Here is a 57,671-nt window from a genome sequence, read left to right as displayed (position 1 = left end):
GCAGTTTCGTATCGAGCAGCCAGTCGCAGATGAAGATCGAGCGTTCTATCCGGCCCATTTCGCGCAGGGCCTGGTTCAGCCGGTTTTGTCGCGGCGACGCTGCCAGCTTCTTGAGGATGACGGAAGGCGGCACCAAACCTGCAGCGATCGAAGCCTTCAGCCGCAAGACCTCATCCCAGTGGTGCTCGACGACATCCATGTTGACGGTTCCAGCGATCAGCGCGTCGAGCGGTTCGTAAGCCGGATCGCGATCAATGACAAAGAGCCTGCGATTGCCGAGATTGCGGATACGGGGAATGAGCCTGTAGCCAAAGGCGTGGAACATGGAGAACGTCGTTTCGGTGGCGCCAGCGGTATCGGTTGCGTGCTCATAGATTTCGACGGAGCTTTCGTTGTGAAGGAGGCCGTCGAGAACGTAGGGGGCTTCGCCCTCGGATGCCTGGATCATGCGGGAGAAGAAGGAAGCAAAACGGTTGGACAGGAAGCCATAGATCGACGCCCCCGGTCGCTTGCCGTATTTTGCATTGTAGTCGAGGCTGGCTTCGCCACGCCCGCCAGCCGGAAAGAACTGTCCGTCCGAGGAGGAGATATGGCCGTCACCCCAGATCGCGGCAAAGGGATGGGCCTGCTGCGCATCGACCAGCACGGCGGTCGCCGTGGCGTAGGTTTCCGATCGCATATGCCTGTCCACCATCAGCATCATCTGGTGGATCGTGACGCCGCGTGAGCTTTCCGCCATACGTTCGGCTCCGGCATTGGTGGCGTCGGCAAGGATCGCTGCCATCAGCGCTGCCTCGTCGTTTGCCGTCTCACCGGTACGATAATGCGTGAAGCTGTCGAGGAATTTGGTCCAGCTTTGCACCTCGGCAAGCAGGCTGGTGATCCTGATCCGTGGCACCAGAACATATAGTCGGCGGCTGAGCGCGACGATGCTGTCGCGCTCCTCCTCGCGGATCGGCGAGATCGACAGGCCCTTGTCGGAAATCGCTGCATCCGGAATAGCATTGGCAGCCGCCGCCTTTGCCAGCTCTTTCAGCTTCGCATCGAGCGTGGCGGTCCGTTCTGCTCGCCATTCGGCAAAGCTGTCGGGGAGTGCGAGCCCGAGCCGCCCCTCGGCGCGCATCAGCTCGAAGATCGGCCGAGGCAGAAGATAATCCTCGAAACTGCGCCATGCCCGGCTGCCTTCGACCCAGATGTCACCGGCCCTCAGACGCTCTCGCAGGTGAACGAGGACCGCCACTTCCCAGGCGCGCAGGTCGATATCGGCACTGTTCGGGCGCACGCAGCGTCGCCATTTGCGGGTCAGAAAGGCGAGCGGCACCTGCGCCGGCAATTTCCGGCCGCCATAGAGCGCGCGCAGATGGTCCACTGCTACAAGGATCGGATCATCAGCACGAAACGACCGGAACGAGAACGTGCGGAACATCAGTCTGCCCAGCTTGCGCAACGATTTGTGCCGCTTGATGAGCTCGTCGAATTCGTTACTGCGATCAGGGTGGACGACAGATCTGGCTGCCGCCATGCTGGCGACCAATCCGTCCCAGCCGAGGGAGGCTGCGATCGCCGATGCAAGATCGGTTTTGCTCGCACGAGCGGCCAGAAGCGCCTCGCCGAGCTTGAGATGCTCAAGCGCCACCCCATCAAGAACCTCGGCCTCTTTTAGCCGGCGTTCCGTGCGGCTGATCTCGGCCTTGCGGCGGTTGCTCCCAATCATTTTGCAGAACATGTCGATCGTCAGGTCGGTGATCGACGCCTGTCTCTCGATGACGAAGGCGGCCAGCGTGGCGTAGCGACGTTCGGATGTCAGGCGTCGTATCTCCCGGGCATGCAGAATGCGTGCATCCCTGGCGATGATGCCGTAGCGATTGGCATGGATCGTCTTGCGACGGTCGTCGGGAATGGCGGCTGAGCGCAATACCTCGAGGCGGGCGATCAAGCCTTTGAGGTTCTTCAGCTTCGCCCCTTCAGGTGCTTCCGCAATCCAGCCAAGGTGGCTCCGATCGCCGGCCCGCTCAGCGAGGAGCTGATCAAGCGCCTCGATCGAAGGCTGCTCCAGATCCCGGATCAATTCGCGATAGGCTTGTCGACGCGCCGCCGCCCGGCCGGCCAGTGCCAGACGGATCAGCAGCTCCGGCATAGGAACGAGCAACTTTCGTTCCTTCAAGGCTTCGATCACGGCCTTGGCGATCGGCGCACCTTGTTCAGTGGCCGCCGCCTCGCGTGCCGCCGCCGTTATCAACTCGCGATAGTCACTCGTCCGGACAGGCTGAAGCTCCAGTGCAGAGACGATCTCGCGCGCGTGTTCCCGGCGCGTTTCGTCGCGCTGGGCGTAGAACTCGAACACTGCAGGGTCGATGCCCAGCTGGTCGGCGACAACAGAGACAACCGCCTGAGGTGGAACTTCGCCTATTCGCAGCAGACGGCCCAGATCACGCACCAGTGCGAGTTGGATCGCAAAGCCAAGCCGATTATGCGACCGGCGATGCTCCTTGACGAAGACAATATCCTCGGAAGTCAGTGCATAGCGCGCTTGCGCATCTTCATAAGCTTCGGGTGGTTCGAATAAAACGGCACGCGATTGCTCATCGAGAAACGCCATCAGCCACGGTCACTCGTCAAACTACGGTTTCGGGCGTGCCGGTCTTGCCGGGGCCTGTCCATCCAGTCCGCTTCAACGTGTCGATCAAGGTCGAGCGCGCCACCTTGAACGTCCGGCACACGGACGCCTTGCTGGCGCCAGCTTCCAAAGCAGCTAGAACCTGCTCGACCTTTTCCGCATCGATCGTTGGAGGTCTCCCGCCCTTACGGCCACGTCGGCGAGCCGCCGCCAGGCCGGCATTGACCCGCTCGGTGATCAGCACTCTCTCGTATTCTGCAAGCGAGCCGAACAGGTTGAACAGAAACGCGCCGTGCGAATTCGTGGTGTCGATCGCCTCCGTGAGAGATCGGAAGGCGACACCACGTTCCTTCAAATCCTCGACGATGCGGATCAAGTGGGAGAGTGACCGGCCTAACCGATCTATCTTCCAGACGACCAGGACATCGCCTTCGCGCAATTCGCCGAGGCATGCCTTCAGACCCGGCCGGTCATCACGCGCTCCGGAAGCGCGATCCTGATGGAGATGGCGCTCATCGACCCCGGCCGCGAGCAGGGCATCGCGCTGCAAGGCAACCGACTGGCGCTCGTCACTACTCGATACCCGCATGTAACCGATCAACATGTGCGACAAACCTCAAATCAGGTGTTGCCGCACAGCCTAACATTCCGACAGGGTTTGTCGCGCAAAAAATGGCCCTATTGCGTGGCTCTCGATTTCAGAAGACAATCAGTGGAGATCAAAAGAGGATTTCAGTAGAGGTGCGCTTCTTCTTTTTGAGGAGCTTTTCACCGTCTGAACGCAGCTCGCCCTTCGGCCCGACGAACCGGTAGAGGGTCTGTCGTGTAATCCCGAGTTCGGTGCACAGGTCACCGACCTTCGTTTCCGGCTTTCCCATGGAGGCTTGCGCGAGACGTAGCTTGGCTGGCGTCATCTTGAATGGCCGGCCTCCATTGCGGCCGCGAGCCCGGGCCGATTCCAGACCGGCCTTCGTTCTCTCGACAATCAGCGCCCGCTCAAATTCCGCCAGGCCGGCGAAGATCGCAAATACCAGTCGACCGTTGGCGGTCGTGGTGTCGATCGACGCACCTTCACCAGCCAGTACCTTGAGGCCGATGTTCCGCTTTGTCAGATCGTCCACGAGGTTGACGAGGTGGCGGAGATCGCGGCCCAGACGATCGAGCTTCCACACGACAAGGGTATCCCCGGCGCGCAGCGCCTTGAGGCAGGCCGCGAGGCCGGGGCGGTCGTCCTTCCGCCCAGACGCGGCGTCTTCATAGATATTATCGACATGCACGCCGGCTTTGGTGAGCGCATCGCGCTGAAGGTGGTGGACCTGACTGCCGTCGGTTTTGGAGACGCGGGCATAGCCGAGAAGGGTTGTCACATAAACACTCGTATTTATTACAATTCGGTTCGCCACTCCAGGCTCGGGCTCATTCTGTCACATAACCCGTATTTTTGTCTATGCACTGTAAAGGTGATCTGATTTGTTTTTATTACATTCACGGCGCGGGCTGTGCGGTGATCACCGGGATGCCAAGATCGCGCAGATAAAAATCGACCCCATCGATCTGCGAGGCCGGCAATCTCCAGATCATCATCTGCCGAAGCTTGTAGGCTTGAAGTGGGCTGCGTTTCGCTTCGTCGACGGCCGCTGCCCACAGTCTTTCCCAGTCGGTGGCCGCGTCAGTCTGCACCTCGGCCCGGGGTGGCAGGGAAGGCAAGTCCCGGTCGGGCAGCGCAGGCGGCGGGTCAAAGACGGTCGACACAGACCAATGCCTGACGTTGGAGTGCCGGGTATCGAGATCACCCTGCAGCAGTCGTTTGACGGTCGCCGCCGCAACGGCAAAAACGGTTTCGCGTTGCTGCACTGACATGTCCTCAAAAATGCGGCCCATGCCGAGCCCTTCGTGCAGAGACATTCCGGCAAGCCGCCACGCAGCGCTCATGATGTGTTTCACGCCAACCAGGGTGTATTGGGGACGGATCAGATCATCGATGAGGGTGCGAAGCGCTCTTATCCACACAGCCGCGCTGATCTCTCGGCCATGCGGCAGCAACAGACTGACTTCGGTCACGGCCTCAAGCGTCAATCCGTCAAGCGCCACGATATCCGCCGCCGCCGCGCGGCGCGGCGTGTAGGCATAAAGATCATCGCGCCTGACGCTCGGCAAGAAGAACCCGGTTTCCAGCATTTCATGATGGACGGGGCAGCATGTCATCCAACCAGCCCGCCAGAATATCCGCCGATATGGAGCGATGTCTTGCGCGACGCACTGCCGGCAGATGGGCGGTTGTTCGCGGATCTCTCGCGATATCCAGGGCAGCCATCGATCCTCATCGAGCAGGAACACGGGGCGGCGGAATCGGTCCTGAACACGCGCGAAGGCAGGAAACTGGCTGACATAGGTTTTGAACAAGCCCTGTCCTGGCGTCAGGCTATCGAGCAGAAGCGGCACATAGCCCGCCAACGTCATCGAGCGAACTTTGCTCGTCGCTATTCCCGTCCGCTCGGCGATTGTCATCAGCAGATCGGCCGGAGGGGAAAGGTCGATCTCCCGGTCAGACAGGCGGCTGTAGCCGAAGGCCCGCTCCATAAAGGTCGAGGACGGAAGGCCGTAGGCATCGGCCATTCGATCGATCCATGACGAAAGCGCTTCATGTGGCAGGGGGCGCGGATGGACCGGCAGTCGTTTCATCACCCGGGAACGAGCTGCCGCTCAATGCTGATCCGGCGTTCCACCGGGCCTTTGTATTCTGCAATGCCGAGCGTGTGCTCGTTTATCGAATCTTCGCCGGTTTCGATCGCTGCGATCGCCGCTGCCCGCAGAAGCGTCAGCATCTCGCCGATCGTGCCGCCGGTCCTCGTCAAAAGCTGCTTGATCACATCGGGGCGCAACAGGTCAGGCGAGGATCGCTTCAACGGCAGGGACGCCGCAAAGCTCATGAGCAATTTCGCGGTTTCGGATCCCGGTTCCCATAGAGGAAGGATGATCGGCTCGAACCGGTTTTCCAGCTGAGGATCGGTGCGAATAGCGAGATAAGCTTCTTGCGTGCCCACGCCGACCAGGGGAATTCGAAGGACATTGCCGAGATAGCGCAACAGATTGAGAAACTCCCGCCGCGCCGATGCTGACCCCGCCAGCATGTTGTGAAGCTCGTCGATCACCAGCACACGGGTGTTCACCGCACGGAGAACCCGCAGCGCCATCTGCTCCAGATCGTGGCCGCGAACACCGCCACCACTACGTGGTCCGGGCGCGCCGACTTCGGCAAGAAGGGCAGCATAGAACCGGCTGATGGTGGGGTTGGTCGGCATCTGCACGACCACAACCGGCAGGGTCTCCGCGTCGGTATCTTGTCCCGGAGACGGCGTGTGATCGCGCCGGAATTTTTCGACCACCATGCTCTTGCCGTTGTTGGTGGGGCTGAGCAGCAATGCGTTTGGTGGACGCAATTGGCCAGGCCCGTAACGCAGAAGATATTCGAACCTTCGCAGTGCCTCCTGCGCCCGGTCATAACCGATCCACCATTGAGCGCCGGCCAGAAGTTCGAGCCGTGTGGCGTCATCATCCGCTATTGTATCGACCAGTCGGCCGGGCAAAATGTCTTCTGTTCCTGTCACCATCGTGTCGCCGGATATAGCGCGGACACGACGATTGGCGGATCGGCGCTGTCCTCCCGCTCTTTTTGCTCGTGTTCAATCAAGGAGCGACCGGTCGCGGCAATCCGGGCGAGCTTACGACGAGCCGACCGTGTTCTTGCAGCGGCTATCCGGGCCAGCTCGCGTTGCGCCGCAACCGCGCGAAAAATGGAATCTTCATCGACCTGGGATCTTCCATCGGCTTTCAACCAGGCGATGGCTTGCCGGTGCTCGAACAAAGTGATGCTCGGACGGCCGAGCCGGGCGCATGGCACCTCGACGTAGAACTCGCCAACAGGGTCGAGCGCGAAGATTCGCGATAAATCGCGTGGGTCACGCCGGATCATCAGGGGTCCAAGACGATCCCGTTCAGCGATCCATGGATGCAGGGCATTGCAGAAGTAGCTGATATGATCGATCCGGAAACCTTCACGGGTGACGCGGCGACGCAGAACGGGCAGGAAGTCGACCAGGAATGCCTGGATCTGAGTGATGGCGCGGGGCGCTCCTGTTGTCGATACGCCGTGCCGCCATCGTACGATTGGAGGCTCGAAGAGGCCGCCGTGTACATCGCCGTGATAGCGACCGACGATCGCCAAAGTCATCCATTGCTCGAGCTCGGCCAGCGTCATGCAAGCCTGGCCGTCGCTGTCATACTCGCCGCGCTCGGCCGGGTTAGAGAACGTCGTCCCGGCAACCTCATGGATCATCTCCATCAAAGTGCCGATCAGGCGCTCGACAATTCCTCCGTAATGAGGTGTCGCCACCGGGCGATAGTTCAGGGCGATCCCATGCTGTTCGCAACCGCGCGTAAGGGCTTCCGAGTGGAATTCCGCGGCATTGTCGACATAGAGCCCACCGGGAGCGCCCGAAACAGGCCAGGCATGCCCTTCGATTCCAAGGCTCTGCAGATAGGAATCCTTGGGAATTGCCGCATGCGCGATGCAAAGGCCGACGCTGGTGGCTGACGGCGGATCGAGCGACAGCAAAAATCCTGCCACACAGCGGCTGTAAACATCGATCGCGACGGTGAGATAAGGACGGCCGAGCGGCTTGCGGTAGGTTTCGTCAACAAGAATGATGTCGACCGGCGTGTGGTCGATCTGCAATATCGCCATCGGCCCCGGGCTTTCCGGCGTCTGCCCTGCCGCTGCCTTCAGGCGCCGGGCAGCCTTGCTCTTGACGCCGCCCTGTCTGCGTCGGGCGGCTTCATCAGTTCTGATTGCCCGAATTCTCGACCGGATTGTATTCGCCGACGGTGCTACGACGCCTGCTTTTGCGCATCTCTCCCGCACAGTTCGGACGACGGCTTCGGCGCGCTTCTTCTGCCGCGTCAGGAATTCGTCCCTGATCGCCTCGGCAATGATCGTCTCCGCAATATGCGGCAGTCGTCCCTTGCCCTTGCCGCCGGAGGGCGGCTTTGGGGCCAGCGCGCTGAGAAGCCCTCCGGACTGTCGGTATCGGCGAATGAGGGAGTACACCGTCCGCTCAGTCAGCCCGAGATCCGCGCCAGCCTGCCTGGCGAGATAAGCCGGTGCTTTAGGCTGCTCCGCCAATGGCCCGATGACACTGGCGCGCCGTTTGGCCTCTGCCCATGCAGCATCGGATAATCCCAGAACGCCATGCTCAGGGATCAGAGAAGGTTCAGGTGCTGGCTGCTGAACAGGACTTCTGGTCGACATGCCGACCACTGAACACCACTATTGGTAAAAATCCCGTTCACTGAAAGCGACTTCTGAAAAATTTGGCGACGGGCGCGCCGCTAACCTTCTGAAAAAGCAACTTCCTCACTGAAGCCGTCTTCTGAAATCGACAGTGGCCAGTTTGCCCCGCGATCACGGTGAGCGGAAATCATGTGTTTCCCGTCACCTGCAAAATGATCTTAGCGTGTATTAATGTAGAAATGACCACAGAGCCCCATGTCGGTCGCAGTGATCTCCAAAAATTTCAACTGGCCGTCATATACAGAAATCCAATTTGGTATGTACTTGGATCCTATTGTCAGGGCCTACGGGGAAGCGATGAATTTCACTGCATTCCTGGTTAAACTGGCAATGGAAGGCGGTCATGCAGCTATTTCAGGCCTCATCACAGCCGTTGGAGGCATCGGTGTTGCTTTTCTGGCATCAAATTTGGCTCAGAAGATCGCGTTCACGAATGCGATAAATGAAATGCTGCCGCGCCTTAAACGCGACTTGACGGAAAAATACTCGCAGCCGACAAGACAGGGTCGTTATCTCTATAAAAATAATACCGTCGATTATCTCAATCAGATCGAGAACTACACTCGCATGGCTTACCAGCTGGTAGGTCGCCTTAAAAACCAGCCTTTTGTCGGCATCGGCAAATCAACTGGACGCCTGGAGGAACGTGGAAAACCATTTGCTCCACGTGCTGGCGTCATCGTTGGGCCAGATTTTGAAGGGCTCCGACAGCATATGCTGGTGATGGGCTTCACAGGCTCCCGAAAGACAACACTAGGCATAACACCGATATCCATTGAATTCCTTAAGTCAGCTCAGAAGACTGGTCAGAAGGCAGGCATTATCGTTTTTGACGGCAAAGGCATTTTGGCGACCTCAATTCGAGCAGCAATGCCGAAAGAGCTACGCGGCACATACATCACTTATTCGACGCAGGATGGCGGGGTAGGACTTGATCTTTTGAAGCATCTGACGCCGCCGCAAATTGGTCAGGTCTTCGTTGGACAAGCTTTCAAGAGAGCTGGTGGAAAAGACGTCGGTGGCAAGTGGATCAACGGTGCGGGATCCAACGTTCAGCAAGCTGCTGAAATCCTTAGATATGCCGCTGCCCATCCTCAATTTCTTAAGGAAATCTGGGGTGCACGTGAGTACACATACTACTCACTACTTGGAATTCTGGCTTTAGCAACAGAAGACCTGCTGCGTGATACCGTTGTCCGCCGCATTCTGGAAGTTGCACAGCAAGACCCAACCGTCTTCCCATCTGATGTGATTGAGTCCGCTCGCGGGCTTGAGAAACTTGGTTCGCTCGCACCTGAAACAAAGACGTCTTATACATCGAATATTCAGGACGTCATTGGTATCATTGCTGGTACGGGTAATCTGGCAAGACGTTTCGCATCCGGTGAAATTAAAGGGGAAACATTTCAGTCAATCGATTGTATCTTCAACGGCGGTATGGTCGGCGTCGCGATTTCGCCAGCTGATGAGCAAGAAGGTGGCCTCCTGATTGCCAATCTCATCAAAACCATTGTTTACACAATGGCTCAGCAGCGTGACTCAGCTTCTTCCCGCGCTCGCGAGGAACTTCTTCGCATCGATGACTACGTAAATGGAATGTTTGGCGAACTTCAGGAAACGTACAAGAAACTGACGCAGGTCAAGAATTTACTGCGGAAACCAGAGACTCGGGATCAAGCCAATACACTTATGAATTCGATGTATCCAGCAAGTGAAATCACAGGTGACTGGGATACCCTTAAGCTGAATGTGTTTGAATACATTGTTGAGGAGAAGATAACCGCTGTTAAGATCGATAGTGCGAGGTATACCAAGGATATCCGTCGTCACGGCCTTGAATTGCAGAAAGCCAAATTGGAAGAGCAAAAGCTTCGTGATCAGTATTTATCTGAAGGGAAAGACCCGACTTCCATAGAAAAAGCTACTACACCACATATCGATGCATTGATCAAAACACGTGATCAGACGCAGGAAAGCTCGCTATTATGTGTGATTGATGAATTCCATGCTTATGCAACAAGTGAAGGTGGTATAACTGCTGATACTTTCTTCTTATCTATTGCGCGCTCAACTGGTACAACTGTTTTCGCAGCTGTTCAGACTATTGATGCCCTGACTCATGCAATTGGTGAAACGGCAACAAATACTCTGCTATCGAACTTCGTCAATAAGCTTTTCTTCAAGACCAACAACGAGGCTAGCAAGAAGTACGCACAAGAACAGAGCGGTATGGGTATTTATGACCGCATGTGGGTACCAAATGCGTGGTCGACGTTCCCGGCGCTTATAAACGAACTAGGCATTTCGAAGCCAAAGTTAATGTTTAATCGTTTCAAGCGCGGATTGTTTGGTTCGCTAAATCTCAAAGGCGGAATTGTTTCGAATAACAGTATTGCGACACCTTTCAATGACTTTGATCTCGGATATCGCGATCAGGTTGACGCTGCTCAACATGAGGACAACGAGGCAGGGGCTCTGAATGAGACTCATAATCGTAATGTTTCGCGAATGGACTACATCGAGAAGGCTGATAAGGAATTCACCGAGAAGCCTTATATGACCGCTGATGAGATTGGCAATCTGGGACAGAACCATGCCTTCGCGATCTGGTTGCGTGGCGGTCGAGTTATGATGGAAGAACTCGATATGACGATGCATTCTTCATAAACCGAACCTTCGTCGGCGCAGTATATACTTGTCTATTGCGCCGACAACATCAAGAATTCATAATTGCAATAAGCCGCAGATATTAAAAAGGAGATATTTAATGGCATTAAAACTTAGACCATCCCAAACTGTTGCAGAAGCCGAAGTCGAATTAGCCACACAGGAAGCCCTTGCGGCTGATATTCGTCGTGCCGAAACCGCTCACTCCGCTGTCGTGGAAAGTGATCAGCAGTTGTCTGATGACAGTATCATTGAAGACGATCTGTCGCTGGAAGAGCTTGAGCAGGTACAGGCAAATCTTGAAGCTGAGATGAAAGAAACGGCAGCGCAAAATGCGGCACTTGACGCCAAGCGTGAGCAGATACAGCGCACCAACGATTTGAGAACTGAAGGCATCCGTATTTCCAATATGGAACGCCAGATGGCTCAGGAGGCGCAGGCAAGTCTTGCAAAAGCTGAAGACGAACTGCGCCAGCGACGTCTGGATCATAATCTTAATCCGACCCCATTCAAGGATTTGGAATCCAACAGGCAGCTTATTGAATCCATTCGTCAAAAAGAGAACAGGCCACTCTCAAGCGAACAGCGGAAACAGCTCCAGGCAAATATGAAAACGGCTTTTGCAGAGGTCGATAATCGCATCGTTGACTATAGGAATGCCAATTTCGCATCTGTGATCAAGCCTGGTGCCACCAAGGTTTTCAACAAGGATGTCGGTAAGACCATCGATAGGGCCGACAAGGTTTCGGCTTTCATCATAATCCGTCAGATGCAGGCACGTCAGAGCCATATCCAGAATCTGCATAATGAACGTTTAAATGAACTGAAATCGAAAGCCGATGAAGCACGCAAATTCGACCGTGAAGATCAGGCTTCATATTATGAGAAGCGCATTGCTTACGAGGAACTCTGCTACGAACGCGATACGGCTCATGATGTTTTAGCCAAATACGAGCATATAGACGGCAGGTCTGATTCAGATCGTTGCAAAGAGCAGCTTGAGGACATCAAACAGCTCGAAGCACAGGCCGATGCCATGCAGCGTGATCTGGAATCGATGAAAGAATACGAGGTCGCTCTCGAACAGCCGCGCGTTGTCGAAGTTGCCGATCATGATCTCGAAGCTGCTGATGCGGAAGCTGACAAGGCTTTCTCGGACATCGAATACGCAATCAGCAAAGATGAAGCCGACCAACACGATCAGGCATACGAAGCTGTCATGACAGCCGATGCCGACCGTGATGAGGACGATCCATATCTGGCCGAGGCTCGTGCCGAACAAGCTTGGGAGGAGCGCACCAGACAATTACAAGACGACGAGCACCCGATTGATGACGATGACTACCTGGAAGCCGAATTCCGCGCTGAGCAGGCTCTTGAAGAACACATCCGCAAGCTTGAATCCGATGCTGAAGAGGAGGATCATGATGAGGTCGATCCTGACAACCTGAAGGACACGGATGACCGCTTTCAGGAAGAGTTGGACTCTAACGTCGAGACTGAGGAAGCGCATGATCTGACTTACGATGTGCATGGTCGCATGGTTGAGGAGCCTGTCGCGGTGGAAGTCGATGCCGAGATGGAAAATGTCGGCGTGGATGTTGCTAAATTGGAATCCGACGTCGCCATTGATGATGAAATTCAGGCCGAAGATATTCAGACCGAAGACGAAATCGATGCCATGGAAATGGACGTCGAAGAGCCTGAAATTGAAGCTGACCTTGAAGAACCAGAAATCGATGATGAACAGCCTGAGATCGACGTTGACGAACCCGAGATCGAGCTGGAAGCCGATGTCGCTGAAATTGAAGACGATATCGAAATTCAGGAACCTGATGTCGACGTAGAGGAACCCGAAGTCGAGCTGGAAAAGCCTGACGTCGATACCGAAGAAACGGAAATCGAGACTGAAGCAGAGGCAGCCGTCGAAGTTGAAACCGAACAGCCAGATCATGACATCAAGACTGCTGAGGTAGATGCCTCCAGACCTGCATCTGAAATTGAGGATACGAGTGCTGCCAGCGATGTTGACGATTTAAATCGCCAGGCTGAATCTGAGGCATCGGCCATCGATGACAGGATTACGTCTGATTTTAAGCAGGCATCAGTCAGCGCGGATCAGGAATACGAGCAAGCCACGGAATCTGGTGACATTGATGCGATCCTGGAGGCTGAGGATAGGAAGATGGCAATCAACCAGGAATTCAACGATTACATGAATGATCGTAAGGAATTCGACGGCCAGATGTCGGCAGTTCGTGAAGCGGCGGCCGACTACGCCAAAGCGGAAACCAGTGAGGACAAGACGAAGGCCGCTGATAAATATGCTGAAGCCCATGATCAGGCACAGGCAACCGTTTCCAAAGCTAAGGCTGGCGATAAGAGCTACTCGGACACCATGGAACTACAATTCAATGCCGAGGTGGCAGACCAGATGGCAGCGATCCGCAAGTCGGAACCCGATGCTGAAATGACGGGCATCGAGAGGGCTGTTGAAGAGAGACAATCTGAGGGTCATTCCGTCCGCGTGACAATGCAAGACGTCGAAGAAACCAAGGCTATTGCCGCCCATTCACAGTCTCAGGTAGCTCACCAGGCTGATAGGCCATCGGCGGCTAGCTGATATATTGGTGCCTTGCGCCGACAAGTGGTAACAACTATAATTATGCTAAATTGCATATTATGCCATTTGTTAAAGGAGATAGGCACATGAAATTATTGAAGATAGCAACACTAATATTAATGGCATCGGCGGTCAGTGTATCGTCGGTGCCAAGTGCATTTGCTGGAGGTGGTGGTTGCGCCATTGGTGGAGCCATGGGAGCCATAGCAGGATCGTTTGTTGGCGGTAACGCACGCAAGTTCGCTCAAATCGGGGGCGGTCTTGTCGGTTGTGGTGCTGGTCATGTCATTCAAAATAAATCCAAGCAGAAGTCTGCAGAGTCAAAAGCGAAACAGAAGGCTCCGGCATCACGCAATAATGGCAAGGCAACGTCGGTTGCGAAGTCGAATACAGGTAAAGCGGGAGCCGTCGCAGGTGCGGCCGTTGTCGCAAACCAAGCTGTTAAACCTGTCGCCGATCCATCTATCCTGACTGCGCAGGAGCACTTGGTAGCTCTCGGATACAATCAAGTTGGAAAGCCTGACGGTTTTGTAGGCAAGGCGACTTCTGCTGCTGTTGTCGCATTCCAGAAAGACAAAGGACTTCCTGAAACCGGTGCTTTGGACGCCACAATGATCGCGTTGATCGCTCAGGCGGCGACAAAGGATGAGTCCGGTAGTCAATTGGCGTTGAAGCCTGTTGATGCGGGGATCGAGAAGGAGATAGGCAAGACTTCTGTCAGCGAAGTGACTGAGACGGCAAATGCTAGCGTTGAAGACATTGAATCAGATGAAATGTCGCACGAAGAATACGTGGAGGCAGAACGAGCTGCTGGGCCGATTGTCGACGAAGTAGAGCCTGAGATCGCACCTGTTGAGAAATCGGTGCCGTCAAGCCAGACCTCGGTAGCATCTATAACAACGACTACGACCAATCCGAAAGACAAATCGCCAACTGCACCAATTGAAGCGAAAGCCGAAGTCGGTTCACATGTTGACGACAGTTTCTAAGGAGGGACGCCTATTATGATGCCTCAAGGAAAACCGTTATCAAAGTCACAGATAAATAGTATAGCAGCAGGTATTGGCTTCCTTTTTGCTGTTGCCATATTCCATCTTCCGCTGATAATCGCCGAACTCGTCTATTATACCTATTTCGGCAGCGATGGTATATCTGTAAGAGGGCCTATGCTTACCATATTGGGTAGCGAGAAAGGTGGATTCGTCTACTACTTCATCCTCCTTGCTGTCCTCGTCTATTTTGTGCCGAATAAAAATGGATGGAGTGAAGCAATAAAAGACAGCGGCCGCACCTACTCCAAGATGCGTCGCCGCATCACCATAGCCGTCACTATTTTGCTTTGGTATGCGATTGTCTGGTTGCTGAGCTGGGCGTTTATTTCTGGATTTAGCACTCTATCTATGCATTTGCCTTCATATACCTAATAAAGACATGACATTTAAACTCGATACCGAACCCCGCTCAATAAGTGGGGTTTTCGTTGTCTCACTCGGTTTCCTTATCGGTAATTGTCTTAAGCTGATCAGGTGAATAATCGGCACCATATTTGGCAACCTTCGCCGCCCGTTTCTCTGCCTTCGTAGTCTTCACCAACCTCGTTGCCGCTTCCAACTCATCGAGTTCTGCAATCTGTCGCTCATCATCAGAATTCGATGTCATAACAGGCCTCCTGATGACGACCTGAACATCTCGGCCGCCAGCTTCCGATAATATCAATCAATTCGGCTTCTTCAGAAAACAGAAGTCGACAGTCTCCTCGGCTTCGGAATTGGATTCCTGCATGGTTGACAGCCCATGTGTCTGCAGGGCATCCCTGATTTGCCATGAATCGAGATCAAGCACAATTTTAGCGGTGTTTTCACCAATGTCGCCACTGACGTACCGCTTCAGGACTTCGTCGACAGGTGGAGTGCGAATCCCACCAATCTGGAGGGCTGCATAAACCCTCTCGGTTTCGGTAATCAGTCGGCGAGCGACTTCTTTGGCTTTACCATCTTCGAATTCGCGCAATTGGGCATTCAGGGCTTCGATGAATGGCAAAAAGGAATCCAATTCATCGTGAGATAACCAACCTTGGACGGCAGGAGACTTCCCCATCGAATTCATGGACGCCGTCCAGCAAATCATTCGAATTCGTTGCACTACATCGCAGATGTCTGTGTAATCGATGGGCGGGAAAATTTCATTCACATCGGTCATTTGAAACTCTTCAGTTCCCGATATCGCTTAAGCATGGCCTCGGTCTTCTCTGCGATGTCGCGGTATTCCTTGACGGCATCCGACATTGCATCCTCAGCTGGAAGCGAGAGTTGTCCCCACGTCTCGGTTTCGATTAGTCTGATTTCCTTGGTTTCGTTCAGGCGAATAATAGCGAAATATCCGGCTCCCGTGTTGCCCCAATCGAGGCGCTTAACGGCATAAAGCACGGTAAAATCATCGAGTTCATGTTGCTCTCGCAGATTGCTATGAATTGCTCGAACCTCCAGATCCGTCAGGCCTTCGACTTTCTCAAAAATGCTTGGCACTTCGACCATTTCATCTTTGTTTGGATCGTATTTCAGGCGTCGGCCGTCAATGCGGATGACGGAGGATTGGCTATCCACGATTTCGGCTATATGGCCGCCTTTTGTGGCATGCTCGTCGCAAGCGGTGAAATAATATCCATCACGAACTCTGAGACGCCCTGGTTGTCCGCATCGCTCGCAGACGAAATACGACCGCTGTTCCGCAAGGGTTTTTGCGACCTGGAGTTCCAGTTCCCAAGGCTCCAGCTTCCGAGGTTGATGACTGACTATGACGTCATCGTCCGTCTGTTTTGTCTTCATTAGCGGAAGAACAGGTTGGCAATAAAGACGGAGAGCTCCGAATTTCTCTTTGATCTGCACGACCTTGAAACCAACATTTTCGGGAACGACGCGGTCAACGATGTCAAAATACTGGTCAACAATGCCCACCCAGCCAACATCGATCTCCCAGCCGTGGAGCTTAGGCCGCGAGAGGCGAGGGTGTTTGCGTATTAGCTTGGCAAATTGCCATCGCTCGCCAATGTGATATGCAACGCCCATCAGGTTCATTGTTTCCAAGAATTCGGGATCTACATCGTCATACAAAGAAGTCCGGATCGGCACGTCAAACTGGTCGCCAATCTGTTTTGCCTTTTCGATGGCCTGTTCGCGCTCGGGGGCATCGAAATCAACGATTACCCTTAGCTGATCCTGCGGCGGTCGATCCTCCAGCGAGCGGACGTCCATCAAAATGAAGCTGCCATCAAGGTTTTCAGCCACGACACCGAGTTCGCCCGCAATCTTGTGCAATTTTCCAGACATTTGCTTATCTCCTCACTGAGATTACGCCTGCGGTAGGAAGGGCGAAGGGTTACGTGGGTACCGAACAAAAGTGGGGCGTTCACCAGTCACTGAGATGATCCAGTTTTCTGTCCAAGCGACGAATGGATGAAATCCGGCCTCATATGGCTGGAGGCTATAATCCAGATATTGGCGAGCTTCATCCAGCGATAACGGCGTATCCGCTTTCTCTTTTGGAAGTGCAGGAAGATTTTCGGTGAATGATGCAAGATTCATCGAGACCAAATTCATGGTTGCCCATGACAGCACAACGGATTGCACAGTCTCACCATTCGCGAGCCACTGGATCTCCCTGAAAGCGTTCAGTGCATCAAATTTCACAGCTATTGTTCTTCCTGCAGATCGACCACAAGATTGTCTTTGAACCCGTTGCCTGACCGCTGTTCCCACCAGTAGCCGAGCGGATTGCAGACCACATGCGTGCGCCCAATCTGGATGTCGATTGCATGGTGGGTGTGACCGCATATCCATAAAGCTGGGGCATGTTCACTTTCAAAGATGTCGCCAAATGCTTCCGCCGAGGATGCGAACAGGTAATTGGCCTCTGAGCCTCTATAGACTGCTGGGGTACAGTCAGGATGCGGCAAATGATGACTAACAACCACCGTTTTGCCATCGAAAGGTTTTGCCAACTCGCGCCTGATGTATTCCGCATTCGAACGATGCAAATCGAGCATGTCAGATGGCTCGAAACGGAGTCCGCTGCGCATACGAATGGATTCAAAGTCATTGAGCATATGGGTGGCCTGTCTCATCCGCGTTGGCAACAGGTTTTCGTCTTTCAGCGACATCAGGAAGTCTACCCACAGCGTCACCCCGATAAAGCGCACGCCGTCGATCACGACCGTATCTTCATCCAAGACATACAGGCGGTGATCCCATACTTTCGATTTGGCTTCAGCAAGCTTCAGGATTAGCTGATCGGTTTCAAACGCTGAGCGACGCCCCAAGCTGTCATAGAATTCGTGATTGCCAGCGACATAGACTACTGTCATCTGAAATCGCTCAATGAATGCCTTCGCCGTCTCTTCCAGTTTATCAGCATGCGTCCAATCACCAGCCATGACGGCCAGATCAGCATCAGGCTTCCGGTCTGGAAAATCTCTGACCGTTCCTAACTCTTCATGCAAATCGCTGAAAATCCAAAGGCGCATCACAAGCTCCTGCTGGGTTGGGGGCGGAGATCGTCAGTGTCGATGACCTTGTCCCATGTGAAGCCATTTGTGTAAGCTTCGTGGTCGTATCCGTGCGGATTGCAGACGATCCGCGTCCGGCCTACCTCGATGTCGAAGGCTTCATGCGTATGGCCACAAATCCAAAGATCGGGTGCCATATCGCTATGTAACAGTTCACCGAATGGCTTCTCTGATGACGCAAACAGGTAGTTGTATTTGTTATTCTTATACATTTCTGGAGTGCAATCCGGATAGGGCATGTGGTGCGTCAACACGATGGTGTTGCCATCGAACGGCTCCTCAATCTTTGACAGAATGTGATTTCGGTCTTCTTGGTGAAGCTGAAGCATTCTCCCCGGACTGAACACAAAAGGAGCTAACCTTCTCCAAATCATCTTGAAATCATTCAGAATATGCGGAGCCTCATGGAAACGATGAGCGATCTCCTTCTCGAATTCGGTATCATCAAGGCCTTCTAGACCGTATGCAAAATCGACCCATCCCGTGGCACCGACAAAACGAACGTCGCCCAATACAAGGGTCTTGCGCTGGAGCACATAAACAGGGTGCGCCCAGTCTTCGTCAATCGAGCGTTGAGCGACGTCAAGCATCAGATGAAGCGCACTCTCGAATGAATCCTGAGAATAGTATTCGTGGTTTCCAGGAACAATCAGCAAAGGTATGTCAAACTTCTCCACTATATGCCTTGTAAGACGAGGATAGTGGCTTGCCCAAGCAAGGTCGCCCGCACAGACGATGATGTCTGCGTCAGCAGGCGGTACAATATCGTCGAGAGTTCTAAAATCGGAAGAACTGAACTCAAGGTGCAGGTCAGACCATACCCATAGTTTCATCTGCTGCTCCTAAAAGTTGGTACTGGGCTTGCAGACGGGATATCAATCAGACCGCCCTGCCAGCTGAAATTCGGATTGCCAGTGCCTTTCGGATGGCAATAAATGCGTGTTTTGCCGACCTGATAATCGTATGTCTCGTGAACGTGCCCGTGGATCCAGAGCTCTGGTTTGAAACCTTCGATGATGTCAGTCAGGTCAGATACAAACCCCGGCGTCAGATTATTGCGACCGTGAAAGGTCGATATCGAATTGGGATGCGGTGCATGGTGAGTTACTACAACTGTCGTTTTATAAAACGGCTTTGATAATTCCTCTTTCAGATACCTACGGCTATCGAGATGAAGCCAGTAAGCATCCTTGGGCGACATCAGTTTGGGAATAACGCCACCAACGGCTTCGTTGACATAGACGGCCTGATATTCCGGCATCGCGCCTTTCATATTGGCCAACGCTTGGTTTCTGTATTTCTCAACAGTATCGGCATCGGCATTGTCAGGCGCGAGGATAGCGAAATCCGTCCATAACGTGCTTCCAATGAAACGTACGCCGTCAATGACTAGGGTCTCGTTATCCAGTACATGGATTGGATGCCGTCCGTGTGCATTACCGCTACAATGCGCTGCAATACTCTGCGCTTCAGGCACGGTACCGGTGAGACTTCGACCGATGAAGTCGTGATTTCCTGGCACAAAGATGACAGGCATGTGTGTGGCAATAATCGTTGCCACCCATTGCAGACCAGCTTCGAGGTCATCACAGATATCACCTGCGAGCACGCAAATGTCAGCCTCTGGAATTCGAAGTTTTGATCCAAATTCGGAAGGCTCTGTTTTCAACAAATGAAGGTCGGAAATCACCCATAATCTCATTATACCGTTTCTCCTTTTCTGGTATTGGTCCCGACTAGGCTGAACTGTCGGCTTGCATACCACCAGGGGTTAAGGGCGGAATGGACTTGAGGACTCCTCTTCATTGATGCGACGGCGGTTTTGTTTGATGGCCTTCGCCTGTTCTTTCCAGACGTCTGTAAGCCCAATCAGGCGGTCGGAAATGGTATTCACGATTTCCTCGGCATTGATGATGCTTTCTTCGGCCTGCCTGATGAATTCTTCGACCGAGATCGGGCGCAGACTCTGATTGTCGACACCGACGTCGATAGTTCCAGGCATGCCCAGAACCTGACCATGACTATGGCCAAAAGCTGCATATGCACCCCGATGAGCTTGATTCCAGACGTAAGGGGCGTAGTGGCTCAGCATGATCCTCTGGCCGTCATGCTTGATTTCCGCAAAATGGGAAACCGAGACCCAATCCAGTCGCGACAGGGCAGGGAGCAGATCTCCCTTCTTATCGACATCATGATTGCCAATGATCAGGTGCTTGCGGCCGTTGAGCGCGTGCCAGATTTCGGAGACCCGACGCTGTTCGTGCTTCATTGAGAAGTCGCCGAGGTGCCAAACGGTGTCCTTTGGATGAACTACGGCATTCCAAGCGGAAATCATGGCCTCATCCATCTCGTCCACGTGAGGGTAAGGCCTGTTTAGCGCGGTCAACATCAATGGGTGACCAAAATGCGTGTCGGCAGTCAAAAATGTACTCATCCGTCATCTCCTTTTTGCAATCGGAGATGAAAGAGAATGCGCCCCCACTGCGATTACGTTGCTATCCTTATAATTCATAATTGCTTATTGTCAAGTCGTTTTGAAACTGATACGAGGAGCCCAATCCTCTCTCCTCCCAATCACAATTGGCGGATGGCAGATGAGGTAAAAGGAGTCCCCAATGAATAAGAAGGCAGGCGATAAGCTAGGTCAGAATGAGGTTCTCGATCCCTCTATTTGGCTTTCATGTCCAGAAGAGCCGTCCCGTGCGATGGAAATCGCAAACATGCTCAGTATGGAAGTGTCAGACGGCACTGCCGCTTTCAATAAGGCTAAACTCTACCTCGCTGAATCCCTGATTTGTGACAGCGATTGCGAGGCTGTGGCATTGACGTCATACGCTCGTTTCCTGCTGTGGGTCGCTGCCTGCTTCGGAAATGCTGAGGCGCTCTCGTTCTATTTGAGCGAAATCAACGCCTTCTTGCAGGTCTGGAAAAAATCAGATGTCAAAGACAGCCTGAAGATGGTGCCGGACTACATCAACACCATCAGGCGTTGGAAGAAAAAGGAACGGGATTTGGCAAAAGGAATCCGACTGCGCCCAACACATTGCGTGGTTCATGATAGGCACGACGAGTCCGTGGAGGCAATTTTGGCCGCGATGGATTTCGATGAGAACCCATCCAAGCCTGAGCTTCGTCCTGTTAGAAAATCATGTAAAAGCGCGCCTAAAAAGGCCCGCGAAATTACCGTTGTGAAAGAAATCGGTGATGCTGACTCAGGTGAAGGTAAAAATATTCATAAGCGTTTTGCTAACTCAATCGCAATTCCGCTTCCGTTGAAGGGAGTGATGCCTCAAAAGGGTGAATTCCAAGCTGCAATTGAGAGAGAGTGGCCATGGGCATCAAAAATCGCAGAGACCATTGAGGTTGCCCTCGAACTGCAGAGATCGCTTGGTGTGTCTGTTCCGAAGCTGAAGCCGATGCTGTTTGTTGGCGAACCAGGTACCGGAAAAACGTCGCTGGCTCGTCGTGTCGGCGAAATTTTTGGCCACAAGCCAACTCTGATTTCCGTTGGGGGAAGTGCAGATAGCGCAGGCATTGCGCCCGTAAATCGCGGTTGGGCGGCGTCGCGGCCGTCTGCACCATTTCTTGCTATCCATGCTAGCCAAAGCGCGGATGCCTGCCTTATCATCGATGAAATCGACAAGGGGGTTCGCGTCGGTGGCCAAAATGGCTCGGCAGCGGGTGCCTTGCTGAGTATGCTCAGTAATCCAGAAATGTGTTTCGACGGCTGTCTGATGGCTAATGTCGATCTCTCTCATGTCACCTGGATTGCGACGGCGAATAGTCTGGATGGCCTACCAGAGGCATTGATCGACCGCTTCCAGATCTTTGTCGTTCATAAGGCATCAGTCGAGCACCTCGACACTATTCTGGCATCAATGAGGAAGCGAATTGCCGCCCATATGGAAACAGTGCCGGAATTCCTTCCTCAGATCGACGGTGACGAATACGGAGCCTTGAAGTCATTCTTCACGGCCAAGGGAGGCTCCCTGCGCCAGTTCGACCGCATGTATCGGTTCATTTTGGGGGAAGCCATGAAGCGCGAAAATTCGTATTCGATGATGATGTGAGGGGGAACGACAATGGACATCGAAAAACTACTGGTGGAGGCTGTGACGAGGCCGTCTGATGAAGTTCTGGCTAACGCACCTTTTCTGAATTTGTGGTGGATCATACAGGCAGGCCAGTTTTTGCGAGCACGAGGACAGGTTGAGGGTCATCCGTCTATCGATGAGCCTTACGTTACGACCAGTCCAGTAATGGGTTTCAACGTCGATGAAGGCTGGATGCGCACCAGATCCCGTTACTACCGCCTTGGTTCACCTATCGACCTCGAAAAGCTCAGGCTGGTCAGGGCTATTCCTATACAAGTAGCCGACCATATTCTGGAGCAGATGAGATCGGGGCTATGGAAGGAAATCACGGACGAGAAAGGAAAGGGTCGACTGCATTAGCTATTGAGCTTGAATTATCTCCCTTCAATGAAATAATGACGGCCGACATAGCGGTAATCTTGGGAGGAAACCGAAATGCTTGGACCACGGAAAGAAGGGGATTATCCAGATCGCGATATAGATTGTCAGGAAGCCGTTTCTCAAGGGATTTCCGACCTGATAGAACAGGCGACCCTGTCGGGCGGATCGGAAGCCGAAGCAGCAGCCGCGCTATCGCGAACGGATATTCCTGGAATCCGAGATTTGATCAATGATGCAGTCGAAGCTGGCTGGTCGGCCGACGAAGCGGCAAGGGCAGTCGCTGAAGTCGCTAAAGGAATGCAAGTCGGGTATACGGGTACCGATCCGAACGAATAATTGACGTCTACGGGGCAGGGGATGGGCTTGAAGTCAAAAATGCGGTCAATGAACCGTGGTACATACCATCGTGACAGAGATCCGCCGACGAAGAATTCCGGTTACGAGAACAAGGGACCTGAGCTCAGGAACGAGGATTTAGCATTCCTGGGCGGCACAAAGGAGCGCCTTCGGGAGCTCGCAGCGGAACTAAAACCTACAATTCTGACGTTTGCAAAAGGTGGGGTGCGGAAACCCGCGCGGGTTTCGTTGCTGCTGAATAAGGCTGGCAAAAAGACGCCTAGCGGCGACTTCTGGAACCCACGTCTTGTTTATTTTCTGCTGTCGGAGATTTTCAAAGGATCGACAAAACCGGAACAAAAGAGACAGTCGGAGGCCAAAAAGGATGGGGTAACGACAAAATCGGCAGTCAAGGTGAAGCCGACTTCGAAGCCTCTCACCAACGATGAGATAATACGAAACCGGGCGAGGGCCGAAATCGTGCCTGCACAGCTTTCACAAGACGAGATGAAACGAAGGCTTCAGGCACTTCAAGTGCATTTCAACGACTGAGGGAAGGAAAAAGGGCAGGGGCATGTTGGGGGTGATTTTAGCGGCATCGGTCGTGGCTTGGCAGCCGCCTGCTGAGCAGGTATCGCGACCAGTCATACAGATATCGGATAAGTGCCGTGGCTGCGGCTGCAAAGGCGGTCCCGGTTGGCGTGTTCATGCGACTGGACAATGTGCCAGTTTTCGAAATCTGGCTCAGAACTGTGGCTCTCCACCTTCAGAAGCCCTTTGCACGTATGAACTCGGCGGTGCGAAGACCAGAGGAACGACCTCATCGTCTTCATTTTACGCACCATCAGACGCGAAGACAGTTACAAAGCCTGTAAAACCCAGCGGTTCGATAGCGGGACGAGCATCTGTTATCGATGCCGATACCATTGAGATTCACGGTCAGCGTATTCGGATTTGGGGCATCGACGCGCCTGAAGGTGGGCAAACCTGCCAAGATGCATCCGGCAGTGAGTATCGTTGCGGGCAAATCGGTGCGATGAAGCTGGCCAGCTATCTGGATGAGGCTCAGCCAATTATCTGTGCTCAGCGTGATGTCGATAAATATAGTCGCATTGTAGCATCATGCGTGAATACCTTCGGTCAAGATTTGGCAATGTGGCTTGTCCGGAATGGGCATGCTCTCGATTGGCCAATGTATTCAAAGGGAGCGTATTCAGGCGCTCAACAAGATGCGCAAAGTCGGAAGGCTGGTATTTGGCAGGGAACGTTCGTTGAACCGTGGGAATGGCGGAAAACAAGCAAAGGGGCGATGTGATGATGAAATGGGTGATCGGATTGGCATTTGTTATTGCATCAGCAACTAGCGAAGCCAAAACGATAAACAACGCCAACATTGAAACTGCTGCTCGCATGAATGTCGCTGAAAACATCTGCGATATCAATTTTGGCAAAGGGCCTGGCAGTTTGGTTCACTTCGTTATGCTGGCAGCATCTGAAATGCGTGTACCAGTAGAAACGGCCGCTGATATGGCCGATATCAGATCACGAGAAATCATGAAGTTTATCGTGAATAAGAACCGCACGGCGCAGTTCTGCTCAAACGCCAAACGTAACAAGCTATAAGGTTATCCTGATGAAGCTTGAAATAACGATTTCGGATGAACAAGCATGGGCTTTCCCCGAGTTCCTGAAAAGACTTCTGCCGGAGGATTTTGAGCGCTGTGCTGCGGATCAGCGAGAGCCAAACCTAATGTGGGATGCGGGCCTTGAGATTCAAAGATCTCTCACCGATAAAGGTTTTGCTCTACGCTAGGAAATAGTTCATAATATCAAGCACTTAGTCGCGTAATGCAGGTTATGGAACTTAATTTTCGGTGTGAGTTTCAATCTGGGCAAACCGAACGGTTTTAGGGGGTAACTATGGATTTCAAAACAGCAGTACGTCGATTTCTATTTCGCGTAGCGTTTATCGCGGTGTGGGCAATTGTCACCTTCATCGTGTTTTTGAACGGCCAAGGTTCTGGCGTAGGCGTAGGCGAGTTACCAGCTGCAATGCTAGGTTTTGTTGGCTTCTTCATAGCGATATTCCTGTTCGGGAAATCGATTGGCGATTTCGTCGCGGCCTCCGCGAACAAAGCCAACTAATCTTAACCGTGTGCAGGACACAGCATGCTATCTCGTTTTTTAGCTTATTCAACAGCTCTGGTGACAGGCATTTCGACGGCTCAAGCCATCGAGATCAACACTATCCGCCACAATGCTTCAATGATCTTTGTCGTCAGCGGTGAGATCGAGGCTGGCGACGCGGAGAAGTTTGCGACAATCTGGGGAAAAGAGGCCTATGACGCATTCCGCTTCACCATCGCACTCGATAGTCCAGGTGGCAGCCTGGTCGAAGGCATGAAGCTTGGCGAATTCTTTCGGAAGGAAGGTGTTGCGACCGTCGTCCAAAAATACTCTCCCAAGCCGCCCATGCAGGATGAATGGGAATACTCATCGTCGGCCGAAGTGCTTCCGAACAGCGAATGCTATTCGGCGTGCGCGCTGGCGTTCATGGGCGGCGTCGAGCGGGAAGTTCCAGACACCTCCAAGATTGGGTTCCATCAGTTCTCAGGCGGCGGCGACAGCAGCAGATCGAACGCCGAAGTGCAGGTGTCGACGCAATCCATATCTTCACTCGTTTCGATCTATCTACGTAAAATGGAGGCCGATCCGCGACTGTTCGAGCTCCTGTCGATCACGCCGCCAGACCAGATGTTCATCCCGAAAGCTGGTGAACTGGGTGAACTCGGCATTGTCCCCTCTCCCGATTTCAAGGATTTCGAGCTGAAGCCAAAGAACGGTGAGATCGTTGCATCGGCCGTGAACCCGCGAAACACCAGGGGCCGCGAACGGGTTTACGAAGTCGAATTCTTCTGTTGGGACAAGAAACCAATGATCAATCTGTATGCAAAGGAGCAGATTGGCGGACTGTCGAAAGATTGGATCGCCCAGGCGGAAGGAACCTGGAATTTGTCTCTCCCAAGTGGCGAATTCACCTTTGATCGTACCAACCTACGACTTTACCCAAACCAGAGAATTCTGGCGACGTTAATCCTCGACAAGAAACTCGGTCGAGAATTAACCAAAAGCAGCTTCAGTTTTAATGTCTCCAGCACCACTGCCAGCGGTGTGCTGATGGGAGCGAACGTTTATGCCCCTCAAGGTGATGAGGCTATTGCTGCAAGCCTGAAAGGGTGTCTGTAGGGTTCAATGAAGTTCCGAAGCAAACAGGCATATATCGCTAGTTTTAAAAAAAAGATCACCACAGTGAGTGGACGGTCGTCGGCCGAACATGAAATCGCCGAAGACATCAAAAAACTGAATGTACTGGTTCCAAAGGTCAATGCATCGATAGCCAGGCGAAATGCGGCAATTGCGAAACTGACTTCCGAAAAGCGAAACCTAACGGAGGATCGGAAGAACTACGTTCTGACTTCCGTACTCGGCATCCTCAAATCGTCGATTTTCAAGCGAGTGAAGGCCATAGATGCCGAGCTAGAGATCCTCGTCGCTAAACGTGCCAGACTACTGGGAAATGAGCTCAAACTCGAAGATTGCCGTTCTTTGTTGAACGATCTCACAGACGCGACCGAGATTGTCTTACAGCAAATCAAAAATCAGCAGCAATCTTATGAATGGTCTCGGGACTATCAGAAGTCGAAGCGTTCAGCAGAGAGGCAAGTACGCGAGAAGCAGTTGGCCCCATATTCTAAACGCATTGAACTCGGCACTGCTGCCATGGGGAAAACCCGAGCAGTGGCATCCGTTCGCAAGCGCAAACTGAAGAAGAGTGCGGACTGCCCCTACTGCGGACAGCTGTTCGGATCCGATGCGGGCGTAGCAGACCACATATATCCCGTTGCACGCGGAGGCTTATCCGTTGCCGACAACATGGTTTATATCTGCACTCCTTGTAATCAGAAAAAAAGTGATCGCACGCTTAATGAATACATCTACAAATATCGACTGGATATGATCGCGATCCATAAAAGATTGAGTAAACTTGGTAAAAGGTTTTGATATCGTTTCTCTCTGTTTCAGACAGATTTCACATCAACCGGAAACAAGTCACCGTCACAACCACTGGCATGCACTCGAATGTGGTGTTGGCGGCAGAGCCATCTTACCTGAAGCGGAGTTGAGTAATCATCATGATGGGCGTCGACAGATGGATTACCACAGATCTCACATGATCCTTTGACCAGTTCGCCGCTCCCTAATGCACGCTGAACGGCCACATGCGCGAGATACTTCTGAGGATTCTGACGCCGCCAATTTGCCTGTCGCGTATCGGTTTTCAGATTTAGCTCGTCCATGGCGCATTCTCTAGGTTGAGGGCAATTCTATAAATTCAGCTTGCTCAATATCAACTCTTTGGTTTCCAACGAAAAGTCAATTATTTGCTGTCGATCAGATAGCTGAGACATATTTGCGGACATTGCAACACTGATGATGCTGCCTTCAAGCTGTGTAAATATCTCACCATCGGCATCCAGAGGTGGCCAATCTAAGCTGCCCCAAACATCATGAAGCCAAGTTGAACCATCTGAATACTCGCTTTCGCATTTCCATACGATCAGACGAATTATGCTTTGTGTGGTCTCGGGGGTGCCGAACTCAGATGCAACCGGATCAAACGGCAAATCAGCTAGATAGGACTTCAAATGTGCCGTGTCTGGAGCCACACATATTTCCAGCATCCAATTCCCCTTTTGAACCTTAGCGCGCTCAGGGTCAGACGACGTGAAAAGAAAGGATGCGCCGTAAAGGGGCAGGAAATGCTCAGGTTCGAAATTGAATGGCGATGTTCCCGTCCGAGCGACAGGTGACGCCTTGTAATTTGACCACTGATAAAACAAGCGGTCATCAAATTGCTCAGATATCAGCCGGACGGTATCAAGAATTCGCTGCTGGAACCCCCATATAAACCTGTATGCATAACGAACTTCAGTAAGCGTCTTATCAAGGCTCATTCAGGCCACCTTTAGCAATTTAATCTGATCTAGAGACCAATTACGATTCACGCTCTTGAGCGTTGATAACGCGTCGATATGACGTTCCCCGCACAAAGCCAACGCTTCCAGAATGTCATCCAGAATTCTGGATTTTTGACCCTTCCGGTTAGCATGGGCGTGAACGACATCAGTGAGCTTCGACCAACTGGTGCCGGAAATATTTGCATGCCCCACAGCTTTTATGGTCTGAGCTGCTAAGTCTGCAGTTCTTCGTTTAATATTCGATCCAAGCCCGCCCACTGCAAGAAAATACAATTGATGGCGGTCGTTGTCTGGAAATTGTTCGGTGTATGCTTCGATTTCCGCGATCCACTGATCAGAGTATTGACTAAGCCCCTCACCTAGTTTGGCTTCGACCAAAACGTCAACGAGCACTTCCGGATCACCCAGGCTGAACTGCAGAAAAATGTCCGGTTCAACGAAATCACGCGAAGACAGCCTCCAACGCGGCCAGAATTCGACATTTTGTAACGTTGCAAGCTTGTATGATGGAAGAGCGTGACCGGATGCTTCACGCAAAATTTCCCACAACTCTGGGCCATCGAGATAGCATAGACGACTGAAAACGGAGGCAGTCAGAAAATCTTCTGAGGCTTTAAAAATTTGTCGCCAGCTCAACTTTCCTTCGGCACCAATGGTCTGTGTGCCTAAATCCTTGCTGTGTAAAAGCGCTCGCAGCATTGAGACCCCCTCCTCCACGACAACAGCAGTTTTATGAAATAGCAGTTATCTCTTCAAATTGACCAGAACGTCCATCAGTTCAGAACCCGTCTGAAAAACCTTCGAATTCGCTGTGTAGCTACGTTGGGCTTCGATCATGTCGGTCAGTTCCTGCGCAATATCGACGTTCGAATTTTCCAACGCCCCAGTCCTGATTTTGCCATTTCCGTTCGATGCTGCGGTTCCAATGGTGACGTCGCCAGATTCAGCAGAAGGAGAGAACACGTTTCCGCTGATGACAGTCATTTTGTCTGGACTTGCGACATTGGCTATCGCGAGTTGATAACGCGCGAGCATGTCGCCTTGTGCAGAGCGATCATAAACGATGCCGTCTTCTCCAATAACGGTATCGACGGTTGCGCTTGGCGCTTGTCCGTTCAGTTTAGCCGCAGATATCTGATAATCGCCTGTAAGCTGTGTTGATGCTGCTAGATCAAGCGTCATAGTCTCCCCGTTCGGTATCGCTATCTCAAGCGTACCACCTTCAAGAAGCCTGCCATTTTGGGGATCAAACCGCATCAGCGACGTGGCAAGAGGTGCGCTACCCGGAGCGCCATAGGGAAATCCGCCAGACGGTGACGCGTCGTCGCGATTGAAAACGGCCACTTCCCAGTTGAAATCCGCGCCCTTGGTAAAATAGACATCCAGTGTCACGGCTCGTCCCTGATCATCATAAGCGATCAAGGATGTCTTATGCGAATAAGCGCTGTTTGCCATATTGTCGGCAGGCGTATTGCCTAACACCGAGGGCTTGATGACTGGATCGGTCGCTGGAAGGTTTAGCGCCGCAAATATCCCCTCATTATCCATCAGGCTGGAGTCGGCCAAAGACATGCTGTCGCTGAAATCGATTGGCCAAGTCTCTCCACTCGGAAGCATGACATTGAGACTGCCGCCGCTGATCAGAGCGCCCGTTGCCAGATCGAATTGCAGTGTTGTCTGGGCGAGTGGAGCGCTGCTGTAAGGAAATGGAGCTCCAGCCCCGGTACTTGTCGCGTCAGCCGCGTTATAGACAGCCACTTCCCACGTGTCAGGTCCGGTGCGCGTATAATAAACGTCCAGCCCGACATTGCTTGGGAAACCTGCATATCCTCGCAGGCTCATGCGTTCTGTCGGGCGGCTTGCGGTGCTATTAGCGGATGCTGGCATCTCACCTGCTGCCGTGTCGAGGATCGGTGCCAGCGTGGACAGGTTCGTATTGATCTTAGCGGCGGGGGTCGAACCACCCGTTATTGCCTGCGTGAAGCCGGATAGATCGACAAGGAAGGGATCATTTGGATCGAATCCAACAATCGGATTGCTACCGATCAGATCCCCCGTCACCGGGTCGAAGTCGAACTGGACCGAGCGTAATCCAACATTGCCGCCCGTCAGGTCGTAGGGAAAACCTGTCGAAGGAGCGCCATCCGTTTCAATAATGGTCACTTCCCAGCGATTATCAGCAATCTTGGTGAAATAGGTTTCCGTGGTCACGAATTCGCCAGCGCTATTCAGGCTAGCCGTCGTCAGCTTGCGGTTCCACGCGCTATACGGGCTGTTCTCCGATGGTGGAACATTGACAATTGCTTGCCCTACGTCTGGACCATTCGCAGGCAGATTCACGGTGAAAGTGCCGTTGGTGGTCGGCTCTGCAGGAAAGCTGCTCTGTCCCAGTGTGATAGGCACCATGCCATCGAAACCGTTACCCGCACCAGTGAACGGATAGGGATAGCCCATCAGCGTAAAGCCAGCCACGTTCACCAGATCTCCATTCTTGTCGGGAACGAACGATCCAGCCCGCGTCAGATAAGGCATGCCACTGGCGTCCTGCACAACGAAGAAGCCATTGCCATCCAGAGCCAGATCTGTCGTTGAACTCGTTGATGTTAATCCGCCCTGCGCACCGATGTTGTGACGCACCTGCGTCAGGACACTGCCGGAATTGTAGTTGCCAGACGTTGATGGCAGCACCAGAGACGAAAACTCAGTCGATCCGCGCTTATAACCATTTGTGCTGGCATTCGCGATATTGTCTGCCACCGCACTCAGTTTATTTGCCTGAGCGTTCATCCCTGAAACGCCCGTACGCATCATTCCGTACAAACCCATAGCTACCCCCGAAGCATCAATTCTCACCATAAGGACCGAGGCTTGCATGAACCTTGTGTCAGGAACTGCTCCTCCTCCCCTTCAATTAAAATTTGGCCACCGCTGGCTTCTCTTTCTCAGCAGCGCGTTCGGCCTCTCTACGTAAGCGTTCCCGTTCTGCGGCCGCCCTCTCCTGCGCCTTGGCGTCAGCTTCACGAACTTTGTTTTGAATAGTGCCCGCTGGACGTCCAAATGGTCTCGCGGCATCTGGACGGCGTTTCTCTGGCTCTGGGCGCGTGAATGCTTTAACAGGCGTCACAACTGTTGGCTTGGAGACGTCCACCTCTGCAGGCTTCTTGAAATCAGGCTTGGTGAAAGCAGGCGTCTGAACGGACTTCTTTTCCGAATTCCTTATGGCCTCGACTAGCCTGCGCTGATCGGCGACGGCCTCTTTCTGCTTATCCATGACTTCCTGACGACGAGTCTGGATATAAGCAATCTGCTTGTCGCTGAATCCGGTGTCCCTGAAGCGTTCAGGCTCCCATTGACGGCTATTTTCTCTTGAAATCCCGACCTTTTCGTAAGCCGCATTCCGCATATCATCGAAGTGTGGATGTGCTGCCTTGAATTCCTTAGCGGCCGCGACGATGTTTTCTGTCTTATAGCGTTCGAGATCAGCGTCAGATACCTTCAGGAGCTCATGAGGCCGATCCGTTGCCATCGTCATGACCTTCTGCACGATGTCTTTGTCGATATCAGCTGGCCAACGAACGGTGCCATTGAGCTTTCCAGCATCGGCTTTTACCGCATCATTGAAATCCTTGTAGAAAATTGGAAGAGATGCGTCTTTGGCTTCTGCATTAGGGTTACCACGCTGGATTGCCGCAAGTGCCTTATCTCGGAAGCCGTAACCAGCGATGTCGTTATCCATGGCGACCGTGAATTTCGCATTCGGATTCTTTTTGGCCAGGATTTCAATGGCTTCCTCGGCGACATTGGACATTCCACCCGATACTGACAGGTACAGGGTTTTGTTCTTCTCACACCACCCATCCGAAAACTGGTTTCTCTCTTTGATTGTCCAGTCCTTGGCTTCAGCAGGCAAATTATTCTTCTGCCAATGAGAAAGCGCGTCGACACCGGACTCGCAGATGACTACATGCTCGATATCAGACGACTTCTTAAACCCCATCATTGCGGCACCCTTGCCGCCGAATTGGGAGAAGCTTGAAGTCATGGCGTCATTGCCACTGCGAGTGGTAGCCGGGGGCAGTTTTGTCTCGATGCCAGTCACTGTGCCAAAACGGATGACGTCACGGTGAGCGAAAGACAGCCCGTCTTTCCAGTCTTTTGTAGAATGATCATAGAATGCGGATCGACGGACGTCATCTTTGAATACCAGCATCGTCGTGCGGTCGAGAGCGCGCTCTTTCGGATACTTATCCGTGATGCGGGACTCTTCGAGAACGTGCTTCCACTCGTACTCAAACATGGTCTTGCCAGCATTGATCATCTCAAGGGCGGCATCCGCACGCTTGATTTCTTTCTCGGTAGCATCGGGTTTCTGGCCTGCAACCAGCACCCGATTCCACTTTTCTGCAATCTTGGCGCGCTTTTCGACGTCACCAAAGGCACCGGATAACTTACCTTCTTCTATTGCCTGCTGAAGCTTTTCAAGGCCATCCATGTCGCCATATCCGGGCTTGAAAGAGCAGACCGATGTCTGCTGCTTGATAGAATGCTCATAAGCCGCCCAAATTTCCTTCGGCTTTGGATCCTGCACAATGCGCATGGCAAGCGCCTCACTCTTCATCTGCCCGTTGCGGACGGCATGAAGTGGGAATTTTTCTGAGAGCAATGCCTCGGCGGCCAAGTAGTCTTTTACGACGCCTTTTTTGATCAGCCAGGTTTCCAGACGACCACTCTGACCGGAATCATTCCACTGGTTGTAGATCCAGTTTCCATCCTTCATGCGGGACATATTCCAGACATTGTTGGGTTTCCCGTTCGTTACGCCATCGCAGAATGCCAACGACGACGCCGTCGATTTCTGCTTGGGATTTGGAACCGCACCGTGTTCAATCATGAACATTTCCAGTTCATTCCGATATCTGGTCTCCAAATCCGAATCCCATTTGATATTCGAAGTCGGGATATCCAGTTTCATTCTCTCTAAGGTCTGTTCAGTCACGTTGTACCTCCTCTTGATTTCGGTGAGCTCCTCCATTTTGGGCTGCTGATTGATAGTGATTGAATTCGTGTTTTTAGCATTGTTAGATACAACGCCATCAACAAACGATTTTGCATAACTTTGCTTAGCGTTATCGCTTGAAGACTGTGGGGTGCCGTTCGTCAAATTCTGGATATCGTGTTGAGACAGGGTGCCTGACACCGATGCAGCGCTTCTCATGCTATCGAGACGGGCTTTGTTGTCGATGATACGGCGTTCCAGATCGGCTTCCGTTAGCCTGCCCTCCTCGCGCAACTTTTCGACATGGGTCTGGAATCTGTTTGTGTCTGCCAGAAAAGCATCAAGGCCGTCTTTGGTCTTGTAAAAGCTGAGGTCAGAAAAGTTCGATTTGCTCTCAGATGAAGATGCTTCGAAGATCAAGCGGTTCATATAGTCATCCTCAGTGAACTTGTACTCATCCTCTGGTATGACGATGTCTTCTTTGTCCTCCGGGTGTGGAATAATTAGATTCCCGTTTTCCTCGCGGATAATCAAACCGTCCTTCACGAGAGCGTTGATTTCCATACGGCCTATGTTGACGACCATCTCGGCATCATGACGATGACGGGTGAGACCAACATAGGCGAGACGATAATCGATGCCATTGACGTTGGCGACAATGCAGCGGTTGGTAGTGGTTCCTTGAGCGGCATGTACAGTGACTGCATAAGCGTGCTGCAATACGGGTAGAGGCTTGCGATCAGCGAAACGGTCTTCGGCTGCCAATTGTGAAGGGGTCACAGTCACCAGAATTTCGCGATGGGATTCAGTTTTATCGAAACGCAGGGTGATAAGCGGTTCCTGACCTTTACGCGGGGTTACCCTCTCGACCGTTGCCATATCGGAGTTGTTGACCATCAATCCGCTGGCGGCATTCACAGTGAACTGCTTACCACCAAAAATAACACGCTCACCTGCCCTCAATTTCAGCTTATGGCCGACTGTGTCCTCTTTCTCATCGCGTCGATAAGCATCAAACTCGACTTCCACATCTCCGAAGTGGCTTGCTTTTATCATTGCACGGCGGATGTTCTGATTCAGAGCATGGACGTCCTTGTTACGATTACTGACGACCAGGCATTCTTTAAGATTTCCCTTTTCCAAATGAGCATTCCGCAAATAGCGCTGCGCGACTTCGTTGTATGCATCTCCCGCCGTTTTCGAGAAAATGATACGGCCTTCCTCTTGGTAAATTCCGAGAGCTTTGGCGATATGGGGGTCGCCTTTGTGTTTCGCAGGCTTCTTATTTGGGTCGTCGGCGTTGTCTCTGGAGCCTTCGGGATTCTTATTATTGAGGCCTTCGAGGCCGGACTTTACGAATTCACCGGATGCCTCACGCATACGAGCCGTCAGACGCTTGGTCTCCTCATTTGTGTTGTCGTTTTGTCTGACGATATTGTTGAGGCGGTAGCCGCCGTTGAGGCGCATCGCAAGCGTGAGTGGATCACCCGCTGCCACTGGCGATAGCTGCATGGTATCACCTTGAAGAATAAGACGGCCACCAACTGCTTTAACTGCTTCCAGAATGTACTGCGCGTCTTCGATACCCATCATACCTGCTTCGTCGACAACGATGACGGTGTTTGCATCGATCTTGACCTTGCCAGCCCGGTGTTCTGCAATAAACTTGGCGGTCGCAAAAAATGCATCATTGCCAAGTGAAATGTCATCGCGCAAAATGTTCGCGGCCTTCCATGATGGGCTAAGTCCAAGCATACGTCTTCCAGCGGTTTTCACAGCTTCGTGGACTGTGGACATCGAAAACGTCTTGCCAGTGCCCGCACTGCCTTCTACGCAGACCAGCTGTTGTTTGCTCGACAGCACATATTTATACATCCCAACCTGCTCTTCATTGAGCATCTTATTGTTTTTTGGGTCGGCATCATGCTTGGCCTGCATCTCGGCTAAGGCATCTTCGATTTCCTGATCTGAACGCATCGGTTTCATTTCTGGAGCATTCTTTATGTCGAGCAGGAACTGGGTTTCCTTCTCAGCGAGATGCTTGACCGCCCATTGGATACGCTGATCGGCGTCTGGTTCGGCAATGTAAAGGTGCTTCTCTTTCACATGTCGGACGATCTCTTGCACTTCTTCGAACTTGAATTCTGACACACACGCACGAGCCGTCTCGGCCAGCACGTCGACTTCGCTAACAATGGTGCGATGCCCACCAAGACGTGCGATGGCATTCTGAGCGACGCGTTCGATCTTCTCTTCGCGGGTTTCCTGTCGGACTTCTTTCTTCGACAGGATCGACATTAGATCGGTGTCGCCAAGCAGCTTATCGAAATCGCGCTTCCAGTCCTTTTCGAGTTCCTCGATTGGTGGCTGGTCGTCTTTCGAGCCTCTGGTGCTCTTAGCGGCTATCTCAGCGGCCTCCCGGTTTGCACGGCATAGGCCTCGCTCTTCCAAGGCGGCGTCGATTTCACGCTTCCGACTGCTGAAATTGTCGACGATGCTGTCAAAGAGAGCCTGATCGCCAGCCTTGATTTTGAGGCCCTTCTCGCCCATCTCGAAGTCCAGATCGCGGAACTCATCCAACTTCTGTAGGCCTTCGATGACAGCTGTTTTGAACAGCCCGTCCACAACAGGTCGCATGAGGAAGAGAGAGTTGTTCTCAACGGCTCCGACTGTACCGTCCTGCCTGATGGCTGGCTTCATGATCAAGCCATGCACGTGAAGCTGGGGGTCGCCACGTGATGTGCCATCCCCTGTAGGTCTGGCCGTCTGGTGTAGATATAAAGCAGCAGTGAAGTCGATAACGGGTTCAAACCATTCTATATTTTCCGTCTTCTGCTTTCCGGTCTTTTCGTTGATGATAGGCTGGCCGTTCGCATCGAACATTGGCTTTTTCATCACACGACGGGTCTGAATCTGTCCGGCGTCATACATTGCCTGCAAAGACTTTGCGGCCGACTGCTCGATCACGTTCTCGATCTTCTTGGTAAGCTCCTGATTGCCCTTAAGACGCGCCCATGCCCATATAACGGATATCTGCTTATCGATGCTGAACGTCAGATCCTCGCCGACACGTGGCAGTTTCTTTGGATTGCCGTCCTTGTCGACCATCTTCTCTGGATGCCGACGAAGGTCATCAAAATACTTGGCCGTCTTCGGTGCCAAAACTTCATTGGTGACTGGGTCACGGCCTTCTGCCAGTCTGCGAACAACAGCAGATGACAACTTAGAACCTGACTCGACACCATCCAGAATGCGAAGCCCGTTGCCAACCTTCGCTTTCGTGCCTTCCTTGACATTAAGAATGCTGGCCAGCGCCTGATCCGTCAGCGCAGGTCTGAAAAAGGTGCCACCATTCTGATCCGATGTCGTCCCAGCAGAATAGTAATCACTGCCTGTCTGATTGCGCGAATCCGACTTTTTAAGAGCCTCGATGTCCTGATTAATAATATCAGTCTGCTGGTCAAAATCGATGACCTCCTCAGCGCTGACGTCCGTCTCCTCGCTAGGATTCTTGGTCAGGTAACTAATCATGTGAACTGAGGAGACACCGACTGCCATATTAGCGACTCCTCGTTTTCTTGCGCTTGTCTGCGGCTTCCAGTGCCAATTCAAGGCAACTATCGAAAAGTTCGATGGCCAACAAATATGTGCCGGAATCCTCCAGGTCTTTCGCAAGCGTCGCGTCTATACGAAAACGGATTTCGAAGAGTGGGCCATTCTTGAATTCGACCATTTCGAAACTGGTGTCGTCAGGTGTGGCCGCATATAACGTTTCAAATGCAGCATCACAGAATTCTTGCTTCAGGATTTCAGCAACGACAACATTATGACTAGTCGCTCTCCGGTAGCGCTCATAATAGGCTTGATTATTGGAAAAGACGGCAATCCATTCCGGCGTATCTTGGTTGCTGTTTCTGTTGTAGATCGTGATCATTATTATCTCCTTTTGCGTTCTAGGTTTAAAGCAGTTATGGATCAATCAGTTCGCAGAATGGCGTTTCTTCATGAAATTGCGTTCGACCCGTTTCGTGCCTGCAACCGTCCCAATGCCGCGATGATGCAAGCCCGTTTGCGAACTCGTTTCGTCGTCATTTGAGGTATTGATCTGGGAAAACATCGCGATCAGACTCAGATCATCAACGGCATCGGTATCTTCACGGGATGAAATCGAGTTCTGATTGGAAGCGGAACCGTTTACTTCATTGTAGTAACGAATGACCGCATCAGTATCACCACGGAATGCTATCAGCTTCAGCACTGTTTTAATCTCGGATACCGACTGCTCCACCGACAACATGGAATCTGACAGTTCATGAATCCGGGACAGCATGCTATCGGAAGCGTCTTCGTTACGTTGAGACTTGCGGATCAGATGCATAAAGGCGTCGCCCTTACTGATGCCACGTAAAGCTCCCCAGTTGGAAAGATATGCGTCCGCGATTTCCTTATCTTCAGGTCTCAGCTTCAAACCAAGCGTTGACCACTTGTCCTCCTTAGTCGAAATTTGTTTAGCCATAATATTCGTCTCCTGATGCGCTACAGTTGGTCATCAGGTTGAACAATTTTATATAAATAAAATGAGGTTGGAACCGGATACCAATAAGTATTTAACGCTTATATTCTTAATGTTGGCCACCGGCGGCAAGAAAGTCAAGGTGTTAACACTAAGATTTCGACCACAAAGTCTGGGGTTTCGACCTCTATTAAGCTCGATGCAATCGACACAGGCACATGCAATGCGTCCTGTGTAAGCTCAATGCCCAAACGGGGCATCCATCCATTTCAACCCCGATGTCGATATGAATCTCATGGGAAATCATGAAGAAAATATCGGACATCGAACTTCATCAAAATCGACATCAATATTCACCCTATCCGATGTCAAAAATTATCAACACCGACACCAACAAAACCCCATCGACACCGAGAGACAAATCACGGAAACCTATAACCAGAAATCGACATCAAACACTGGCACACCATGACGACAGAAATCATAGATACCTGGAACGCAAAGACCTTCACTGAAGACATCACTGAATTCCTGAAAGAGCATTCAGAAACGATCATCCGATTTCATCGTTACGAACAGCAGACCAACGATCATCTGGAACGCCTCCAGCGATATGAACGTCGAAATCGAAATCCCTTCGCGGACAATTACAGTCGAATTCGCGAAGATCTGGCCGACTTGATGTCTAGCAAGACAATTCGCGCGTTCCACTACACCCGCATGGTCGACTTCGAGGTCGAGGATGTTTTTGCGAACGGGTTTTATGCGCCTACCACAGAAGACTCATTTGTTCGCTTGTCGGAACGGGTTGGACGTCTTGTAAGTGCTGGACATCTGACTATCCAAGAAGGTGATCGCATATTCTCATCTTCACCGCTGAATGATCCCGAGCAATTGCGTGCTCGACAGGGTTTCTGGATGACCACTGGCGCTTTCCGTCCCGGGGACAGTTCAGTCCGCCTGCTCTTGGACAACTGGGGCGGCGAGGTCGGGTATTTCTGGATAGACGAGAGCCAAGATCCTGATCTGCTGACACGCGTGCAATCTATCGGCCATGGACGCATCTTCGAAATTGCCGTTCCTCTTACGGATGGAAATGGTCAGCCAATTTTCGGTTGTTATTCTGCCGCCAAAGACATCGTGAACGGTTTCGCTCAAAGGCATGGCTTCCAAACCGAAAGGCTCGGTTTCGATCTTTCGATTAAGACCGCACTACCAGCTTCTGCCGTCATTGCTGTCCATACCGAAGGCGATGAAAGCTACGCGACATTCGGAGTTAACGATCCTGACCGTGAGATCGCTGGATAATCCAATGTTGACACGAAGGTAATGGTGCGAGCTGCATATGCTCGGTTAAGTGGAAGCCGTCGTCATATTTCCCGTTGAAGCCTGCTTGAATTAGCGCTATCCAAATCTCAGGGGATGGGGTTTAGCATGGCACTGTTACGAAGAATGCGACAGGGATATCGAGCGGCAAGCGCGGTCTGCTTGATTGCGTCAGCGGTGGCCTTCTATTCGTCTTCGCAGTTTGCCGCTTTAAAACTGGCGTTAAATTATTGGGATCCATTGGCGATAACAGAATATCGCTTGAATCAGCTGACGACCAACGACTTCATTGCTGAAATCGAGGAATCACTCGCGGAAGACGATGTCGCCGAGGCTGGTAACCTTGTTGCCCTTGCCCAGGAACGCGGCCATGAAATCCCTGCTGAACTCGTAGAAAAGACAAAGGAATCCGTATTCCAATTTGGACTACGCAATCTGACCGAGTTCATCAACGGTGCGAAAACAGGGGAAGCTAACTCTGCGGCGGCAATTGGCGGAGCGTTGGCAGCCGATTATGTTGGCGTGGGGGATGTTCGGGACATCTATAATGAGGGAACGCACATTGTCATGGGCGAGGACTACGATAAGATCACACTCGGCCTCTCACTTTTTGGATTGGCTACGGTCGTCCCCGGTTCCGGAGCCGTCGACATAGGCGCATCCGTTGTGAAAACGGCCAACAAGGCGGGCAAACTCTCCAAACCACTTCGAAACCGTGTTGGAAATCTGGCATCCGAGTTGGTCGATGTGAGCGCGCTCCGGAAGGGACTTTCTGAAGTCAAGCTTCCAACTTTCCGAACACCAGCTATCCGTGAAGTACGGTCGACTGTTTCGAATTTAAAATGGTCTGACGTCATGAAGGGCGACTTCTCGGGCTTCAGTGCCCTGATCAAGAGCATGATGCCCATTGACGCCAGCGCTGCCAAAATGAGCTTCAAGGGTGCAATTAAGCCGAATGTCGCTTCCGAAGTGGGAACACTTGTCAGCAATGCCACTGTGATCACCAAGGTCGGCGGAGTGAAGACAACCTTTCGGGTGCTGGAGCATGCCGACGATGCCAAGGATCTTTCGCGGTTTACTAAGCTGACATCTAAGTTCGGGGAACAAACCTCTGCAGTCGTCAAAATACTGGGCAAAACGGCTATCAAACTGGGCAAACTGGCATACTGGCTAGCAGCACTGATGATTGGCGTTCTGGGGTGGGTTTTGTGGGCGGCGTGGCTGTTGTTTTCCCTCACCAGAGGTACGACGCGATTGTTTGTCAGAAAAGCAGGTAAGGCATGAAGTTCGGTAAAAACAAATCGACATTAGCTTTGATCGCGACTGGTGTCGGGGGAGCCGCTGTTGCAGGCTTCGGGCTTTCATTGGGACGCGATATTTACAAAGGCACGAAAAAGAATGGCGGCAATCTGTTGCTATTGCTCGCTGTCATCTTTTGCCCTTTCATTGGCGGCCGAGGTCTGGTCAGAGGACATGACCGTGGCGTCCTGGGCACCCTCTTTCTGACTTATATCGGCAGCATCCTGTTGATTGCGATTGGCTTTATCGCGGCATCCTTCCTTGCCTTCCAAGGCCTTGCTGTCACTTCGAAAGAAATCGAGGCAGGTGGCGTGATCATGTTGGCTATCATGATTGGCGCTGCTGTTACCGCTTTCCTTGCTGGAATTGGCATGCTGACTGGATTGTATCAGCGTCCTAAGCGCCTCCGCGCATTCGCCATCAATCGTCATAACGAGCGCTTTCTAAGCGATAACGGGTTCACCGAGACCGAAGGCAAGGACATCACGCATTACGCGCCAGACGGCCAAGCTTTGCGGTTTCTGGAGGCTCATCCAGGTAAGCTGGTTTTTATGGCTGTTGGCAAACGCGGCAAACGTGCTTTCATCGACCTCGATGAAGACGGTAGGATGACGTCGTATACGGGCGTTGTCTGATCGAGTGGTTCGGAACTGAAAGAGCATTTCATGGATTTCGAACACTCGTCAAAGACGACGCCCAAACCCATCCAAAACTGTTGCACTTCCGCCACACGGAATCTTTTTGACAAAAAGGTGTAAATATCTCGGCGTTTGAAATGTATCTACATTGGCGAGCGATCCTGCCCGCGATTTCGATCAGGAGTATCCATATTTGGATCGTATCAAACGCCCTTTCGTAAGCCTGCCCTATCGCAAGCGCCGCGATGCCTTCATTCGCTGGCGATGGCGGATTCTAAAGGACACCCCGATTTATGGCGGACTGTTCACTAGCCAATTGCAATTAGATGAGCAGGATGACAGCTCGGATTGGTTCGATTTTCTATTTGTTGGCACTGACGGTCAAACCGTTTGGAATGCCTTCATTAGTACCGCCCGTGCCGCGTTTCTCGATGCTGAACAGTCGGAACGTTTCGATACTTCCGAAATCTACGAGTGTTTCAAGATCAACCGGAGCTTTCCCAACGAGGTCGGCTTGGACATCGTTGTCGACGAACCTTTCATCGACCGCAGAGTGATTGAAAACGCCATCCTTCACTTCCAGAGGTTAGGCGAGATCGAGTGGATTAATCCCGTCCCAGTGCCGCGAGAACATCTACTGCCTGAAAAGGGGATCTCGCATGGATGAAATGAACGTCGGCAAAGTGGGTATCTTCTGGTTTGTGCAGTGGCAGGGCCGCGTCAGGCTTCTGTCTGCTTCCTGCCCGATTGCAGAAGGCGAGCCATATGGCGATATGATCACTTACGGCACCGGGCATTATACTACCTGGAACCGCTGGCGAAAATCCAAGGTAGCGCCATTGGAAAGAGGCATTACTAACGCCTTCGAATATGAGGAATGGCCACGCGGCCGCGTCTCATATTGCCGAAACACGCGCAGATTTCTGCTCTTATGTGATGGGAAGATCATGCGTGAAGATTTGTTGTCCTTAATAAAGGGCGCGTTCGAGCTGCCCGAAGAGCAGGTTACAGTTGATGGCGACCCACATTATCGAAGTGTTGAAAACTTGCCTTGACTGACAATCAAAACAGATGATCGATATAGCAGGGCTATTGGGGGAAATATGAAAATCTGCATCCATCGCGGTAGCGATCAAATTGGCGGCTCTTGCGTCGAGCTGGAGCACGACGGAGCAAGAATTCTCATTGATTTAGGACAACCGCTCGATGTCGAATACGAGGACGCCGAACTACCTACCATATCCGATATTCACAACGTTCAGGGCGTCGTTCTCAGTCATGGGCATCGGGATCATTGGGGATTGTTGCCAAAGGTAGATAGGCAGATTCCTGTCTATCTGGGGCACAAAACCCTATCCATTTTAAAGGCTGCCGAACCATTTGTGCCAGGCGGCTATGCGCCTCCGAATGCCATCACCTATTCACATAAAAGAACATTTGAGATTGGGCCATTCCAGATCACACCGCATCTCATGGATCACTCGGGTTTTGATGCCTACAGCCTGGTTGTAGAAGCTGGGGGAAAACGCGTTCTCTATTCAGGCGATGTGCGCGGACATGGTCGGAAAGCCCGGATGTTTGAAGGCTTCATCGACAATCCACCTAAAGCCATTGACGTGATGCTGATGGAAGGATCCAGCCTTGGGCGATTGACCGCATCAGAAAGATTTGAAACCGAAACCGAGATTGAAGAGCGCCTGCGAGAAGCGATTACGAGAACGTCCGGGATGCTGTTGGTTGCGTGTTCCGTCCAGAATATCGACCGCGTGGTGAGCGTCTATCGAGCAGCTAAACGGAATGGTCGTCAGCTACTGGTTGATGCATACGGAGCCGAAGTTCTGAAGGCAACAGAGACCGCGTCTATTCCAAAGCCATCAGATGGCTGGGACGATGTGAAGGTTTTCATTCCGCAATTTCAACGACGCCATCTTGTTCGCAACGGGATCGCCCATTTGGTCGACGGCTACAAAGGTCGCCGGATTTATCCCGAAGGGCTGACGAATATCGCTTCGAGCTCAGTAATGATCGTTCGTCCGTGGATGATGACCGAACTGTCTCAGATCGGCGCTCTGGAAGGCGCGCGAGCTATCTGGTCGCAATGGGACGGATACTTGCAGGAGGAATCCGGAACAAAGTTTATCGCTACTTGCAAAGCATTAGGTGTTCCTATGGAGACAATCCACACATCGGGCCATGCCGATATTCAGGATTTGCAGCGATATGCAATTGCCGTTTCCCCGAAGAGGCTGGTTCCTATTCATACGTTCTTCCCGGAGCGGTTTTCCGAACTCTTCGAGAATGTCGTTCCCTCAAAGGACGGTGAATGGCTGCAAGTGTAACAATCAATGTACAATGTTGGTGAAACATCCAAATATGGGGGCTGAAATGCGCATTATAATTCCATGTCTACTGGGGTCCATGGTAATCTTTTCGAGCGCCGCGTTCGCCGCTCCGATATCCCTTAAAGGTTTGGATTGGTCGATGGACTATTCTGATATGATCAACCAGTTAAATTCCGATGGCTACCAGTGCATTGGCGAGACAAACAGTTTATTTAAGAAAGGGACACCGGAGGGAGATAGTATAAGAGCTTATCTTTGCACAAAGGGTTCCGCTCAAGTTCGGATTTCTACAACTGAGATTAGATTTAATTGCTCCGCATTTGATATGTGTGAACATCCTGCCGACGATGTTGCTCAACGATTGGTCAACACCGGTAAAATAGATGAATTATCTCCGAGCATGAACCAGGACGAGGTAATGTCCATATTAGATCCGACAAACAGTGTATCCACTCAGTGGTGTGGAGTTGGTAACGACGGAGACGGAGTTTGTGTGAGTGAAAACCCACGCGACGGAAATCTACGCTATGTCACCCTCAAAAAAGGTTCCATCGGCAAAAGCCTGAGCTTTGATTGAATCAAGAAACTGAGCTTGTACATACCCAAGAAATCTAAGAAGAGAAGCAGAGAATGAGTTCAAATAAACGCGAAGCTTTCAGACGATTTATAAAACCTGAGAATATGGAAATCCTCCATCGCCTAGCAACAGCAGGTGATGATAATTGGTTCAAAGATGCTCTTCAGGACAGTGACGTTTTCTTTGCATTGCGCGACAACCGTGTAGATGCCTATGCAAAGGGAGCGCTAGTGCACCGTATTGAGTTCAAGAATGGCAAAGCAATTCCCCATACCCATGTCAAATATTTGATCAAGGAACCCCAAAAATCACGGTCATACATATCTCTTGAAAATGAGGAATTTCGGTATACCCCCGCCGAAAGCATGCAGACGAAGTATGTGCCAGGCGAAACACTTAAATCTATCAAAGCGGCAGCTTTGTACTATTCTCCGCCATCAAGTGAAAGCTATGGCGTTTCGAGCATTCTCACGAAAAATCCGAACGTCATAGATATCGAATTTTCGCTGAAACAGAGTTCCGATGAATCGGCCGAGCCACCAGTACAGTCGGACAATGGGCCAAAATCAAAGCATGATCGCATTGATATTGTTCATCTGGAGAAATCGAAGGAGATTTACCGACTGGTTTTCTGGGAAGCAAAACTATATGTAAACCCAGACCTGTTCAATAATAAAATTATTGATCAGATAAATAGGTATTCTATTCAGATTAAACGCCATAAGCATAAGATAATAGATGCATACCGTGCCGTCTGCCAATTCCAAAACGATATTAATACAATGCGGTCAACCGAGCGCACCAATTGTGCATTACAGGGTATTGCAGATGGATCGATTGAGTTGGACTTGGACCCTGAACCACGACTAGCTATTTTTACATATGATGGCAGGCAAAAAGAACGCCTAATGGTGAGAGTAGAAATGCTTTCCAACATGCTCGGAAAAAATCGTATAAAAATGCACGGAGACCCGAGTAAGCTGACACTGAGATAAAGGATTCCGACCTTTATCGGCTATATCTATTTATTGAGGTCGACATTCCTCTTCTCTTTCGCGCAATATACCGCCGTGGAACCGACTGGACTCGGTTCTTTCGGCGGTTCAGTCTCGTGGACTGATCTTGCTTGCCAACGCAACCAATTCAGATTGCCTGTTGGTCTTCGTTTTTGAGAAGGCAAACTTCAGGTGTGTTCTCACAGTTTCATAGGACATGTTAGAGCAGTCAGCGATCTCTCTAAGAGACATGCCTCGGCAGAGCTTATTGACGATGTCGGCTTCCTTCGGTGTCAGCTTGAAAACCGTTCTGAGCATTTCGGGCGATGCGACGTTATCGTTATCGGGATCGTCCAGCAGAATTATTCCGATAGCGTTCGCGAAGAAATCCGGTAGGTTCCCGCCCAGGCGCTGTATGCGCAACATCAATGGGCTTTTGCCTTCTCGCTCGATCAGAACACGGCCAATTTGCTTTGGATCCGGTAAAAGCCATTTCTCGTCGACGACGGATTGCATTATTTCGCGTATTCGGGATGTTTCGTTGTGGCGTTGGGATTTCAGTTAGAGGTGGTTCGGGAAATCTGGACAGCGGAGATAAGTGGAATTTCTGCCTGACTTCGGCTTAGATGCCGAGAACAGGAGATACCATGACGAGACGACCACGCCGGAACCACAGCCCTGCTTTCAAGGCAAAGGTGGCGCTTGCCGCCATTCGAGGCGAGCAGACACTGGTGGAATTGTCCCAGCAGTTCGACGTGCATGCCAACCAGATTAAGCAGTGGAAAGACCAGCTCCTTGAGGGGGCGACCGGCGTTTTCGGTGATGAGAACAAGGCGGAACCGACAGGGCCAACCGTTGATGTCAAAACGCTTCATGCCAAAATCGGCGAACTGACGCTGGAGAACGATTTTTTGTCCGGTGCGCTCGGCAAGGCGGGATTGCTGGGCGGAAAAAAATGATTGACCGCGCGCACAAGCTGTCGGTTGCAAGGCAGGCCCGGCTTCTCGGCTTCAGCCGTAGCAGCGTCTACTATTCTCCACGATCAGTGTCGGACAGCGATCTGGCTTTGATGCGGCGGATCGACGAACTGCATCTCGACTACCCTTTTGCCGGAAGTCGGATGTTGCAAGGGCTTTTGAGAGGAGAAGGGCTGGAAACTGGGCGGCTTCATATCGCAACGCTGATGAAAAAGATGGGCATTGAGGCAATCTATCGCCGCCCGAACACCTCGAAGCCAGCGCCAGGGCACAAAATCTATCCCTATCTCCTGCGCAAGCTGGCGGTCACCCGGCCCAACCAGGTGTGGGCAATGGATCTGACCTATATCCCCATGGCGCGTGGTTTTGTCTATCTCTGCGCCGTCGTGGACTGGTTCAGCCGCAAGGTTTTATCGTGGCGACTGTCGATCACGATGGAAGCGGCCTTCTGCATCGAAGCGGTTGAGGAAGCGCTGGCCCGCTATGGCAAGCCGGATATCTTCAACACAGATCAGGGATCGCAGTTCACGTCCATTGACTTCACCACCGTGCTGAAGAAGGCGGAAGTCGCCATCTCGATGGATGGCAAGGGCGCGTGGCGGGACAATGTCTTCGTCGAGCGGCTCTGGCGGTCGATCAAATATGAGGAGGTTTATCTCCACGCCTACAAGACCGTGTCTGAGGCCCGCGTCGGCATCGGTCGATATCTGACCTTTTACAATAGCCGACGCCCACATTCATCCCTTGACCGGCAGACGCCGGATCAGGTCTACTTCAACGCGCTGACACCAATGATGGTGGCGGCATAATCGCGGCGGAAATCCACTTAACGAAACGCCCGAAACTGTTCAGACAAACCGAACCACCTCTGTTCGCGATTTGCAACCGACAGGTCCCTGCCCAGCATTGCTTCGGCATCCGATGTCACCTGAGTGACTTTGCCAAAACGGTCAAAGAAGATTGCCGCCACTCCAGCCATCTCATATGCATCGGCCATGCCGCCAAGTCGGCTTTCATGTAGTTGACGCATGAGATCCGCTGACATCATCAATCGCTCCCGCATCCGTGTGAAAATGGCGACTTCGTCTTCGTCGTAGAAATCCAGATCGAGCCGTCTATGCAATGTCAAAACCAGGAGGTCATCTGGAGCAGCATTCCAGCCAATCATGCATGTGCGACCAATGCCATACTTCGCTTGGAATTTGTAATATGCACTTTTCTCAAAGACATCCCTTGGCGTGTATTGCTGATCGCAGGCTGTCCCTCCCCTCTTCAGAAACGGCAAAGCCCGCAACCGCCATTCATTCGCATACCAGCCATCATTGAAATAGTCTTCGAAAGCCGCCGACAAGGATTCCGTATGTATCACCAGATCGGGATTCCGCTTCGATGCTGGAATGATATTCGCACCAAACGATCCCGTGGCATCCGCTATTCCACCAATGACTTCCTTCCACAGCGAGGTGTCAAAGGCAGCTTCAAGTGCTCTGTCGAGGGCGCTATCCAATTTTACAATGTCGATATCCATTCTGACGGTTCCCCAGTCCGTAATGCCCCGACGTACAGAATATATGAAAGTAGGTTGTCACGCACCTCACCCAATTGGGGGAGGAATTAACCATTGTATCCACGTAGACCATAATGCCTGAATGATATGCAAACTCTCAGTCTTCAATCAAAGAATAACAGCAAAATTAAATATTGGGAGGATCTTATGGCCAAAACTAATGTCGTACTTGTTACTGCTGTCTTATCGCTCACTATACAATCTGTATATTCGCAGGAAATTCAAGGATGTTCATTTGATACCCAGTGTAAAGGCGATAGGATTTGTGAACGCGGTATCTGTGTTCCACCATTCAATCCATCGAGAATATCAGTTTTACCCATACCACCAAGCCGTCAAGTACAAACACCAAACCAACAGGTTCAATTGCCGCAATCTGATCCTCAAAGAGAATTTGTTAGAGTACAGATGAAATGGTGCACTACCGATTGGGGTCATAATGAAGGCGCGCAAGAAGCGATCAATTATATTAATTCGGCCGTCTCGGCTGGCTATGCAAATCAAGTAAGTGCTGTAATAGGTATCATAAATAATATACCTATGTTAGGCGCAGGGGTAGCTGGAGAAGTTTTAAAACGTCCTCCAATTATCGACGCAGCCCGAGCACTTGTATTGGTAAACCCAGATATTGCTATAAAACTAGCACTAACCTGTCAGGCCCACAATGCTCCAATTCGCTCCCAACTTAACGCCCAACCGAACTTAGTGGCTGCATTCTTGAGAGGAGAGTTGGGATAACGAATAGGATTTCTTCGTCGCTGCTTCACCTACTTACCGAGATCTTCAATCCTCGTGTCTTTCGGCACAAAATACCACCATGGAACCGACGTCTTCAAAGTTTGAAGTGCGTTTTCCAACTTCGGTTCCTCTGCAACGTCATTTGACCAGAGGATGACTTCGATATCACCGTTGGCACCGTTCTCGGCTCTGAATGCACAGGACGCCGTCTGATAAGGTGTTTCCCAGTCATGAAGCGTGCTGACCCTGATCCAGCTTGCTTTATCGATCTCGATTTTCTCCGAGGTGTTCTTTGAAAACTCGGAGTCTTCTGTTCGGAAATCAGGCGAAGTCGCCGTGTCGGGGTTTATGAAATTGCTACCATAAACACCAAACAGTGTTTCGCATGCATGAGTAATAGCTTCGGGCGATAGTGGAATCTTCTTTGGTTTTGTATCGATTACAATCCCTGCATGAGCTGCATCCTCGACGGTCTGGATGGCTCTCGTTTCCTCGGAGTCAAACAGGATGTAATCGGTCAGGAACCGTCTGGAAATCTTTAACGCTTCCTGATCCGTAATCAGTGAGCTGACAATTCCAAAAGCGGCGCGCGTAAGAGCTGATACGTAATCTGCATCGTATTTTTTGCCGGATTCAAGTTTCACGTAAGGCGCGTGAAATCCAATAACAGCACCGGGCTCCATCATCCTTGACGGATGTCTGAAATCGCCCCATTGGCTACCGCCTAGGAATGCAATGGCGCAGGCCGAATGGCATTGGTCTCCCTTACGAACATAGGTCGCGAAACCATCAGCCATGAATGCATCATATAGCTGCTTGCCAGCCAGATAATTACCGCCAGGGCTATCGAGACAGATGCTATTGCCTGCATCGACGCCATCCCCATTTTTCGCGACGATGGCGTCAATTTTTTCATCGTCTCCCTTCACGATGGGGCCTGACAGCAAATATCTGCATTTTTTGGATTCAACAGGCCGGATATCGGCGGCCATCGCAAACGGAGCTGGCATCAAAATGATAATCGCAATCGTAGTCGCCAGAAATTTGAAACCCGATTTCATTGTCCGCCCCGTCTTGCTATCACCCCAAAGCAATATATGCAGCTTTACATGCTGATGAAAACGAGTTTCTGGGTACTGCACCTCTTCAATGCACGCAGAAGTCACATTGGTGTGATTAAGTATTTTCAGAGGTTGTAATTCAAGATTTGCTGAAGCTAACTGCGTTGGGGCATTATGGGGCGCGAGAGATTGCAATCATTTTTTGAAAAGCGAGTTGATTTCGAAACGCTCATGCGTCACGCTTTGATGTGCGATGACGAACTCGACAGAAGAATCGAAATCAAACAGTTTTATAATGGAAACCTGTCGCCTTCGTATGTAAGGCTCGATGCAGTGGGCCTTGGGGTCGCGAGCCGTATTAAATTGGTCGGCCCTGTCGTTGATGCTTTCGTTCGGCCACGGCTTTCACTTGACGATGATGCTGACCTGGTTTTCTTTTTTGCCATTGATCGGTTGCTAAAAGACAGAAATGAGCTTGAGGATTTCAGCAAGCAGTTCACCCGAGTTCCCGAACGTTCCACCTTGCTGATTGACATCGAAGGCAGGTTTGCGGGAAACATGTCATATTTGCTCATGCTCTTTGATCGGGCAAGCAAGCAACTCGCGAGCGAATGGTGTACGGCTGGCTATGATCCCCGAGTGCTTAATTTGCCATTGCAGACAAAATAGGCGAAAACTCCGGTCGAAGATGACGCCGACGCCGCATAGTCTCGATTGCGATCCGAACAATATGTCGGAGCCACCAACAATGGATGGCTTCCGACTGATGTGACGTCTATCCGAGAAGATGCGTAACCGCTCGGCCGACGAACATGGCCTCCGGGGCTTCCAACTCCTTAGCAATGGTCTTCAACATATCGAGCCGGATGTCGGGTTTATCGCGTTTAAAAAACGCCAATACCCATTCCCTGTCGGAGTCCGGCATCTTCTGTGTGAATTCGAAGATGTCGGTGCAATATCGCCTGCTCAGTTCAGAGATGACTTCGCTGAAAGTCTTCGACTGATCGAAGACCAGCCCTTCGACGATAGCCTTCTTTTGCCCATCAAGGGCATCGCCTCTATTTGGAATGAAGCCTCTTCGCTTTGTGAGCCATCGCAGAGCTTCAGCCGCATCCAGCTCACTACCGTCCAGCCTGAATCCTTCTTTGCTTAGGGATGCCCTCGCGACGGATTCTGTCATCCCAGCCAGAAGAGAAAGCTCTTTGATATTCAAACCACCTCCCTCGACGTTCATTTTGTATCGAGCGAAAAAGGTTTCCAGAACCGTGCGGAGTGGCGAGTCCAAGCTCGACATGAGCGGGGATTCCTGATTGTGGGTGTAGACAGGAAGTCCGCCATTCAGAAGCATCTCTGCTTCATACCAGTCTTCAGGTTCTATCAATTCGTGTCCGGAGAGCTGGTATGCGTAATCGTAGCAGCGCTGCACAATCGAATAAATGCGGTGTCGTTTGATGTCGAATGTGTCTTCGTCAGCGTTCTCGTCGCCGAGCATTTCGGAATACGCTTCCTTGGTAGTGAAGATGCCGATTGCTTCGATGGCAACCCAGATCGCCTTCCTGATGTCGGATTCGACCTGTTCCCAAGTGAATGGAATGTTTTTGCTCATGCGGCTTCTCCCAGCTTGAGGCCTGCAATCTGACTTTTCAGTTTTGTCGCTGCCCGGAGTAGTTTCTCTGCATCGGTTTTCGCAGATGCATGTTCAGGCAGTTTACGGCCAGTAAATACTGCAATTCGTTCAGCGTTGGCACCTGACGGATGCGGCATCCCAGCGAGAACATTCATTCTCGGCAACCGCCCCTTCCCTACCAGATGCAGAACAGCTTCTTCGGCCTTCGGTCCAAGCGGCAACCAGATGGCATTTGAGAGCAGCCGTGCTTCCTCAGCCAAATGGGTTTCTACCATGTTTCGGAGCGTTGGCGTCTTCAGCATCGAAGGGTTGCCCGCATAGTTCTTTCCAGCCACAAACACCGGATACCGCAACGCAGACGTGAAGTGCATGTCTGAAGAGCCGAATTCGAACAATGACGCCGTTGATTGAATGTTCAGGATATCTGCCACTCCAATGAAATCCAGCATCTCGACCAAGTTGGAGCGCATAGCTCCGCTGAAGCTGGCCGTCATCTTTACGGTGCGGAGGGCTTCCTCGATGGATTTGCCTGCCAGCTTTGCATCATTCAAGGCATTCAATGCGTTCACCGCCTGTGTCATCCCTGGAGTGATGCCAACGATTACCAGACGTGCTGAACGCTCAATGTGATCGAATGGTGCATAGCAGACCTGAATATTGCCATCTCTTTCAATGGAAAGCTTGGGATCGATCAAAATGTTGCTGGCGCTCTGGCCATCAATTTTGTCGAAAAATGCGCGTGCGATTGTGAGATCCTGAGCCAAGATCGTGTTCTCCAGTTTGTATGATGATAGACGATGATTAGTGCTTTAGGCGGCGTTTACGGCGGGCAACGGTAACGATTTGACCGCTATCCCCGACAATCACGTAAGAGCCGCGATACCGTTCCAGTTCGATTGCGAGACGATTATCAACTTCGGCAGCCATGCGAAGCGCTCGCCTGTCCAGCATGATGCTCTCAGCACCCCGAACAATCTGGCCAGCACCGTATTGAACGATGGCTTCTACTACATGCCGTGGGAATGCCCTTTGCTGCATTCTTGCGCTTGCGTGTGCTGTCAAGTTCATGTTGCCCTCCGCTTGGTTGATCTCGGTATATAACCGTGCAAACATGATGGCAAGTGCAAAGTGAGATAGTTATATAACTTTTTACCTTTTTGCCGTGGGCCAGATACTGTTTCCGCCGACAAACCTCTGAAATCCCAATGTTTTCGGTCGTAAGCGGTCTACTCGCTCACCAGATTTGACACATGCGCAAGCTCCCAACAGCATAATTGCCAATTATGCTTGTTAAAGGAGTAACACATGGCATTTAAAGAATTCGAAGATCTATATATCGCTGAGAAACCCAATCTGGCTGAAGCGTTGGCAACCGCGCGGGGTAAGATGCTGGGCATCAAGCCCGAAAAATCCAAAGGCCATTGGATAGTCGGCAACGATGCTATTACGTGGCTCTACGGACATATGTACGGCTTGGTTTCGCCTGAAGCTTACGATCCCGACCTAAAGAAATGGTCGATGTCCACGTTGCCAATCGTGCCTGAAAAGTGGCAGCGAACGCCGCATTCGCTATCTCAGAGCGTCCTCGACAAGAATGCTGAAGCCAAAAAGAGACAGGCATCCAAGCTTGCTCATCTTGCCCACGTAGTTAGCCTGCTGCCGAAAGCAAAGCGGATCATCAACGCAGGCGACGCTGAACGCGAAGGGCAGTTGTTGGTCGACGAACTGCTGGAAGAAAACGGCATTGACCCGTTTGGCTCGAAAATCGGCCGAGTTTGGGTGTCCTCATTTGCAGAGAAAGACGTCATAAAAGCTATCGAAGGCATATTCCCGAACTCCCAGAAGCGAAATCTCTTCAATGCCGCTGTCGCTCGTTCTAAGGCTGATTGGCTTCACGGGATGAATATGACTCGGTTCTCCACCATTGAGGGGAGAAAGTCAGGCGCTGACGGTGTCGTAAACATCGGCCGCGTGCAGACGCCAACTTTGAAACTGGTTGTAGACCGTGACCGCGAGATCGCGAATTTCAAACCAGTCGACCACTACCTGCCTCGGGCGACTTTCAAGCATGCCAATGGCGACTTCTCTGCGAACTTGGTGATCCCAGAGGATTTGAGCGGTCTCGATAGCGAGAGTCGTCTGATCGACAAATCTATAGCTGAAGCCATCACCAACAAGATTGCAGGAAAAAACGGACGTGTCATCGAATTCACGAGATCCGCCAAGTCGAAGTCCGCCCCTCTTCCATATTCGCTCTCAGCGTTGCAGTCCGAATGCTCCAGTAAGCTCGGATTGACTGCTCAGGAAACGCTCGAAGTCGCACAGTCTCTATATGAGCGCCACAAAGCTACGACATATCCGCGTTCGGATAGTCGATACTTGCCGAAATCCATTCTGGAAGGCGAGGCTCCACAGATTATGCAGAACTTGGCTGGCATCATGGAGCATAAGGATGCCGCGTCCGCTGCCAATATGAATCTGAAATCGAAAGCTTGGGACGACAGCAAGGTCAGTGACCACCACGGTATTATCCCGACTATGGACGCCACGGCATCCGTTATTGCGAAAATGACGCCGATGGAGCGCTCGGTCTTCTCACTTATCGCCAAAGCCTTCATTGCCCAGTTCCATCGTGATCATACATGGAATGCGTTATCCGCAATGATCGAGGTGGAAGGCGAAAAGTTCAAGGCGGCAGGCAAGCAGGTTACTAATGCAGGTTGGAAAGTCGTCTACGGTGCTAATGCGGTCGACGATGATGAAGAAGAAGGCGACAACGAAACGCAAGCGCTGCCAACTATGGCGAAAGCAGATTCCGTTTCTGTTGCAAAGTCCGATGTCACATCAAAACGAACGACACCACCGTCTGCCTTCAATGATGGCACGCTCATCGGCGCAATGGCAGCGGTGCACAAGTTCGTCACCGATCCGTCTGTGAAAAAGATGCTCAAAGACACATCAGGCATCGGAACGGAAGCGACGCGCGCCAACATTATTGAAGGCCTTCTTAAGAACGGGCTTTTGGTTCGAGCTGGCAAAACGAAGCTGACTTCCACCAGCAAGGGCGGTGCTCTGATCGATCAGGCATCGAAACTGAGTTCGGAAATCGTTTCGCCTGGTTTGACGGCGGCATGGGAAGAACGGCTGAAGGCGATTTCCGAAGGTGCTGACGACGCCGACAAATTTATCTCCGAACTCGTGGAAAGCCTAAAGACGATCATCCAGACGAAGAAAACAGCGGGCGGTTCGTCTTCGGGTGTCAAGATCGAGCCGATTGAAGGCCATGGTGAGACCTGTCCGAAGTGTAAGAAGGGTAAGATGGTTACCCGTCAGACAAAGGCGGGCAAACCCTTCCTGAGCTGTTCGCAATATTTTGGTAAAGACAATCCCAAGAACTGTGGTCATGCGTTCTGGCCGAAAGAGGAAGAGGATGTCACGGGCCTTGCTTGTCCAAAATGCAAGAAAGGCAAACTGGTATACCGCAAGACCAGAGACGGCCGTGATTTCCAATCTTGCAATCAGTATTTCGGTCAAGACGATCCGAAAAATTGCGGATACGCAGTTTGGCCGAAGGCTGATATCCCCGAGCCTGACGTCAAGGGTGGCAATAGCTCTCCTGCGCCAAACTGCACAAAATGCGGCAAAGGTTTCATGCTTGAACGAACGTCGAAAACGTCGGGGAAGAAATTCCTTGCATGCAACAATTGGCGCAAGAACGACCCTCTATCATGCGATGCCGTTCAATGGCTCAGTGAGCCATCCTATCGACCCCCTCGTCCTAAGTTTGGATGACCGTCAAAACGAAGCCAAATCCTTTTTATCTGGTTATGACGGCCAGCGTCCCTGACGACCTTCAATGTTTAAGCATTACAAGAACAAAACCCGAAGAATTCGCCATTTTTCAGATAATTCATATTGGCAATACGTCATTGGGTTGGTAATCCAGTAGCAATACGGGCTTTATGGGGTTCATGGGGGAAACATGAAGTTTAAGGGCGCAGCGCTGATTCCGTTGGCTTTTATGCTAGCGGGATGCTTCGATATGCAGCAATCGTTGTCGATCAACGAGGATGGTACGACTACGCTTGATATTGATCTTTCGGTCATGAAATCGGCATTGTCATTCGCGGAACAAACACCGGAAGGTTTCTGTTCAGGTTTGACAAGTCAAAAAGCATTGAGCGGCATTTCAATGAAAAATGACATGCAGGTCAACGACAACACGGTTACGTGTAAATGGCATATCGAGGGCAACACAGATCAACTAATCGCTGCTATGAACTCCAAACCCTTCACCCCCGAAGAAGGCGGTATGCTTCCTCATTTAACGAAAGAGGGAGATAATATCGTTGCTCAGGTCTGGGTATCAATGAAGGGCAACAATAAAGCGAATACTAGCGATTCAGACATGGATCGCATGCTTTCCAAGTCGCTTAATGGTCATACGCTTAAGTGGAAAATTTCTGGGCCAAAGATCATTTCTTCATCAGGCCCAATTTCTGACGATCAGAAAACCACCACTTTTGCCGTGCCTTTAAGTGACGTGATGGGAGGCAAACGAGTTGAGTATGTCTTCAGTGCCATTATTGAAGATAAACGCTCAATTTTCGCAAAAATTCGGTCGTGGTTTAGTTAATGCTATGAACAATATCTCCTTCGCGAGTTACAACATTTCAAATTAAAACTGAATATTTCTATTGGAATATACAGTAGGTATATTTATTTTCGGTTTATCAGGGGGGCCTGCATGCAATCGAAGTCCTTGTGGATCGCATGTAAGTCATGCGGCAAACAGATATCTATTGAAGCTAAGATGTGCCCAAACTGCGGCGCACGGCGGTCCCGTTATAAAGCCATTAAATGGCTTGGGGGCGGTTTATTGGCAATTGTGGTAATTGCGGCCATTGCGTCGCCAAAAAAGTCCACAGACAAAGCTGGCAGCATGAGACATACATCATCGCCCCAAACTGCTTTAGCTCTGCCTATAAGTCAGAAGAACTTTATTTCGGCCATAGATGAATTCTCACAACGATTTCGTTCGACGGCGAACGAGCTCCAGCAAAGTAGCCTTCGTGATGAGCGTCGTGTTGCGCTTATGTCGTCACTGGATTCGAGTTTAACGGTTAAAGGCTGGAAGGGAACGCTTAGCAGACTTGAAACGAATACAGATGGCCACGCAATCATCTCAGTACGTCTCTCTCCAGCAGTTGAAGTCGTCACATGGAATAACGCTCTCTCGGACCTGGTGGACAACACCATGATCAAAAAAGGCACTCCGCTTTACGGCCAACTATCAAAAATGACGCTTGGGGATGCCGTTGAGATATCGGGAAGTTTCCTTCGCTCGGAACAAGACGGTATCCGTGAAACTAGCCTAACAATCAGGGGAGCTATGACTGATCCTGAGTTCCTTTTCCATTTCAGCGATATATCAAAACAGCAGTAGGAGAGACTTAATATGGCAATGATTAAATGTCCGGAGTGTAGCAAGGATGTTAGTGATAGCGCGTTCAAATGCCCTAGTTGCGGTGTAGCATTGCGCAAACCACGTCGTGGTTTCATGGGTAAGCTCTTCAAATGGTCATTTATCGCTTTCAATCTCCTGATGGCACTCTGGTTCATCGTAAGCGGTCAGCCGATGGCGCTAGACTTGAAGTTCCAAGGCATAAGGGCTTCGATTTCGGTTACAGGCCAGGCTTTAGCGATGCGGCTCAGTGTTTGTGATAGCCAGTCGAGCGGATCGACGCTGTTCATTTTGCATGTCTGGAGAAGCGTGGCCAGTGTGGCCCAGGTCCGTCCGCCGCCCTCGCTTCCGGCAAATAGACTGTTTTTCCTCGTGATTGTCTGTGGCCTGATCGCACGCTCGACAATGTTGCTATCGATTTCGGCCCGGCCATCGGTGAGGAAGCGTTCCAGGGCCTCGCGCCGGGTGAGCGCGTAGCGGATCGCCTCGGCGGTTTTGGACTTGCCCGAGACTTTACCCAGTTCCTGTTCCCACAGGTCGAAGAGGCGGGCGACAATGGTTGCGGACTGCTCCTGACGGAACCTGGCACGGATGTCGGCATTCTTGCCGCGAACCTCATCCTCGATCTTCCACAATTGGGTCATGGCGATGACCGTATCCGTCGCAGCCTGCGAGATCCCGCCGACGTGCAGATCATAAAATTTGCGGCGCAGATGTGCCCAGCAGCCTGCGAGCTGTATCTGTTCATTGCGCCCAGCCCTGGCGTGCGCCTTGATCATGCTCGTATAGGCACCATATCCATCCACCTGCAGGATTCCGTTGAACCCGGCAAGATGCCGCGCCACGCATTCTGCGCCCCGACTGTCTTCAAAGCGATAGGCCACCATTGGTGGACTGTTCCCACCATAGGGGCGATCATCGCGTGCATAAGCCCAAAGCCATGCCTTGGTGGCTTTTCCAGAACCGGGAGCCAGAGTGGGCAAGGTCGTCTCATCGGCGAAGACCCTTTCACCTTCCTTGACCCGTTCCAGGATATAATCGGCGCATATCTGAAGCTCGAAGCCCAGATGCCCCATCCATTGCGCCATCAAACTCCGGCTGATCTCGACGCCATCGCGCAAATAGATTGCCTCCTGACGGTAAAGTGGAAGGCCATCGGCGTACTTGGAAACGGCTATATAGGCGAGCAGGCGCTCTGTCGGCAGGCCACTCTCGATGATATGTGCAGGCGCGAGCGCCTGAACCACACCATCATGGTTCCGGAATGCATATTTGGGGCGGCGTGTCACGATAACCCGGAACTTCGGGGGCACGACGTCCAGGCGCTCGGAGCGATCCTCGCCGATCAGGACCTTTTCCAGCCCCTCGCAATCAGCCGGAATCTCCGGTTCGATAACTTCCTCGATGCGTTCGAGATGAGCCGCAAAACCCTTGCGCGGACGTGATGCCCGTTTCGGCTTGTCTCTGGCCGCATCGTCAAGTTCGCTCTGGATCGCCGCAAGACCGGTTTCCACTTCCTCGAAAGCAAACGATACCTGTTCATCGCCAACACCAGGGCGTAATCGTTCGGAGCGCCGGCCGTGCTGGGTGCGCTGCAAAACCTTCATGATGGATGTCAGATTGGTAATCCGTTCGTTGGCGCTCTTCTCCACTGCCTCCAGCCGGGCAATCTCAGCTTCAGCAGCCTTCAACCGAGCTTCTTTCGCAGCCTGCTCATGAGCCATTGCGAGCACCATGGCTTTCAGTGCGTCAACGTCATCCGGCAGATCATGAGGGAGTAAATCCATGAGGCTGAGTAGAGCATAAAAGCGGCCATTTTCCCAACCTGAACTGCATCATGAATCATCTTGCCGCAGGCACTGTCACCCCGTCAGCAAGGGGCG

At 51.7% G+C, this 57,671-nt stretch carries 56 protein-coding genes (1 of these 56 running past the window's edge); 28 read left to right on the top strand and 28 right to left on the bottom strand.

Annotated elements, in window-relative coordinates; genetic code table 11:
• From ABDF71_RS24985 to ABDF71_RS24960, 6 genes are all read right to left on the bottom strand, one after another.
• Nucleotides 1-2,599 carry the 5' portion of a Tn3 family transposase gene (locus ABDF71_RS24985; protein ID WP_500061879.1) on the bottom strand. It extends 371 nt beyond the left edge of the window, so 2,599 of the gene's 2,970 nt are visible here — the first part of the coding sequence; its start codon is at nt 2,597-2,599; the stop codon falls past the left edge of the window.
• A gap of 16 nt (nt 2,600-2,615) precedes the next feature.
• Nucleotides 2,616-3,221: a recombinase family protein gene (locus ABDF71_RS24980; RefSeq protein WP_003501158.1), complete on the bottom strand. Its 606-nt coding sequence runs from the start codon at nt 3,219-3,221 to the stop codon at nt 2,616-2,618.
• Nucleotides 3,222-3,336: 115 nt separating this feature from the next.
• Nucleotides 3,337-3,984, bottom strand: a complete 648-nt coding sequence (locus ABDF71_RS24975) for a recombinase family protein (RefSeq protein WP_500061878.1) — start codon at nt 3,982-3,984, stop codon at nt 3,337-3,339.
• Nucleotides 3,985-4,102: 118 nt separating this feature from the next.
• Nucleotides 4,103-5,299, bottom strand: coding sequence for a TniQ family protein (locus ABDF71_RS24970; RefSeq protein ID WP_500061979.1), 1,197 nt, complete (start codon nt 5,297-5,299; stop codon nt 4,103-4,105).
• Nucleotides 5,299-6,228, bottom strand: coding sequence for a TniB family NTP-binding protein (locus ABDF71_RS24965; protein ID WP_500061877.1), 930 nt, complete (start codon nt 6,226-6,228; stop codon nt 5,299-5,301). The genes ABDF71_RS24970 and ABDF71_RS24965 overlap by 1 nt, the downstream gene beginning before the upstream one ends.
• Nucleotides 6,222-7,925: a transposase gene (locus ABDF71_RS24960; RefSeq protein ID WP_500061876.1), complete on the bottom strand. Its 1,704-nt coding sequence runs from the start codon at nt 7,923-7,925 to the stop codon at nt 6,222-6,224. The genes ABDF71_RS24965 and ABDF71_RS24960 overlap by 7 nt, the downstream gene beginning before the upstream one ends.
• A gap of 237 nt (nt 7,926-8,162) precedes the next feature.
• Between ABDF71_RS24960 and ABDF71_RS24955 the strand changes: the two genes are divergently transcribed.
• From ABDF71_RS24955 to ABDF71_RS24940, 4 genes are all read left to right on the top strand, one after another.
• On the top strand, nt 8,163-10,634 hold the full coding sequence (locus tag ABDF71_RS24955; protein ID WP_500061875.1) for a type IV secretion system DNA-binding domain-containing protein: 2,472 nt from the start codon (nt 8,163-8,165) through the stop codon (nt 10,632-10,634).
• A gap of 28 nt (nt 10,635-10,662) precedes the next feature.
• Nucleotides 10,663-13,257: a coiled-coil domain-containing protein gene (locus ABDF71_RS24950; protein WP_500061874.1), complete on the top strand. Its 2,595-nt coding sequence runs from the start codon at nt 10,663-10,665 to the stop codon at nt 13,255-13,257.
• Nucleotides 13,258-13,343: 86 nt separating this feature from the next.
• The gene (locus tag ABDF71_RS24945) at nt 13,344-14,246 is read left to right on the top strand and encodes a peptidoglycan-binding domain-containing protein (RefSeq protein WP_500061873.1); all 903 of its coding nucleotides are present in this window, start codon (nt 13,344-13,346) and stop codon (nt 14,244-14,246) included.
• Between the two features lie 15 nt (nt 14,247-14,261).
• Nucleotides 14,262-14,681, top strand: coding sequence for a hypothetical protein (locus ABDF71_RS24940; protein WP_500061872.1), 420 nt, complete (start codon nt 14,262-14,264; stop codon nt 14,679-14,681).
• Nucleotides 14,682-14,742: 61 nt separating this feature from the next.
• Here the strand turns inward: ABDF71_RS24940 and ABDF71_RS24935 are convergent, their stop codons facing one another.
• The 8 genes from ABDF71_RS24935 to ABDF71_RS24900 form a co-directional block, all read right to left on the bottom strand.
• On the bottom strand, nt 14,743-14,916 hold the full coding sequence (locus tag ABDF71_RS24935) for a hypothetical protein (protein ID WP_500061871.1): 174 nt from the start codon (nt 14,914-14,916) through the stop codon (nt 14,743-14,745).
• A gap of 57 nt (nt 14,917-14,973) precedes the next feature.
• Entirely contained in the window at nt 14,974-15,456 is a 483-nt protein-coding gene (locus ABDF71_RS24930; protein ID WP_500061870.1) for a hypothetical protein, read from the bottom strand.
• On the bottom strand, nt 15,453-16,583 hold the full coding sequence (locus tag ABDF71_RS24925) for a hypothetical protein (protein ID WP_500061869.1): 1,131 nt from the start codon (nt 16,581-16,583) through the stop codon (nt 15,453-15,455). The genes ABDF71_RS24930 and ABDF71_RS24925 overlap by 4 nt, the downstream gene beginning before the upstream one ends.
• 21 nt (nt 16,584-16,604) lie before the next feature.
• On the bottom strand, nt 16,605-16,943 hold the full coding sequence (locus ABDF71_RS24920) for a hypothetical protein (RefSeq protein ID WP_500061868.1): 339 nt from the start codon (nt 16,941-16,943) through the stop codon (nt 16,605-16,607).
• A 2-nt stretch (nt 16,944-16,945) separates the two neighbouring features.
• Entirely contained in the window at nt 16,946-17,776 is an 831-nt protein-coding gene (locus ABDF71_RS24915) for a metallophosphoesterase (RefSeq protein ID WP_500061867.1), read from the bottom strand.
• The gene (locus ABDF71_RS24910) at nt 17,776-18,651 is read right to left on the bottom strand and encodes a metallophosphoesterase (RefSeq protein WP_500061866.1); all 876 of its coding nucleotides are present in this window, start codon (nt 18,649-18,651) and stop codon (nt 17,776-17,778) included. Before ABDF71_RS24910 ends, ABDF71_RS24915 begins: the two co-directional genes overlap by 1 nt.
• Nucleotides 18,648-19,520, bottom strand: coding sequence for a metallophosphoesterase (locus tag ABDF71_RS24905; RefSeq protein WP_139975141.1), 873 nt, complete (start codon nt 19,518-19,520; stop codon nt 18,648-18,650). Before ABDF71_RS24905 ends, ABDF71_RS24910 begins: the two co-directional genes overlap by 4 nt.
• 69 nt (nt 19,521-19,589) lie before the next feature.
• The gene (locus ABDF71_RS24900) at nt 19,590-20,252 is read right to left on the bottom strand and encodes a metallophosphoesterase family protein (protein ID WP_500061865.1); all 663 of its coding nucleotides are present in this window, start codon (nt 20,250-20,252) and stop codon (nt 19,590-19,592) included.
• A 181-nt stretch (nt 20,253-20,433) separates the two neighbouring features.
• Here ABDF71_RS24900 and ABDF71_RS24895 point away from each other — a divergent pair, with 181 nt between their 5' ends.
• The 10 genes from ABDF71_RS24895 (at nt 20,434) to ABDF71_RS24850 (ending at nt 26,691) form a co-directional block, all read left to right on the top strand.
• Nucleotides 20,434-21,888, top strand: coding sequence for an AAA family ATPase (locus ABDF71_RS24895; protein ID WP_500061864.1), 1,455 nt, complete (start codon nt 20,434-20,436; stop codon nt 21,886-21,888).
• A 12-nt stretch (nt 21,889-21,900) separates the two neighbouring features.
• Entirely contained in the window at nt 21,901-22,272 is a 372-nt protein-coding gene (locus tag ABDF71_RS24890) for a DUF6634 family protein (RefSeq protein ID WP_500061863.1), read from the top strand.
• 75 nt (nt 22,273-22,347) lie between these two features.
• The gene (locus ABDF71_RS24885; protein WP_500061862.1) at nt 22,348-22,629 is read left to right on the top strand and encodes a hypothetical protein; all 282 of its coding nucleotides are present in this window, start codon (nt 22,348-22,350) and stop codon (nt 22,627-22,629) included.
• Between the two features lie 27 nt (nt 22,630-22,656).
• Nucleotides 22,657-23,181 carry a hypothetical protein gene (locus ABDF71_RS24880; protein WP_500061861.1) on the top strand — a complete coding sequence of 175 codons (525 nt, stop codon included), beginning with the start codon at nt 22,657-22,659 and terminating at the stop codon, nt 23,179-23,181.
• Nucleotides 23,182-23,203: 22 nt separating this feature from the next.
• A complete protein-coding gene (locus ABDF71_RS24875) occupies nt 23,204-23,944 on the top strand; it encodes a thermonuclease family protein (RefSeq protein WP_500061860.1) in 741 nt (246 codons plus the stop codon).
• A complete protein-coding gene (locus ABDF71_RS24870; protein WP_500061859.1) occupies nt 23,944-24,252 on the top strand; it encodes a hypothetical protein in 309 nt (102 codons plus the stop codon). The genes ABDF71_RS24875 and ABDF71_RS24870 overlap by 1 nt, the downstream gene beginning before the upstream one ends.
• A 10-nt stretch (nt 24,253-24,262) precedes the next feature.
• Nucleotides 24,263-24,442: a DUF7706 family protein gene (locus ABDF71_RS24865; protein WP_500061858.1), complete on the top strand. Its 180-nt coding sequence runs from the start codon at nt 24,263-24,265 to the stop codon at nt 24,440-24,442.
• 107 nt (nt 24,443-24,549) lie between these two features.
• Nucleotides 24,550-24,774, top strand: a complete 225-nt coding sequence (locus ABDF71_RS24860) for a hypothetical protein (protein ID WP_500061857.1) — start codon at nt 24,550-24,552, stop codon at nt 24,772-24,774.
• Nucleotides 24,775-24,798: 24 nt separating this feature from the next.
• Nucleotides 24,799-25,875 (top strand): COG3904 family protein, encoded by a 1,077-nt coding sequence (locus tag ABDF71_RS24855; protein WP_500061856.1) that lies wholly within the window; start codon nt 24,799-24,801, stop codon nt 25,873-25,875.
• 6 nt (nt 25,876-25,881) lie between these two features.
• Entirely contained in the window at nt 25,882-26,691 is an 810-nt protein-coding gene (locus tag ABDF71_RS24850; RefSeq protein ID WP_500061855.1) for an HNH endonuclease, read from the top strand.
• Nucleotides 26,692-26,708: 17 nt separating this feature from the next.
• Here ABDF71_RS24850 and ABDF71_RS24845 read toward each other — a convergent pair whose 3' ends face one another.
• The 7 genes from ABDF71_RS24845 to ABDF71_RS24815 all read right to left on the bottom strand — a co-directional run bounded on the left by ABDF71_RS24845 (nt 26,709) and on the right by ABDF71_RS24815 (nt 37,180).
• Nucleotides 26,709-26,987, bottom strand: a complete 279-nt coding sequence (locus ABDF71_RS24845) for a hypothetical protein (RefSeq protein ID WP_500061854.1) — start codon at nt 26,985-26,987, stop codon at nt 26,709-26,711.
• Between the two features lie 27 nt (nt 26,988-27,014).
• A complete protein-coding gene (locus ABDF71_RS24840) occupies nt 27,015-27,644 on the bottom strand; it encodes a PM0109 family protein (RefSeq protein WP_500061853.1) in 630 nt (209 codons plus the stop codon).
• A complete protein-coding gene (locus tag ABDF71_RS24835; protein WP_500061852.1) occupies nt 27,645-28,367 on the bottom strand; it encodes a hypothetical protein in 723 nt (240 codons plus the stop codon).
• Between the two features lie 45 nt (nt 28,368-28,412).
• On the bottom strand, nt 28,413-30,494 hold the full coding sequence (locus ABDF71_RS24830) for a flagellar hook-basal body complex protein (protein WP_500061851.1): 2,082 nt from the start codon (nt 30,492-30,494) through the stop codon (nt 28,413-28,415).
• 85 nt (nt 30,495-30,579) lie between these two features.
• Nucleotides 30,580-36,222, bottom strand: coding sequence for an AAA family ATPase (locus ABDF71_RS24825; protein ID WP_500061850.1), 5,643 nt, complete (start codon nt 36,220-36,222; stop codon nt 30,580-30,582).
• A gap of 1 nt (nt 36,223) precedes the next feature.
• Nucleotides 36,224-36,598, bottom strand: coding sequence for a hypothetical protein (locus tag ABDF71_RS24820; RefSeq protein WP_500061849.1), 375 nt, complete (start codon nt 36,596-36,598; stop codon nt 36,224-36,226).
• A 45-nt stretch (nt 36,599-36,643) separates the two neighbouring features.
• A complete protein-coding gene (locus ABDF71_RS24815) occupies nt 36,644-37,180 on the bottom strand; it encodes a hypothetical protein (RefSeq protein ID WP_500061848.1) in 537 nt (178 codons plus the stop codon).
• Between the two features lie 465 nt (nt 37,181-37,645).
• Between ABDF71_RS24815 and ABDF71_RS24810 the strand changes: the two genes are divergently transcribed.
• The 8 genes from ABDF71_RS24810 to ABDF71_RS24775 all read left to right on the top strand — a co-directional run bounded on the left by ABDF71_RS24810 (nt 37,646) and on the right by ABDF71_RS24775 (nt 44,354).
• Nucleotides 37,646-38,485 (top strand): hypothetical protein, encoded by an 840-nt coding sequence (locus tag ABDF71_RS24810; protein ID WP_500061847.1) that lies wholly within the window; start codon nt 37,646-37,648, stop codon nt 38,483-38,485.
• Between the two features lie 126 nt (nt 38,486-38,611).
• The gene (locus ABDF71_RS24805; protein WP_500061846.1) at nt 38,612-39,787 is read left to right on the top strand and encodes a transcriptional regulator; all 1,176 of its coding nucleotides are present in this window, start codon (nt 38,612-38,614) and stop codon (nt 39,785-39,787) included.
• A complete protein-coding gene (locus ABDF71_RS24800; RefSeq protein ID WP_500061845.1) occupies nt 39,784-40,437 on the top strand; it encodes a hypothetical protein in 654 nt (217 codons plus the stop codon). Before ABDF71_RS24805 ends, ABDF71_RS24800 begins: the two co-directional genes overlap by 4 nt.
• Before the next feature lie 196 nt (nt 40,438-40,633).
• Nucleotides 40,634-41,107 carry a hypothetical protein gene (locus ABDF71_RS24795; protein ID WP_500061844.1) on the top strand — a complete coding sequence of 158 codons (474 nt, stop codon included), beginning with the start codon at nt 40,634-40,636 and terminating at the stop codon, nt 41,105-41,107.
• A complete protein-coding gene (locus ABDF71_RS24790; protein ID WP_500061843.1) occupies nt 41,100-41,495 on the top strand; it encodes a hypothetical protein in 396 nt (131 codons plus the stop codon). The genes ABDF71_RS24795 and ABDF71_RS24790 overlap by 8 nt, the downstream gene beginning before the upstream one ends.
• Nucleotides 41,496-41,543: 48 nt before the next feature.
• A complete protein-coding gene (locus ABDF71_RS24785) occupies nt 41,544-42,779 on the top strand; it encodes an MBL fold metallo-hydrolase (protein WP_500061842.1) in 1,236 nt (411 codons plus the stop codon).
• Nucleotides 42,780-42,921: 142 nt separating this feature from the next.
• Nucleotides 42,922-43,359 carry a hypothetical protein gene (locus ABDF71_RS24780; RefSeq protein ID WP_139975122.1) on the top strand — a complete coding sequence of 146 codons (438 nt, stop codon included), beginning with the start codon at nt 42,922-42,924 and terminating at the stop codon, nt 43,357-43,359.
• Nucleotides 43,360-43,412: 53 nt separating this feature from the next.
• Nucleotides 43,413-44,354 carry a hypothetical protein gene (locus ABDF71_RS24775; protein ID WP_139975121.1) on the top strand — a complete coding sequence of 314 codons (942 nt, stop codon included), beginning with the start codon at nt 43,413-43,415 and terminating at the stop codon, nt 44,352-44,354.
• Nucleotides 44,355-44,462: 108 nt separating this feature from the next.
• Here ABDF71_RS24775 and ABDF71_RS24770 read toward each other — a convergent pair whose 3' ends face one another.
• A complete protein-coding gene (locus tag ABDF71_RS24770; RefSeq protein ID WP_500061841.1) occupies nt 44,463-44,870 on the bottom strand; it encodes a helix-turn-helix transcriptional regulator in 408 nt (135 codons plus the stop codon).
• A gap of 131 nt (nt 44,871-45,001) precedes the next feature.
• Between ABDF71_RS24770 and ABDF71_RS24765 the strand changes: the two genes are divergently transcribed.
• Nucleotides 45,002-46,140 (top strand): IS3 family transposase gene (locus ABDF71_RS24765; protein WP_164844698.1). Its coding sequence is split into 2 segments (ribosomal slippage): nt 45,002-45,260 and nt 45,260-46,140, totalling 1,140 coding nucleotides; the frame shifts between segments, so codons are not numbered across the junction.
• 17 nt (nt 46,141-46,157) lie between these two features.
• Here the strand turns inward: ABDF71_RS24765 and ABDF71_RS24760 are convergent.
• Nucleotides 46,158-46,859: a hypothetical protein gene (locus ABDF71_RS24760; RefSeq protein ID WP_500061840.1), complete on the bottom strand. Its 702-nt coding sequence runs from the start codon at nt 46,857-46,859 to the stop codon at nt 46,158-46,160.
• A gap of 186 nt (nt 46,860-47,045) precedes the next feature.
• Between ABDF71_RS24760 and ABDF71_RS24755 the strand changes: the two genes are divergently transcribed.
• Nucleotides 47,046-47,636 (top strand): hypothetical protein, encoded by a 591-nt coding sequence (locus ABDF71_RS24755; protein ID WP_139975119.1) that lies wholly within the window; start codon nt 47,046-47,048, stop codon nt 47,634-47,636.
• Between the two features lie 29 nt (nt 47,637-47,665).
• On the opposite strand, the gene ABDF71_RS24750 is transcribed toward ABDF71_RS24755, so the two are convergent.
• On the bottom strand, nt 47,666-48,697 hold the full coding sequence (locus tag ABDF71_RS24750; protein ID WP_139975118.1) for a hypothetical protein: 1,032 nt from the start codon (nt 48,695-48,697) through the stop codon (nt 47,666-47,668).
• Nucleotides 48,698-48,886: 189 nt separating this feature from the next.
• Between ABDF71_RS24750 and ABDF71_RS24745 the strand changes: the two genes are divergently transcribed.
• Nucleotides 48,887-49,366 (top strand): hypothetical protein, encoded by a 480-nt coding sequence (locus ABDF71_RS24745; RefSeq protein ID WP_500061839.1) that lies wholly within the window; start codon nt 48,887-48,889, stop codon nt 49,364-49,366.
• 106 nt (nt 49,367-49,472) lie between these two features.
• Here ABDF71_RS24745 and ABDF71_RS24740 read toward each other — a convergent pair whose 3' ends face one another.
• From ABDF71_RS24740 to ABDF71_RS24730, 3 genes are all read right to left on the bottom strand, one after another.
• Nucleotides 49,473-50,303: a hypothetical protein gene (locus ABDF71_RS24740; RefSeq protein WP_500061838.1), complete on the bottom strand. Its 831-nt coding sequence runs from the start codon at nt 50,301-50,303 to the stop codon at nt 49,473-49,475.
• Entirely contained in the window at nt 50,300-51,019 is a 720-nt protein-coding gene (locus ABDF71_RS24735) for a hypothetical protein (RefSeq protein WP_500061837.1), read from the bottom strand. Before ABDF71_RS24735 ends, ABDF71_RS24740 begins: the two co-directional genes overlap by 4 nt.
• 106 nt (nt 51,020-51,125) lie before the next feature.
• Nucleotides 51,126-51,392: a hypothetical protein gene (locus ABDF71_RS24730; RefSeq protein WP_500061836.1), complete on the bottom strand. Its 267-nt coding sequence runs from the start codon at nt 51,390-51,392 to the stop codon at nt 51,126-51,128.
• 237 nt (nt 51,393-51,629) lie between these two features.
• On the opposite strand from ABDF71_RS24730, the gene ABDF71_RS24725 reads away from it, so the two are divergent.
• From ABDF71_RS24725 to ABDF71_RS24715, 3 genes are all read left to right on the top strand, one after another.
• Nucleotides 51,630-54,116: a DNA topoisomerase 3 gene (locus ABDF71_RS24725; RefSeq protein WP_500061835.1), complete on the top strand. Its 2,487-nt coding sequence runs from the start codon at nt 51,630-51,632 to the stop codon at nt 54,114-54,116.
• Nucleotides 54,117-54,306: 190 nt separating this feature from the next.
• Entirely contained in the window at nt 54,307-54,960 is a 654-nt protein-coding gene (locus ABDF71_RS24720) for a hypothetical protein (RefSeq protein WP_500061834.1), read from the top strand.
• 111 nt (nt 54,961-55,071) lie between these two features.
• On the top strand, nt 55,072-55,770 hold the full coding sequence (locus ABDF71_RS24715) for a zinc ribbon domain-containing protein (protein WP_500061833.1): 699 nt from the start codon (nt 55,072-55,074) through the stop codon (nt 55,768-55,770).
• A gap of 185 nt (nt 55,771-55,955) precedes the next feature.
• On the opposite strand, the gene tnpC is transcribed toward ABDF71_RS24715, so the two are convergent.
• Nucleotides 55,956-57,575, bottom strand: coding sequence for an IS66 family transposase (gene tnpC / locus ABDF71_RS24710; protein WP_500061165.1), 1,620 nt, complete (start codon nt 57,573-57,575; stop codon nt 55,956-55,958).
• Nucleotides 57,576-57,671 lie beyond the last annotated feature (96 nt).

This window comes from Ochrobactrum sp. WV_118_8 (assembly GCF_039631535.1).
Lineage (GTDB): Bacteria > Pseudomonadota > Alphaproteobacteria > Rhizobiales > Rhizobiaceae > Brucella > Brucella anthropi.
The sequence above is the reverse complement of the archived record's forward strand: the minus strand, read 5'-3'. Positions and strand labels throughout refer to the sequence as shown.

Coding starts and splice junctions, on each gene's coding strand:
- ABDF71_RS24980 (WP_003501158.1), bottom strand. CDS start 3,221: ATGTTGATCGGTTACATGCGGGTATCGAGTAGTGACGAGCGCCAGTCG.
- ABDF71_RS24970 (WP_500061979.1), bottom strand. CDS start 5,299: ATGAAACGACTGCCGGTCCATCCGCGCCCCCTGCCACATGAAGCGCTT.
- ABDF71_RS24965 (WP_500061877.1), bottom strand. CDS start 6,228: ATGGTGACAGGAACAGAAGACATTTTGCCCGGCCGACTGGTCGATACA.
- ABDF71_RS24960 (WP_500061876.1), bottom strand. CDS start 7,925: ATGTCGACCAGAAGTCCTGTTCAGCAGCCAGCACCTGAACCTTCTCTG.
- ABDF71_RS24955 (WP_500061875.1), top strand. CDS start 8,163: ATGTCGGTCGCAGTGATCTCCAAAAATTTCAACTGGCCGTCATATACA.
- ABDF71_RS24945 (WP_500061873.1), top strand. CDS start 13,344: ATGAAATTATTGAAGATAGCAACACTAATATTAATGGCATCGGCGGTC.
- ABDF71_RS24940 (WP_500061872.1), top strand. CDS start 14,262: ATGATGCCTCAAGGAAAACCGTTATCAAAGTCACAGATAAATAGTATA.
- ABDF71_RS24935 (WP_500061871.1), bottom strand. CDS start 14,916: ATGACATCGAATTCTGATGATGAGCGACAGATTGCAGAACTCGATGAG.
- ABDF71_RS24930 (WP_500061870.1), bottom strand. CDS start 15,456: ATGACCGATGTGAATGAAATTTTCCCGCCCATCGATTACACAGACATC.
- ABDF71_RS24925 (WP_500061869.1), bottom strand. CDS start 16,583: ATGTCTGGAAAATTGCACAAGATTGCGGGCGAACTCGGTGTCGTGGCT.
- ABDF71_RS24915 (WP_500061867.1), bottom strand. CDS start 17,776: ATGCGCCTTTGGATTTTCAGCGATTTGCATGAAGAGTTAGGAACGGTC.
- ABDF71_RS24910 (WP_500061866.1), bottom strand. CDS start 18,651: ATGAAACTATGGGTATGGTCTGACCTGCACCTTGAGTTCAGTTCTTCC.
- ABDF71_RS24905 (WP_139975141.1), bottom strand. CDS start 19,520: ATGAGATTATGGGTGATTTCCGACCTTCATTTGTTGAAAACAGAGCCT.
- ABDF71_RS24900 (WP_500061865.1), bottom strand. CDS start 20,252: ATGAGTACATTTTTGACTGCCGACACGCATTTTGGTCACCCATTGATG.
- ABDF71_RS24895 (WP_500061864.1), top strand. CDS start 20,434: ATGAATAAGAAGGCAGGCGATAAGCTAGGTCAGAATGAGGTTCTCGAT.
- ABDF71_RS24890 (WP_500061863.1), top strand. CDS start 21,901: ATGGACATCGAAAAACTACTGGTGGAGGCTGTGACGAGGCCGTCTGAT.
- ABDF71_RS24885 (WP_500061862.1), top strand. CDS start 22,348: ATGCTTGGACCACGGAAAGAAGGGGATTATCCAGATCGCGATATAGAT.
- ABDF71_RS24875 (WP_500061860.1), top strand. CDS start 23,204: ATGTTGGGGGTGATTTTAGCGGCATCGGTCGTGGCTTGGCAGCCGCCT.
- ABDF71_RS24870 (WP_500061859.1), top strand. CDS start 23,944: ATGATGAAATGGGTGATCGGATTGGCATTTGTTATTGCATCAGCAACT.
- ABDF71_RS24865 (WP_500061858.1), top strand. CDS start 24,263: ATGAAGCTTGAAATAACGATTTCGGATGAACAAGCATGGGCTTTCCCC.
- ABDF71_RS24860 (WP_500061857.1), top strand. CDS start 24,550: ATGGATTTCAAAACAGCAGTACGTCGATTTCTATTTCGCGTAGCGTTT.
- ABDF71_RS24855 (WP_500061856.1), top strand. CDS start 24,799: ATGCTATCTCGTTTTTTAGCTTATTCAACAGCTCTGGTGACAGGCATT.
- ABDF71_RS24850 (WP_500061855.1), top strand. CDS start 25,882: ATGAAGTTCCGAAGCAAACAGGCATATATCGCTAGTTTTAAAAAAAAG.
- ABDF71_RS24845 (WP_500061854.1), bottom strand. CDS start 26,987: ATGGACGAGCTAAATCTGAAAACCGATACGCGACAGGCAAATTGGCGG.
- ABDF71_RS24840 (WP_500061853.1), bottom strand. CDS start 27,644: ATGAGCCTTGATAAGACGCTTACTGAAGTTCGTTATGCATACAGGTTT.
- ABDF71_RS24835 (WP_500061852.1), bottom strand. CDS start 28,367: ATGCTGCGAGCGCTTTTACACAGCAAGGATTTAGGCACACAGACCATT.
- ABDF71_RS24830 (WP_500061851.1), bottom strand. CDS start 30,494: ATGGGTTTGTACGGAATGATGCGTACGGGCGTTTCAGGGATGAACGCT.
- ABDF71_RS24825 (WP_500061850.1), bottom strand. CDS start 36,222: ATGGCAGTCGGTGTCTCCTCAGTTCACATGATTAGTTACCTGACCAAG.
- ABDF71_RS24820 (WP_500061849.1), bottom strand. CDS start 36,598: ATGATCACGATCTACAACAGAAACAGCAACCAAGATACGCCGGAATGG.
- ABDF71_RS24815 (WP_500061848.1), bottom strand. CDS start 37,180: ATGGCTAAACAAATTTCGACTAAGGAGGACAAGTGGTCAACGCTTGGT.
- ABDF71_RS24810 (WP_500061847.1), top strand. CDS start 37,646: ATGACGACAGAAATCATAGATACCTGGAACGCAAAGACCTTCACTGAA.
- ABDF71_RS24805 (WP_500061846.1), top strand. CDS start 38,612: ATGGCACTGTTACGAAGAATGCGACAGGGATATCGAGCGGCAAGCGCG.
- ABDF71_RS24800 (WP_500061845.1), top strand. CDS start 39,784: ATGAAGTTCGGTAAAAACAAATCGACATTAGCTTTGATCGCGACTGGT.
- ABDF71_RS24790 (WP_500061843.1), top strand. CDS start 41,100: ATGGATGAAATGAACGTCGGCAAAGTGGGTATCTTCTGGTTTGTGCAG.
- ABDF71_RS24785 (WP_500061842.1), top strand. CDS start 41,544: ATGAAAATCTGCATCCATCGCGGTAGCGATCAAATTGGCGGCTCTTGC.
- ABDF71_RS24780 (WP_139975122.1), top strand. CDS start 42,922: ATGGACTATTCTGATATGATCAACCAGTTAAATTCCGATGGCTACCAG.
- ABDF71_RS24775 (WP_139975121.1), top strand. CDS start 43,413: ATGAGTTCAAATAAACGCGAAGCTTTCAGACGATTTATAAAACCTGAG.
- ABDF71_RS24770 (WP_500061841.1), bottom strand. CDS start 44,870: ATGCAATCCGTCGTCGACGAGAAATGGCTTTTACCGGATCCAAAGCAA.
- ABDF71_RS24760 (WP_500061840.1), bottom strand. CDS start 46,859: ATGGATATCGACATTGTAAAATTGGATAGCGCCCTCGACAGAGCACTT.
- ABDF71_RS24755 (WP_139975119.1), top strand. CDS start 47,046: ATGGCCAAAACTAATGTCGTACTTGTTACTGCTGTCTTATCGCTCACT.
- ABDF71_RS24750 (WP_139975118.1), bottom strand. CDS start 48,697: ATGAAATCGGGTTTCAAATTTCTGGCGACTACGATTGCGATTATCATT.
- ABDF71_RS24740 (WP_500061838.1), bottom strand. CDS start 50,303: ATGAGCAAAAACATTCCATTCACTTGGGAACAGGTCGAATCCGACATC.
- ABDF71_RS24730 (WP_500061836.1), bottom strand. CDS start 51,392: ATGAACTTGACAGCACACGCAAGCGCAAGAATGCAGCAAAGGGCATTC.
- ABDF71_RS24725 (WP_500061835.1), top strand. CDS start 51,630: ATGGCATTTAAAGAATTCGAAGATCTATATATCGCTGAGAAACCCAAT.
- ABDF71_RS24720 (WP_500061834.1), top strand. CDS start 54,307: ATGAAGTTTAAGGGCGCAGCGCTGATTCCGTTGGCTTTTATGCTAGCG.
- ABDF71_RS24715 (WP_500061833.1), top strand. CDS start 55,072: ATGCAATCGAAGTCCTTGTGGATCGCATGTAAGTCATGCGGCAAACAG.
- tnpC (WP_500061165.1), bottom strand. CDS start 57,575: ATGGATTTACTCCCTCATGATCTGCCGGATGACGTTGACGCACTGAAA.